This is a genomic window from Streptomyces sp. NPDC098789, assembly GCF_044759975.1.
Taxonomy (GTDB): Bacteria; Actinomycetota; Actinomycetes; order Streptomycetales; family Streptomycetaceae; genus Streptomyces.
Window position 1 is genome coordinate 112,866 of sequence record NZ_JBIWAJ010000022.1, and the last position, 50,513, is coordinate 163,378.

At 74.0% G+C, this 50,513-nt stretch carries 46 protein-coding genes and 1 pseudogene (1 of these 47 only partly in view); 19 read left to right on the top strand and 28 right to left on the bottom strand.

The window, feature by feature from the left end:
* The 3 genes from ACIQWR_RS33955 to ACIQWR_RS33965 form a co-directional block, all read right to left on the bottom strand.
* Positions 1-637: the 5' portion of a hypothetical protein gene (locus ACIQWR_RS33955; protein ID WP_404017663.1), read on the bottom strand. It extends 74 nt beyond the left edge of the window; the window shows 637 of its 711 coding nt (coding positions 1-637); it begins with the start codon at positions 635-637; its stop codon lies off the left edge, out of view.
* 117 nt (positions 638-754) lie between these two features.
* Positions 755-2,743 carry an FUSC family protein gene (locus ACIQWR_RS33960; protein WP_404017666.1) on the bottom strand — a complete coding sequence of 663 codons (1,989 nt, stop codon included), beginning with the start codon at positions 2,741-2,743 and terminating at the stop codon, positions 755-757.
* A gap of 71 nt (positions 2,744-2,814) precedes the next feature.
* Positions 2,815-3,642, bottom strand: coding sequence for a hypothetical protein (locus tag ACIQWR_RS33965; RefSeq protein WP_404017669.1), 828 nt, complete (start codon positions 3,640-3,642; stop codon positions 2,815-2,817).
* Positions 3,643-3,868: 226 nt separating this feature from the next.
* Between ACIQWR_RS33965 and ACIQWR_RS33970 the strand changes: the two genes are divergently transcribed.
* On the top strand, positions 3,869-4,267 hold the full coding sequence (locus tag ACIQWR_RS33970) for a hypothetical protein (RefSeq protein WP_404017671.1): 399 nt from the start codon (positions 3,869-3,871) through the stop codon (positions 4,265-4,267).
* A 275-nt stretch (positions 4,268-4,542) separates the two neighbouring features.
* Here the strand turns inward: ACIQWR_RS33970 and ACIQWR_RS33975 are convergent, their stop codons facing one another.
* From ACIQWR_RS33975 to ACIQWR_RS34000, 6 genes are all read right to left on the bottom strand, one after another.
* Positions 4,543-4,695 (bottom strand): hypothetical protein, encoded by a 153-nt coding sequence (locus tag ACIQWR_RS33975; RefSeq protein WP_404017674.1) that lies wholly within the window; start codon positions 4,693-4,695, stop codon positions 4,543-4,545.
* A gap of 55 nt (positions 4,696-4,750) precedes the next feature.
* Positions 4,751-5,074: a hypothetical protein gene (locus ACIQWR_RS33980; protein ID WP_404017677.1), complete on the bottom strand. Its 324-nt coding sequence runs from the start codon at positions 5,072-5,074 to the stop codon at positions 4,751-4,753.
* Between the two features lie 113 nt (positions 5,075-5,187).
* On the bottom strand, positions 5,188-5,817 hold the full coding sequence (locus ACIQWR_RS33985) for a hypothetical protein (RefSeq protein WP_404017680.1): 630 nt from the start codon (positions 5,815-5,817) through the stop codon (positions 5,188-5,190).
* Between the two features lie 277 nt (positions 5,818-6,094).
* Positions 6,095-6,430: a hypothetical protein gene (locus tag ACIQWR_RS33990; protein ID WP_404017683.1), complete on the bottom strand. Its 336-nt coding sequence runs from the start codon at positions 6,428-6,430 to the stop codon at positions 6,095-6,097.
* A 39-nt stretch (positions 6,431-6,469) separates the two neighbouring features.
* Positions 6,470-7,222 (bottom strand): CbtA family protein, encoded by a 753-nt coding sequence (locus ACIQWR_RS33995; RefSeq protein ID WP_399265361.1) that lies wholly within the window; start codon positions 7,220-7,222, stop codon positions 6,470-6,472.
* Positions 7,223-7,251: 29 nt separating this feature from the next.
* Positions 7,252-7,467, bottom strand: coding sequence for a CbtB domain-containing protein (locus tag ACIQWR_RS34000; protein WP_404017686.1), 216 nt, complete (start codon positions 7,465-7,467; stop codon positions 7,252-7,254).
* A gap of 235 nt (positions 7,468-7,702) precedes the next feature.
* Between ACIQWR_RS34000 and ACIQWR_RS34005 the strand changes: the two genes are divergently transcribed.
* Positions 7,703-8,173 carry a histidine phosphatase family protein gene (locus tag ACIQWR_RS34005; RefSeq protein WP_404017689.1) on the top strand — a complete coding sequence of 157 codons (471 nt, stop codon included), beginning with the start codon at positions 7,703-7,705 and terminating at the stop codon, positions 8,171-8,173.
* Here ACIQWR_RS34005 and pucL read toward each other — a convergent pair.
* The 3 genes from pucL to ACIQWR_RS34020 form a co-directional block, all read right to left on the bottom strand.
* Entirely contained in the window at positions 8,170-9,087 is a 918-nt protein-coding gene (gene pucL, locus ACIQWR_RS34010; RefSeq protein ID WP_404017692.1) for a factor-independent urate hydroxylase, read from the bottom strand. The two genes, ACIQWR_RS34005 and pucL, sit on opposite strands and share 4 nt — an antisense overlap.
* A 308-nt stretch (positions 9,088-9,395) precedes the next feature.
* The gene (locus tag ACIQWR_RS34015; RefSeq protein ID WP_404017694.1) at positions 9,396-10,748 is read right to left on the bottom strand and encodes an aspartate aminotransferase family protein; all 1,353 of its coding nucleotides are present in this window, start codon (positions 10,746-10,748) and stop codon (positions 9,396-9,398) included.
* 131 nt (positions 10,749-10,879) lie between these two features.
* The gene (locus ACIQWR_RS34020; RefSeq protein WP_404017696.1) at positions 10,880-11,620 is read right to left on the bottom strand and encodes an SDR family NAD(P)-dependent oxidoreductase; all 741 of its coding nucleotides are present in this window, start codon (positions 11,618-11,620) and stop codon (positions 10,880-10,882) included.
* A gap of 184 nt (positions 11,621-11,804) precedes the next feature.
* On the opposite strand from ACIQWR_RS34020, the gene ACIQWR_RS34025 reads away from it, so the two are divergent.
* Together ACIQWR_RS34025 and ACIQWR_RS34030 are read left to right on the top strand one after the other, a co-directional pair.
* Positions 11,805-12,170: an STAS domain-containing protein gene (locus ACIQWR_RS34025; RefSeq protein WP_404017699.1), complete on the top strand. Its 366-nt coding sequence runs from the start codon at positions 11,805-11,807 to the stop codon at positions 12,168-12,170.
* Positions 12,163-12,681 carry an ATP-binding protein gene (locus ACIQWR_RS34030; protein ID WP_404017701.1) on the top strand — a complete coding sequence of 173 codons (519 nt, stop codon included), beginning with the start codon at positions 12,163-12,165 and terminating at the stop codon, positions 12,679-12,681. The genes ACIQWR_RS34025 and ACIQWR_RS34030 overlap by 8 nt, the downstream gene beginning before the upstream one ends.
* Here ACIQWR_RS34030 and ACIQWR_RS34035 read toward each other — a convergent pair.
* Positions 12,678-13,505: a SigB/SigF/SigG family RNA polymerase sigma factor gene (locus ACIQWR_RS34035; RefSeq protein ID WP_404017775.1), complete on the bottom strand. Its 828-nt coding sequence runs from the start codon at positions 13,503-13,505 to the stop codon at positions 12,678-12,680. The two genes, ACIQWR_RS34030 and ACIQWR_RS34035, sit on opposite strands and share 4 nt — an antisense overlap.
* Before the next feature lie 204 nt (positions 13,506-13,709).
* Here ACIQWR_RS34035 and ACIQWR_RS34040 point away from each other — a divergent pair.
* The 7 genes and pseudogenes from ACIQWR_RS34040 to kdpC form a co-directional block, all read left to right on the top strand.
* Positions 13,710-13,952 (top strand): annotated as a pseudogene (locus ACIQWR_RS34040) (hypothetical protein); the annotation flags it as partial.
* Positions 13,953-14,907: 955 nt separating this feature from the next.
* Positions 14,908-16,038, top strand: coding sequence for a PP2C family protein-serine/threonine phosphatase (locus tag ACIQWR_RS34045; RefSeq protein ID WP_404017704.1), 1,131 nt, complete (start codon positions 14,908-14,910; stop codon positions 16,036-16,038).
* 73 nt (positions 16,039-16,111) lie between these two features.
* Positions 16,112-16,234, top strand: a complete 123-nt coding sequence (locus tag ACIQWR_RS34050) for a hypothetical protein (protein ID WP_354378717.1) — start codon at positions 16,112-16,114, stop codon at positions 16,232-16,234.
* Positions 16,231-16,320 (top strand): K(+)-transporting ATPase subunit F, encoded by a 90-nt coding sequence (kdpF, locus tag ACIQWR_RS34055; protein WP_354378716.1) that lies wholly within the window; start codon positions 16,231-16,233, stop codon positions 16,318-16,320. Before ACIQWR_RS34050 ends, kdpF begins: the two co-directional genes overlap by 4 nt.
* Positions 16,321-16,325: 5 nt before the next feature.
* Positions 16,326-17,990, top strand: a complete 1,665-nt coding sequence (gene kdpA, locus ACIQWR_RS34060; protein WP_404017707.1) for a potassium-transporting ATPase subunit KdpA — start codon at positions 16,326-16,328, stop codon at positions 17,988-17,990.
* Complete coding sequence (gene kdpB / locus ACIQWR_RS34065; protein WP_404017709.1) at positions 17,987-20,098, top strand: potassium-transporting ATPase subunit KdpB; 2,112 nt, start codon at positions 17,987-17,989, stop codon at positions 20,096-20,098. The genes kdpA and kdpB overlap by 4 nt, the downstream gene beginning before the upstream one ends.
* 6 nt (positions 20,099-20,104) lie before the next feature.
* The gene (kdpC, locus tag ACIQWR_RS34070) at positions 20,105-20,737 is read left to right on the top strand and encodes a potassium-transporting ATPase subunit KdpC (protein ID WP_404017712.1); all 633 of its coding nucleotides are present in this window, start codon (positions 20,105-20,107) and stop codon (positions 20,735-20,737) included.
* Between the two features lie 66 nt (positions 20,738-20,803).
* On the opposite strand, the gene ACIQWR_RS34075 is transcribed toward kdpC, so the two are convergent.
* The 4 genes from ACIQWR_RS34075 to ACIQWR_RS34090 all read right to left on the bottom strand — a co-directional run bounded on the left by ACIQWR_RS34075 (position 20,804) and on the right by ACIQWR_RS34090 (position 26,129).
* Positions 20,804-21,391 carry an NADPH-dependent FMN reductase gene (locus tag ACIQWR_RS34075; protein ID WP_404017715.1) on the bottom strand — a complete coding sequence of 196 codons (588 nt, stop codon included), beginning with the start codon at positions 21,389-21,391 and terminating at the stop codon, positions 20,804-20,806.
* 139 nt (positions 21,392-21,530) lie between these two features.
* Positions 21,531-23,654, bottom strand: coding sequence for a restriction endonuclease (locus ACIQWR_RS34080; RefSeq protein ID WP_404017717.1), 2,124 nt, complete (start codon positions 23,652-23,654; stop codon positions 21,531-21,533).
* Between the two features lie 138 nt (positions 23,655-23,792).
* Positions 23,793-24,440, bottom strand: coding sequence for a fasciclin domain-containing protein (locus ACIQWR_RS34085; protein WP_404017719.1), 648 nt, complete (start codon positions 24,438-24,440; stop codon positions 23,793-23,795).
* Between the two features lie 84 nt (positions 24,441-24,524).
* Complete coding sequence (locus tag ACIQWR_RS34090) at positions 24,525-26,129, bottom strand: molybdopterin-dependent oxidoreductase (protein WP_404017777.1); 1,605 nt, start codon at positions 26,127-26,129, stop codon at positions 24,525-24,527.
* 392 nt (positions 26,130-26,521) lie between these two features.
* Here ACIQWR_RS34090 and sigK point away from each other — a divergent pair, with 392 nt between their 5' ends.
* The 5 genes from sigK to ACIQWR_RS34115 all read left to right on the top strand — a co-directional run bounded on the left by sigK (position 26,522) and on the right by ACIQWR_RS34115 (position 31,207).
* The gene (gene sigK / locus ACIQWR_RS34095) at positions 26,522-27,046 is read left to right on the top strand and encodes an ECF RNA polymerase sigma factor SigK (protein WP_404017779.1); all 525 of its coding nucleotides are present in this window, start codon (positions 26,522-26,524) and stop codon (positions 27,044-27,046) included.
* On the top strand, positions 27,043-27,810 hold the full coding sequence (locus ACIQWR_RS34100) for an anti-sigma factor domain-containing protein (protein ID WP_404017722.1): 768 nt from the start codon (positions 27,043-27,045) through the stop codon (positions 27,808-27,810). The genes sigK and ACIQWR_RS34100 overlap by 4 nt, the downstream gene beginning before the upstream one ends.
* Before the next feature lie 117 nt (positions 27,811-27,927).
* Positions 27,928-28,383 (top strand): tellurite resistance TerB family protein, encoded by a 456-nt coding sequence (locus ACIQWR_RS34105; protein ID WP_404017725.1) that lies wholly within the window; start codon positions 27,928-27,930, stop codon positions 28,381-28,383.
* A 139-nt stretch (positions 28,384-28,522) separates the two neighbouring features.
* The gene (locus ACIQWR_RS34110; RefSeq protein ID WP_404017727.1) at positions 28,523-30,073 is read left to right on the top strand and encodes an alpha/beta hydrolase; all 1,551 of its coding nucleotides are present in this window, start codon (positions 28,523-28,525) and stop codon (positions 30,071-30,073) included.
* An 84-nt stretch (positions 30,074-30,157) separates the two neighbouring features.
* Positions 30,158-31,207: a hypothetical protein gene (locus ACIQWR_RS34115; protein ID WP_404017730.1), complete on the top strand. Its 1,050-nt coding sequence runs from the start codon at positions 30,158-30,160 to the stop codon at positions 31,205-31,207.
* Here ACIQWR_RS34115 and ACIQWR_RS34120 read toward each other — a convergent pair.
* Both ACIQWR_RS34120 and ACIQWR_RS34125 read right to left on the bottom strand, forming a co-directional pair.
* Positions 31,197-31,742, bottom strand: a complete 546-nt coding sequence (locus ACIQWR_RS34120; RefSeq protein WP_404017733.1) for a hypothetical protein — start codon at positions 31,740-31,742, stop codon at positions 31,197-31,199. The genes ACIQWR_RS34115 and ACIQWR_RS34120 overlap by 11 nt on opposite strands.
* A gap of 71 nt (positions 31,743-31,813) precedes the next feature.
* Positions 31,814-33,343 carry an alkaline phosphatase gene (locus tag ACIQWR_RS34125; protein ID WP_404017736.1) on the bottom strand — a complete coding sequence of 510 codons (1,530 nt, stop codon included), beginning with the start codon at positions 33,341-33,343 and terminating at the stop codon, positions 31,814-31,816.
* A 203-nt stretch (positions 33,344-33,546) separates the two neighbouring features.
* On the opposite strand from ACIQWR_RS34125, the gene ACIQWR_RS34130 reads away from it, so the two are divergent.
* Entirely contained in the window at positions 33,547-34,773 is a 1,227-nt protein-coding gene (locus ACIQWR_RS34130; protein WP_404017739.1) for a Shedu anti-phage system protein SduA domain-containing protein, read from the top strand.
* 61 nt (positions 34,774-34,834) lie between these two features.
* Positions 34,835-35,908 carry a serine hydrolase domain-containing protein gene (locus ACIQWR_RS34135; protein ID WP_404017742.1) on the top strand — a complete coding sequence of 358 codons (1,074 nt, stop codon included), beginning with the start codon at positions 34,835-34,837 and terminating at the stop codon, positions 35,906-35,908.
* Between the two features lie 104 nt (positions 35,909-36,012).
* Here ACIQWR_RS34135 and ACIQWR_RS34140 read toward each other — a convergent pair whose 3' ends face one another.
* From ACIQWR_RS34140 to ACIQWR_RS34155, 4 genes are all read right to left on the bottom strand, one after another.
* Complete coding sequence (locus tag ACIQWR_RS34140; protein ID WP_404017744.1) at positions 36,013-36,744, bottom strand: DUF4232 domain-containing protein; 732 nt, start codon at positions 36,742-36,744, stop codon at positions 36,013-36,015.
* 147 nt (positions 36,745-36,891) lie between these two features.
* A complete protein-coding gene (locus ACIQWR_RS34145) occupies positions 36,892-39,825 on the bottom strand; it encodes a BTAD domain-containing putative transcriptional regulator (protein ID WP_404017747.1) in 2,934 nt (977 codons plus the stop codon).
* Positions 39,826-39,967: 142 nt separating this feature from the next.
* A complete protein-coding gene (locus tag ACIQWR_RS34150) occupies positions 39,968-40,924 on the bottom strand; it encodes a class I SAM-dependent methyltransferase (RefSeq protein ID WP_404017750.1) in 957 nt (318 codons plus the stop codon).
* A gap of 101 nt (positions 40,925-41,025) precedes the next feature.
* Positions 41,026-41,595, bottom strand: a complete 570-nt coding sequence (locus ACIQWR_RS34155; protein ID WP_404017752.1) for a helix-turn-helix domain-containing protein — start codon at positions 41,593-41,595, stop codon at positions 41,026-41,028.
* Positions 41,596-41,782: 187 nt separating this feature from the next.
* Between ACIQWR_RS34155 and ACIQWR_RS34160 the strand changes: the two genes are divergently transcribed.
* Positions 41,783-44,929, top strand: coding sequence for an ATP-binding protein (locus ACIQWR_RS34160; RefSeq protein ID WP_404017755.1), 3,147 nt, complete (start codon positions 41,783-41,785; stop codon positions 44,927-44,929).
* A 187-nt stretch (positions 44,930-45,116) separates the two neighbouring features.
* On the opposite strand, the gene ACIQWR_RS34165 is transcribed toward ACIQWR_RS34160, so the two are convergent.
* From ACIQWR_RS34165 to ACIQWR_RS34185, 5 genes are all read right to left on the bottom strand, one after another.
* Entirely contained in the window at positions 45,117-45,962 is an 846-nt protein-coding gene (locus ACIQWR_RS34165; protein ID WP_404017758.1) for an ABC transporter permease, read from the bottom strand.
* A gap of 67 nt (positions 45,963-46,029) precedes the next feature.
* Positions 46,030-47,007, bottom strand: coding sequence for an ATP-binding cassette domain-containing protein (locus ACIQWR_RS34170; RefSeq protein ID WP_404017761.1), 978 nt, complete (start codon positions 47,005-47,007; stop codon positions 46,030-46,032).
* A gap of 201 nt (positions 47,008-47,208) precedes the next feature.
* Entirely contained in the window at positions 47,209-48,423 is a 1,215-nt protein-coding gene (locus ACIQWR_RS34175) for an NAD(P)/FAD-dependent oxidoreductase (RefSeq protein ID WP_404017764.1), read from the bottom strand.
* A 136-nt stretch (positions 48,424-48,559) separates the two neighbouring features.
* Entirely contained in the window at positions 48,560-49,504 is a 945-nt protein-coding gene (gene sigJ, locus ACIQWR_RS34180; RefSeq protein ID WP_404017766.1) for an RNA polymerase sigma factor SigJ, read from the bottom strand.
* A 50-nt stretch (positions 49,505-49,554) separates the two neighbouring features.
* Entirely contained in the window at positions 49,555-50,418 is an 864-nt protein-coding gene (locus tag ACIQWR_RS34185; RefSeq protein WP_404017780.1) for an NAD(P)H-binding protein, read from the bottom strand.
* Between the last annotated feature and the right edge of the window lie 95 nt (positions 50,419-50,513).

Consider the following 50,513-nt stretch of genomic DNA (forward strand, 5'->3'; position numbering starts at 1 on the left):
GGTTCATCAGCCCGGCGTCCGGGTCCCACACGTAGTCGGAGACCGAGATGTACTTCGGATTCGAGGTGGGCTCGCGCACCGCCAGGTGCTCGGCGGCGACCTCCACCCCTTCCAGGACCCCGCGGCGGGCCAGGATCCGGGCGATCCTGCCGTCATCCTGGACGGTGTAGACGCGCAGTTCGCTGACCCGGTCGTCGATGTCCAGGGCGGCGATCAGCTCGTCCTTGCCGTTGCCCGTGAGGTCGTGCAGGACGCCCGGCCGCAGCGGGCAGTCCGGCCCGCCGGCCGGCTCGTCGGTGCAGAGCGCGAGCCGCTGCGCGGCCCGCGGGTCGACCAGGCGCCCGGTGCCGCCGTCCTGCCGGGTGTCGGAGGTGATGTCGGCCCGTACGACGTCCAGCACGTCCACGCCCCGCATGTCACCGCCCGGGACCACGGCCAGCCCGGGCACGACCGCGGCCCGCCCGGGGGCCTGCCCGGCGCCGGGCGGGGCGGGACGGACGTCCTTCCACAGGGTCTGCGGCGCGTGGACGACGCCCAGGTCGCCCCCGCTGCGCAGGCCCTCGGTGTCGGCGCAGCCCGCCGTGGCCGCCAGCAGGGCGACGAGGACCGGCAGGACGCGCGCGTGCGGGCTCCGCATGCTCCGATGCTCTCCCGCCCCGCCCGACGGGGCCCGGGCGCGGACCCATACGGGTTACGGCAGGCCGTTACGACAGCCCGTTACGACAGGCCCTTACGGCAGCCCTTGCGCCAGGCCCTACGGCGCCGGGTCGGCGATGGCGCGGGCCGCCGCCAGTTCCTGCTGGACGGGGGAGAGGACGGAGTCCTCCGCGACGCCGTCGCGCGCGCCCGCGCGCTCCCGCGGCGGGGCGCCGGGAGCGCGGACGGACCCGGCCAGGGCGCGCAGCCCGGCGGTGACGGCGGCGACCTCCTCGGCCGGCGGGCGCTCGGCCCCGTGGTTGACCCGGACCCGGGCGGCGGTGGTGGCGTCCACGATCCGTTCCACTGCGACGACCAGCGGCCACCAGGCGGCGGCCCGGGCGCCGACGGGCGGCGGTTCGGTCAGCGCCCGTTGGAACTCGCTGCGGACCCCCGACAGGTCGCGGTAGATCCGGCGGCGCGCCTGCAACCGGGCGGTCCGCGCCGCCCGCAGCCCCGCCTCGGTGTCCTCGTGCGGCCCGAAGGCCCGCTCGACGTACCGCGCGGCGTCGTCCACCGTGTCGGCGAGCCGGTCCCCGATCCGGGTCCCCCAGCTCTCCGGCCACAGCAGGTAGCCCGCGACGAGGGTGATGGCGCAGCCGATCAGGCTGTCCAGCAGCCGGGGCCGGATCAGGTCGAAGCCCTGGTGGTTGAGCAGGTCCGACAGCAGCAGGATCACCGGGGTGATCGCGGCGGTCTGGAAGGCGTACCCCTTGGCCGAGAAGACCGGGATCAGCGCGCCGAGGGCCACCATCACCGGGACGTCCCACCAGCCGCGCGGCACCTCGGAGAGCACGGCGGCGGCCACGACCAGCCCGCCCGCCGTGCCCAGCGCGCGCAGCACGGCCCGGGAGAAGACCGAGCCGAAGTCGGGCTTGAGGACGAAGGTGACGGTCAGGGCCACCCAGTACGAGCGCTCGATCTCCACCACCGACACGAGCGCCTGGGCCAGCCCGATGCACAGCGCGAGCCGCAGCCCGTACCGCCAGGAGGCCCCGGACAACGCCATGTCGCGCACCGCGCGCCGGGCCCGCACGCCCAGCGCCGCGGGCCGCCCGAGCCGGTCGTCCACGTTGTGCATGTCCGGCTCGGCCACGTGCACGATCGCGGCGGCGTGCCGCAGGGCCGCGTCGATGGCCCGCTCGGACTGGCCGTGCGGGGCCGGCAGTTCCAGTACGAAGGCCCCCGTGCGGCCCTCCTCGACGGCGGCGGCCAGCTGCCGCACCGCCGCGGGGACCTCCGGGGGCAGCGGCCGGCCGCGCAGGTGGGCCGCGGGGGCGGCCTCGACCAGCGGGATGATCACGTTGAGCTGGGCCAGCATCCGCACCAGCGAACTGCTGCGGCCGTGCACCCGCGCCCGCCGCCCCAGCACCAGGTCGTAGGACTGGTTGAGGGCCTGGGTGACCTTCTGGCGGCGTTCCTCGTAACCGGGCCCGCCCGCGTCCTCCAGGAGCTCGGCGAGCGAGCGGTAGGTGGCCGCGACGGCGGCGCGCTCGGGGCGGCGCCCGCGCAGCGGCCAGCCGAGCAGGGTGAGCGCGAGGACGAACAGCCCGCCCGCGCTGAGCAGCAGCGGTGCGGTCCACCAGGGTTCGGGCATCGGCAGCCCGGCCCCGACCACCGCGTTGAGCAGCAACAGGAGACCGGAGACGGAGGCGACCGTACCGATCGAGGAGATCATCCCGGAGACCAGCGCGATGAGCGTGAGCACCCCGACGGCGAGCCAGCCGTGGCCGAAGACCAGGGTGCCCAGGGCCACCCCGACCCCGCCGAAGAGCTGCGGGACGGCGATGTTGAGCACCCGCATCCGGTAGGCGTCGGCCGTGTCCCCGATGACCCCGGACAGGGCGCCCATCGAGACTAGGGCCCCGTACTCCGGCTCGCCGAGGGCGAATCCGGCGGCGAGCGGCGCGGCGAGCGCGACGCCGGCGCGCGCCGCGGCGGCCCAGGGGACCGGAGCGGTGCTCGGACGCAGTCCCTTGAGCAGCCAGTCGGGCGGGGCGAGCGGATGGGACCGGGTCCGTCCGGACGGTATCTGTTCGCTGCTCATGCCGCTTCCGTACCGCCCCTCGCGAATCGGTTCTTCTGGGGCTTTCCTGGGACGTTGTGTACGTTCCGAGCTTATGGGGTCCGGCGCAGTCGACCGGTCAGCCAGGCGGCCAGGGCGACGGCGAGTCCGAGGGCGAGGACGGCCCAGGTGGTCGTGCGCAGGAAGGCCGTGAGCGCGTCGTAGACCGCGGCGGCGGCGGGCCGGTCGACGTCGGGCGGCAGGTCGTCCAGGGTGAGTCCGCGGCAGATCCGCACGGCCAGCCACAGCAGCCCCGCCCCGATCGCCAGACCCGCGCCGACGGCGATCAGGGCGCGGCGGCGGCGGGCGGCGACGGCCACCGCCGCGACGGCGAGGACCAGGGTGAGGACCGGGAGCCAGATGCCCGCGATCTGGAGCATGTGGAAACTCCTCCGGAGGGCGCCGAGGTTGTCGTACTCCATGACCTTGACCGTGAGGTGGGAGACCGGGATCCGGTCGGCGAGGGGCACGCCGTCGCCGACGAGTTCCCCCTTCACCTGCTCGACGATGGGCGCGAGGTCGATGGTCAGCGCGTCGCCCTCGCCGGTGGTCAGCGCCTGGAGGAACGCGGCGTGCGCGGCGCGGTTGGCCGCGTCCCAGGCGGTCCGGTAGGCGGGGGTGCCGGTGAAGGAGCGCAGGGCTTCGCCGAGGAGGGTCTCGACCCCGCCCTGGAAGGGGCCCGCGTCGATCTGGCCGGCGAGCGCGCGGGAGGCCTGGGTGACGACCACCTGCTGCACGGCGTGGTTCCCGGCCAGCGGGGACATCGCGGCGGTGTAGCGGTCGGCGTCGCCCAGTTCGCGGTCGGCCCAGTACGCGACGGCGCTCAGGGGCACCAGAAGTGCCACGAGCACGACGAGGACGGCCGAGAGGTAGCTGCGCACGTCACCAGCCAATGCCAGGCGGGGGCGGGGGGCGAGCGTGGTTGCTGCGTACGGGTGGTGCCGACCGGGCAAGGTCACCCGTGCGCCACGGGAGCCGGTCGGGCGGCTCCGCCCGAGGCCGCCCTTGATCCACTTGCCCGGTGCGGGCGGCGGGTGTGCCCTTGAGGGTGAGGAAGCGGGACACGCTCCCGACGGACACGCTCCGACCCAGAGAGGGAGCCCGGTCATGGCACATGCGGCACCCACCGCCCGCGCGCGGTACGCGGCGGACCTCAAGCAATCCGGCAGGGCCGCCCTGGCCCGCCCGCTGGCCCTCGGGCTGATCTACGGGGTCTACGCGGCCTTCATGAAACGGCAGATGGGACCGGTCGACGCGGGCAACGTCTTCTACGGGATCCTGTGCGGCGTGCTCTTCGCCGCCTGCCTGTTCGTGCTCGCGCGCGTCGGCCCGAAGCTGCCGCGGGAGGCCCGCGCGGCGGCGTACGGCATCTTCACGGGCATCGCGCTGGGCTATCTGTACAGCCTCACCGGCCAGAGCGTGCTGCTGTCGAGCGGCATCGCCCTCGCGGCGGCCGCGGGCGTGGCGGTGGGCGCGTTCTACCGCTACTACACGCGCGAGCCCTGAGCGGTCCCTCCACGCGCGAGCCCTGAGCGATCCCCCGGCGGTCCGACCCGCATGGGTCTTCCGGCCGACGAACCGTGGACTTTTGCCCGAGGCGGGACCCGGCGCCCCTGTCGCAGACTGACAGAGGCGCCGCTTCCCGGGCCCGGTGGTCGAACCTCACCGTCCACTCTCCGTTGCCGAGGGCCCGGGAAGCGGCGTTCCTCATGCGCGCGTTCAGTGCGTCAGGCGCGCCGGTGTTTCACGTGGAACACCGTGTTCTCACCCGCCCGGGCCGCTCACTCGCCCGGCGTGGCATCCACCGGGGCGTCGGCGACCGGCCTGGTGTCGGCCGGGAGCGGTGCGGGACTCGGGGTCGGGGGCGCCACCGTGAAACGGGCGGCTTCCGCGCGGAGCATGGCGTTCAGGGCCGCGTAGGGGTCGATGGGCATGGCGGAACCTCACAGGGGTGACAGGGGTGTGGGGGTGCGCTGCTGCTCGGCCCGCTCAGCAGCGCAGGACCACACTCCGCACCGTGCGGGGCCCGTCCCCGCTCTCCCCGCACGCGTACGGGAACGCGCGCCCCGCGGGCGCCGCGCACACCGTGATGCCCGGTGACGGGACGTGGCGCGGCGCGATGCCGCGCGCGCAGGGCCGCGGGGCGGCCCGTACCTCGGGATCGATGCCCGGATCGGATTCGGCGGGCTCGGCCGCGGACGCGGGCCGGGGGGCGGGCTCCGGACCCGCCGCGGCTGCCCCGGCGCCTGCGCCGAACGCGCAGAGCAGCACGACGCAGGCCACCGTCAGGGCCCTCGCCAGTGCCGTCCGCACCCTCCGCGCACACCGCGTCCCGCTCATTCCCGGGATGTGCCCCGACACGCCCGGGGGTGCCCCTGTGGCACCCCAGAAGCCCCCGATCGGGTGACGAACACACCCCCCACGGGCTACCTGCTGCGCCGGGTCCCCGTCAGGTGGGCGTGGACCGTGGTCTCGCCGGTGACCACGCGCAGTTCGGCGCGCTTGCCCGAGTCCGTCGCCCGGGGGGTGCCGATGTGGTCGATCGTGAAGACGGCGGTACGTCCGTCCGCGCGCGGGATCTCGATCGTCCGCCCCTTGCGCAGCGTGGCCAGCCGCAGGGTCGCGCTCTCTCCGGAGACCACGGCCGTCCCGGCCGCGCCCGGAGTCGGGCTGTCCACGTCCCAGCCGACCGCGTTGCCCGCCGAACCCGCGCTCAGCGGGAGGTCGACCCCGAGGTCGGGGATGCGCAGCCGCAGCGGGCGGGCCGCCGACAGAGGGGCGGCCGCCGAGCGGCCCGCGCCCCGGTGGGGACCGCGGCCCGCGCCGTGCCCGGCGTGCTCCTCGCGCCCGTCCTCCAGCTGCTCGACGAGCCGACGGTGTCCGGACAGGCCCAGTGCCCGGGAGGGGAAGCCCTCCGCGGGGGCCTTGGCGGAGGCGCCGGTGGCATCGGTGCCACCGGGGTCGCCGTCCGCGCCGTCGGTGTTGCGCAAGAGCACGAGTCCGGTGCACAGCAGAGCCACCGTCAGTCCGCCGGCGATCCATTTCGGGCGGTGCATGGCAGTCCCTCCAGAGTCCGGCCGGGGCGGGGGCGGCCGGATTCCTGTGAGCAGTGGACCCCCGTCGGACTGTCCCTACCGTGAGAACGACCGGCCCTTGCTGAGGTGCCCAGGGCGTGTCGGGTCGTCAGGAGGGCGTCTTCCCAGCTCGCGGCGGGTGCGCGGGCAGCTTCGAGCCGATGGCGGGCATGCCGCCGAACGGGTGAGCCCGGGTGGGGGCGCGCAGGTGCGGGCGCTCAGGTGGGGATCCCGGGTGGGGGCGCGCAGGTGGGGATGTTCAGGTGAGGACGAATGCCACGGCCGCCGCGCCGAAGAGCGCGGCGGCCAGGTGGACGGCCGGGTGGCCGTAGTCGCCGTACCAGAGGTGCCGGACCAGACCGCCGATCGCGGCCAGCGCCGTGATGATGCCGATCTGGGCGAGCAGGGTCACGTCGGAGAACTGGACCACGACGAGCAGCAGCAGGTTGACCCAGAAGGGCGCCGCGCCCGTCCAGCCCTGCCAGCGCCAGCCCTGCGGGTGCCAGCTCTGCCGCGGGACGGTGTGCCGCGGGACGGTCTGTCCGGGCCGGGTCTGCCCGGGCCCGGTCTGCCAACGCCGTGTAGCCGTTCGCATGCCGGGCCCTCCGCCGTGGTGACCGAGGCGATCAGCTGATCAGCTCGTAGGCTGAACAGCTTCCTTGTGCGTGGCGGAAGGAACAAGCAGGCGTTCGGCAAGAGTGCCGAAGCCGAGGCCGAAAACCGCCCACAGCGTCGCCTGGATGGCGAGCGAGGTCAGCCGGAACTGCCAGATGAGCCCCGCCGGGAAATCGGCGGGAACCTCGTAGATCGACGGCAGGAACGCGTAGGCGACACCGATCGCCACGACGAAGGCGGCGACGGCGATGACGCTGGCGTTCCAGTTCCCCTGCGAGGGAGCCAGCCGCCTTCCCAGCACGGTGGCCGCCGCGGCGAGCAGCACGCTGAGGGCGATCATCAGCACGTAGAGGGTGGTCCGCTTCACGACGGTGTCGGGGTCACCGACCGCGGGCGGATTGGCCGGGTACTTCAGGAAGGGCACCAGACTGACCGTGACGAACAGGCCCCCCGCGACGAGCAGCGAGGTGACCCGCGGCGTGAAGCGGCCGATGCGTCCCAGCGCGAAGCAGAAGACGAGCGCGGCGATGCCGCCGAGCGCGACCGAGTAGAGCAGGACGCCGGTGCCGAGCCCTGCGGTGGACTGCAGGGCGCGGCTGACCGGAGCCATCTCGGCGTGGTCGTGACCGGCGTTGGCGGCCTCTTCGATGGCGATCGCCGCGTCCACCTTGGATTCACCGAGGAGGTACGCGACGAGGAAGGCGGCCACACCGGCCACCAGGCCGGCGAGCATGCCCCGGATCAACAGGGCACGCACGGAAATGGAGTTCATTGGTTCGGTTCCTCTTGCCGTGGCGGAGATCAGTGGCAGGGGAAGCCGAGGAGGTGGCGGCCGTCGTGCATCCACTCGTGGATGGTGTCGCCCTGGAAGACGGCGGTGGCGCCCTGTTCGGCGCCGACGAAGTAGAGCAGGACCAGCATCAGGATGCCGACGAACAGGGCCCAGGGGGCCAGTTCTTTGAGCGAGATGGGCGAAACGGCGGCGGGAACCGTCGTGGGCACGGCGGAGTGGGCCATGGCAGGACCTCCAGGGGGAACACGCGTCCCGGTCAGTGGTGCTCTTGACGAAGGTGGCGGGTCTGACTTCCCTCCCTCGCGGGAGGATTCACAGTGGCGCGACCGTGCCGGATTCTCACCGGTGCTTCCGTCATACCGTCGTCATGTCGTCCGAGACCGTACCGCGCGAGTGGCGTGAACACCACGGCGTGTGGCCGCCGTCTCACGCCCCGGGCGTGCGCTCTACCCTCGCTCCATGTCCTCCGCCGCGCCCGTGCGCCTGCTCCTCGTCACCCCAGCGCTGGACCTCGCCGCCCGCCAGGGCCGCTTCGGGTCCGGCGCGCCCTGCCCGGAACATCCGGGTCTGAACGGTCTGGACACCGGCGCCTGGGCCGGCCGGACCCTGGACGAGGTGGCCGCCGAGGACCCGGCCGGGGTCCGCGGGTGGCTCACGGACCCGCACTACGCGCCGCCCGGGGGCGAGTCGGTGGCCGCGCTGACGGCGCGGGTGGGGGCGGCCCTGGCCGACCTGGCCGGGGGCCGCCACCGGCTGCCCGTCGAGCAGGCCGTCGTCCGCGCGGCCGTCGTGCACGCGCTGGAGCTGCCGCACGCCGCCTTCTGGCGGCTCGACGTGCGCCCGGAGACCGTCACCGAGCTGACCGGCCGGGCCGGCCGCTGGAACCTCCTGCTGGGGCGGGATCCCAGGGACCCGAAAGGGACGGACTAGGCGACGATCCAGTCGCTGGTCGCGATGACCGGCTGCACGCCCTCGCGGTGGATGGTGCCCTCGATCAGACCGTACGGCCGGTCCGCGGCGAAGTAGACCTCGTTGTCGTTCTTGAGGCCGAAGGGCTCCAGGTCGACGAGGAAGTGGTGCTTGTTGGGGAGGTTCAGCCGGACCTCGTTGACCCGCGGGCAGTGGTCGAGCACCCGCTCGGCCATCTGGTTCAGGGTCTGCTGGAGCGAGTAGGAGTACGTCTCGGCGAAGGCGTCCAGCATGTGCGTGCGGACCTTCTTGTACGACCGGTCCCAGTCGTGCTCCGGGTCGTCGGCGGCCAGCGCCGAGTGCGCCCAGCGCGCGGTGACCTTGGTGGCCAGGATGCGGTCGTACGCCTCCTGCAGGGTCGTGTACTCGTCCTTGATGTAGCCGTGGAACTCGGAGTTGGTCGAGTTCATCACCGTCAGGTCCTTCAGGCCCGAGATGACCTGGAGACCGGTCGTCTCGCTGTAGGTGATCTGCGCGGTGCGCACTTCCTGGCCCTTGAGGACGAAGGAGTGCTGCTCCTTGCGGGTCGGGACGGGGATCCGCTCCCAGGCGAACTCCTCGATGCGGATCTGCGCCTCGCGGATCGGGGCCTGCGAGGAGACGAAGTGCTTGGCGAGCCGGATGCCGAAGGCCTCCGGGGAGTCGATGCCGTGCTCCTTGCCGAAGGCGTACACCGTGTTCTTGGTGGTGTCGGTCGGCAGGCAGTTGGCGTTGTCGCCGGTGAGGTGGACGTCGCGGAAATCACCGCGGAGCGCGACCGAGACGTTGAGGTCGCGGATCTCTGCCCACGAACCGTCGCTGCCCTTGCGGGTGACCTTGACGATGCGGTTCTCGGCCTTGCCGTACTGGTTGTGGCCCAGGACGTGCTTGCTCATGCTGTCTTCCTTCGGGTACTCGGGAACACGGAGTCCGGTGTTCTGGATCCCGTACGCCCGGCGTCCAGCGCCCGCCCGGTGCCCTGGGCGCGCCGCTCCCCGCCGTTCGGCCCGCAGGGGCCGCCCCGGGACTGACGTGCATCCCGGTCCGTAGGTGCTTGATGGGGATTGCAGCACGTCGGCGGCCGGTTGTTCCCCGCACGGATCGTCCGAGAACCGGCGCCGCCGCCTGGGCGACCGCACAGGACGGCCGGCCCAGGCCCGCCCCGGCCCGCCCCGGGCCCCCGGCGGAGGCCCGGGCGCACGGCTCACGCCATGTGCGCGTCCGCCACCGCGAGTGCCTCGTCGAGGACGGCCAGGCCCTTGGCCACGTCCGCCGCGTCGATGTTGCAGGGCGGGGCGACGTGCAGCCGGTTGCCCGCGACCAGCGGCCACAGCCCGCCCTTCTTGCAGGCCTCGGCGAAGGCGCCCATGGGAGCGGCCGCCGCGCCCGAGGCGGCGTACGGAACCAGCGGCTCGCGCGTCCGCGGGTCCCGTACGAGCTCCAGCGCCCAGAAGGTGCCCAGTCCGCGGACCTCGCCGACCGAGGGGTGGCGCTCGGCCAGCTCCCGCAGCCCCGGACCCAGCAGCTCCGCACCGGTGCGGGCCGATTGCTCGACGATGCCCTCCTCCGCCATGGTGGTGAGGGTCGCCACCGCCGCGGCGCAGGCCAGGACGTGCCCGGAGTAGGTCAGGCCACCGGGGTAGGGGCGACGGGCGAAGGTCTCGGCGATCGCGCCGGAGATCGCGACGCCGCCGAGCGGTACGTAGCCGCTGTTGACGCCCTTGGCGAAGCAGAGCAGGTCGGGGGTGACGTCCCAGTGGTCGGCGGCGAACCACGTTCCGGTGCGGCCGAAGCCGACCATCACCTCGTCGAGGATGAAGACGATCCCGAAGCGGTCGCAGAGCTCGCGCACGCCCGCGAGGTAGCCGGGCGGCGGTACGAGCACGCCCGGGGCGCCGCCGACGCTCTCCAGGATGATCGCGGCGATCGACTGCGGACCCTCGAAGACGATCGTGTCCTCCAGGTGCCGCAGCGCCCGTGCGGCCTCCTGCTCCGGGGTCTCGGAGTGGAAGGGCGAGCGGTAGGGGTAGGGCCCCCAGAAGTGCACGACCCCGGCGGTCGCCGTGTCGTTGCCGAAGCGGCGGGCGTCACCGGTCAGGTTGATCGCCGTGGAGGTGGCCCCGTGGTACGAGCGGTAGGTGCTCAGCACCTTGGCGCGCCCGGTGTGCACCCGGGCCATCCGGACGGCGTTCTCGACGGCTTCGGCGCCGCCGTTGGTGAAGAAGATCTTGTCCAGGTCGCCGGGGGTGCGCTCGGCGATCAGGCGGGCGGCCTCGGAGCGGACGTCCACGGCGAAGCCGGGGGCCAGGGTGCACAGCCGGGCGGCCTGCTCCTGGATCGCGGCGACGACCTTGGGGTGCTGGTAGCCGATGTTGGTGTAGACGAGCGAACTGGAGAAGTCGAGGAAGCGGTTCCCCTCGTAGTCCCAGAAGTACGAACCCTGCGCCCCGGCCACGGCGAGCGGGTCGATCAGCTCCTGGGCCGACCACGAGTGGAAGACGTGCTTCCGGTCAGCTTCTTTCACGGCGTCACGGGTGCGGGCGGCTTCTGCGTTCATGGGTCGAGCGTAGTTGTCCACGATGTGGATGGGCGGGCGGAGAGGCCGACGACCCGGGCCGGGGCCGGTCCGGGATCGGGGCCGGCGCCGCGCGGGGGCCGGGCCCGGCGCCGCGCGGCCCCGGGGCGGGGTCAGACGACGTGGCGGCCGCCGTCGACGGTCAGCACGTCGCCCGTCGTGTAAGCGGCGTTCACCAGGTAGAGCGTGGCCTCCGCGACGTCCTCCGGGGTGCCGACCCGGCGCAGCGGGGTGTTGGCCGTGATCCACTCGCGCGAGCTCTCCCAGACCTCCTCGGCCCCGTCGTACCAGGGGGTCTCGATCAGCCCGGGGGCCACCGCGTTCACCCGGACGGCGGGCCCGAGCTGCGCGGCGAGCAGCCGGGTCATGTGGTTGACCGCGGCCTTGCTGACGGCGTAGGGGACGGAGCTGCCCAGGGCCCGCGTCGCGGAGACCGAGGAGATGTTCACGATCGAGGCGGCCCCGGATTTCCGCAGGTGGGGGGCGGCGGCGGTGACCATCTGCCAGGTGCCGAGCACGTTCACCTCGAAGATGTCGCGCCAGGCGTCCGCATCGGCGGCGTCGAGGTCGTCGAGGGGGATGAAGCGGGTCCGACCGGCGTTGTTGACGAGGATGTCGAGGCGCCCGTGGGCCTCGACCGCGGTCGCCACGATGCGGCGGGCGTCGGCCAGGTCGGACACGTCCCCCTGCACGTAGAGCGCCCCCGGCAGCTCGGCGGCGAGCTCCCGGCCGGCCTGCTCGCTGCGGGCCGAGTTGATCACGACGCGGATGCCCTCGGCGGTCAGCCGGCGGGCGATGGCGGCGCCGATCCCGGAAGACGAACCGGTGATCAGGGCTACGCGGCTCTCGGTCATGTGTCCTCCTGCTCGGGGTGCCGGGTGGCAAGGAAATGGATCTTAACTTATCGCATCCCGGAAGCAAGTTTCCGTAATACGGAATTGAAGCGGGGGGTTGATGAAGCGGTCGGCGCTCGATCAACCACGTGATTGAGCCCGGGGGAGCGGGGTAGGCGGGGGGCGACGGGAGGTGGGCCGGGTGATGGCGGAGCGGTTCTCGGTCGAGGCGACCCACGTGGAGGGCGCGGTCGTCCTCACGCTTTCCGGTGAACTCGACCACGACACGGCGGGCCCCCTGCGGGCGGCCCTGGAGGCGGCACTGGCCGGGGACGGCGGTGCCCGATTGCTCATCGACTGCGCGGGGCTGGGCTTCTGCGATTCCACCGGGCTCAACGCGCTGCTGCGGGCCCGGCTGGCCGCGCGGGAGACCGGCGGACGCCTGGAGCTCGCCGGGCTGCGCCAGCCGGTGGCCAGGATGTTCCGGACGACCGGGGCCGATGTGGTGTTCCGCGTCCACGACGACCTCGCCGCGGCCCTGGCGAGCGACGGGGGCGGGACCGGTGCCTGAACCCGAGCGGGCACGACCGGGGCCGGCGCGACCCACGGCCGCGCCGGCCGAGGAGACGCGGCGGTTGGTGCTGGGCGGGCCGGTCACGGGGGTGGTCACCCGGTCCCGCGACTTCACCCGGCGCGCCCTCACCGCGTGGGACTGGCTCCCGGCCGACCCGGGGGTCGAGGCCGACCGCGGGGACGACCCGGTGGCGGAGGAGGCCGCGGAGGTGGCGGAGGACGTCCTGCTGTTGGTGTCCGAGCTGGTCACCAACGCCTGCCTGCACGCGGGGGGCCCGGGCGCGCTGGTGCTGCGGCACACCGGGGGCGGGCTGCGGATGGAAGTCAGCGACGGGAGCCCCGAGCACCCCCGCCGCCGCTCGCCCGCCGATCCGTCCGTCCCCGGGGGACACGGGCTGGTGGTCCTCGAAAGGCTCTCCCGCGCCTGGGGCTGGGAACGCAACGACGTGGTGGGCGGCAAGACCGTGTGGGCCGAGGTGGCCGCACCGGTCCCGAAAAGGCCGTCCTAGCCCTGGTCCTGCGCCGGGTGCGGCTCGTCCTCCAGCAGGCCGGCGCGGAGCCGGGCCAGGGTGCGGGTCAGCAGCCGGGACACGTGCATCTGGGACAGGCCGAGCCGGTCGCCGATCTCGGACTGCGTCAGCTCGTCGCCGAACCGCAGCGACAGCAGGGTGCGCTCGCGCTCGGGCAGCACCGACAGCAGCGGCTTGAGGGACTCCAGGCATTCGATCCGGTCGTAGGCGTCCTCGTCCTCGCCGAGCACCGGCTGGCTGTCGAAGGAGTCCCCGTCGGTCTCGCCCTGCACCGGAGCGTCCAGTGAGCGCGCGGAGTAGGCGACGGCGGCCTTGCGGCCCTCGGCCAGCTCCTGCGGGGTCACGTCGAGCTTCTCGGCCAGCTCCTCCTCGGTGGGGGCGCGGCCGAGGTCCTGCTCCATCGCGTCCTGGGCCTTGGCCGTGTCCAGCCGCAGTTCCTGGAGCCGGCGCGGGACCTTCACGGCCCAGCTGGTGTCACGGAAGAACCGCTTGATCTCGCCGGTGATCGTGGGCATGGCGAAGGTGGTGAATTCCGCCCCGCGCCCGGGGTCGAAGCGGTTGATGGCCTTGATCAGACCGACCGTGCCGACCTGGATGATGTCCTCCACCGGCTCGCTGCGCCCGCGGAACCGGCGGGCGGCGTATTTGACCAGGCTGAGGTTCAGCTCGACGAGCGTGTTGCGCACGTACGAGTACTCCGCGGTGCCCTCTTCCAGGGCCCGCAACCGCTCGAACAGGGTCGCCGAAAGGGTTCTGGCGTCGGCGGTGCTCACCTTGAGCGGTTCCTCCGGTATGCCCTCCATGAGCTGGTGGCGGTCATCTGTTCGCAGCATGTGGTGCTCCTCCGACGGGTGGTCGCACTGCCTGATCGCGGCACGGCCGTCGTGCGAGCTGACCCCTCCGGTATACCCGGTGGCCCCCGGGCTTACCCGTTCGAGTGACCGGAGGCACACCCCGGGGCTGCTCAGGGAGCACACTGGAGATCCTTGAGGAGCTGGAGCCGGGACATGAGCCGGGACATCGACCGGGACACCGGTGGCGACAGCGGCCGGGACCCCGGGCCGCAGGCGCCCGCGAACCCGTGGGGCCCGCGCGCCGCCGCCGCCGACGCCCTCGCCGCGGCCGTTTCCGCGCTGACCGCCGAGGTCGCCGAGCTGTACGACGACCGCGCGCGCCGGCGGCTGCTCGACCTGGCCACCGGGGTGCTCGTCGACCAGCTCCGGGTGACCCCGGCCGAGGCGGCGGACCACCTGCTGGAGCTGGCCGTCAGCACCGGGCTCAGCGCCGGTGACCTGGCCGCCGACATCCTGAACGCCGCCGCGAAGTCCCTGGTCGCCGAGGCCCCGGCCGAAGCCCGGCGGATCCGTCGGGCCACGGCGGCCGTCCTCGCGACCGACACCGCGGGGGAGGCGGCCGTCACCCTGCTGGACGGGGGGCTGCGCCGGATCGGGGTGCGCACGCTCTACCTCTGGCGCCGGACCGGCACCGACTGCCTCGCGCTGGCCGGACAGGCCGGAGCGGGGCCGCAGGAGGCGCGGCACTGGCAGTGGGTGCCGCCGGACACCCCGCTGCACCGGGTGCTGTGGGAGGGGGCCGCCTGGTGGGGCGTGGACGACTGGCTGCCCGGCGGTACGGGGACGCGCGCGGTGCTGCCGCTGCGCCGGCACGGGCACATCGTCGGGGTGGCGCTGTGCGTCTGGGACACCGCCGAAGGCCCCGACGACCGGGTGCGGCGCACCGCCGAGCTGCTGTGCGAGCCCTGCGGGGCGCTGCTGGGCGATCCGGATCCGCCCGGGAGCCGGGCAGGGGAGGCGGTGCTGCTGGAGCTGGCCAGCGGCCCGGCGGCGCTGCTGGGGGTGGACGGCAGGCTGGAGTACGTGAACCCGGCCGCGCGCAGGGCGCTGGGCGCGGTGCGCAGCCCGGTGGGGCGGTCCGGCGCCGAGGTGTTCCCGTACGCCTGGAGCGTCCTGGGGCCCGCCGCCGTCGGGGCGGAGCCGCTGCGGCTGGGGCGGGTGGGCGGGCTGGACGACGTCCGGGTGCTGCCGCTGGGGCGGGGGCGGGCCGCGGTGCTGTGGGAGGCGGCGGCCCTGCGCCAGCGAGGCCCTGGCCCGGGTCCTGGGGCGGCTGGAGCGGGTCGGGTACTTCGCGGAGGACCTGCTGACGGGTGCCACGCACTGGAGCCGGGAGACGTACACGCTCTTCGGGATGGACCCGGACGCGCCGCCGGTGCCGCTGGCCCGGCTCGGCGCCCGACTGCACCCCGAGGACGTCCCCCTGCTGGAGGGGCTGCTGGCCTCCCTGGTGGAGGGGCGTCGCGGGGACCGGGCACTGGTCCGGGCGATCCGGGCGGACGGGGGCGTGCGGCACGTGCGGATCGCCGCCGAGCCGCTGCTGTCGGGGGCGGTGCTGGTCGGTCTCACCGGGGTCTACCAGGACGTCTCCGCGCAGCACCACAACGAGCTCGCGCTGTCGGCGGCCCACGAGGACGCGACGGCGCGGGCCCTGTTCGTGCTCCGGCTCCAGCGGGCGATCGTGCCGGAGGCGCCCTCGGTCACGGAACCGGCCGGCGGCCTGGACATCGCGGCGCGCTACCGGCCCGCCGCCCAGGACTACCTGGTCGGCGGCGACTGGTACGACGTACTGGCCCTGCCGGACGGCCGGGCGATGCTCGCGGTCGGGGACATCGCGGGGCACGGCATCGACGCGGCGACCAGCATGGTCGTGCTGCGCAACGCGCTGCGCGGGCTCGCGGTGACCGGCGCGGATCCGGGCGCCCTGATGGCCTGGCTCAACGAGGTCACCCTGGGCACCCGGGGCGGGCCCACGGCCACGGCGGTGTGCGCGGTGTACGACCCGCGGACGGGTTCGCTGCGCTGGGCCGGCGCGGGCCACCCGCCCTTGATGCTGCTGCGAGAGGGGCGGGCGGCGGTCCTGGAGGCACCGCACAACATCCTGCTCGGGGCCGTGGCGGGGGCGGGCTACGAGGAGGCGGAGCTGCGCCTGCGGCCCGGGGACACCCTGCTGCTGTACACGGACGGGTTCGTGGAACGGCGGCACGTCGCCATGGAGCGGAGCCTGGCCGCGCTGCGGCGGGCGGCCGAGCGGGTGGGGGCCGGGCCCGTGGAGACGATGGCGGACGAGCTGTTGTCGCAGGTCACCGGGGACACCGACGACGACACGAGCCTGGTGGTGGTGCGGGTGCCCCGGGCGGGCCCGGGACGGGCGTCGGGCCACGGGTCGGGCCGGGTGTCCGGCCACGGGTCGGGCCGGGTGTCGGACCACGGGTCGGGCCGGGTGTCGGGCCGGGCGTCGGGCTCAGGCGTTAGAGAGGCGTAAAAGCCGCCTACGGGGGCGTATGGGGCCCGTCAAGGACGTGCGCGGGAGGGCGTTCCAGGGGTTCCACTCGGAGGTGTCCGAAAGTCGTCCCCGGAACCCTCAGGAGCTCACGATGGCCGATCTGGCCTTCGTCGTCACCACGGTCGCGCTCTTCGCGCTGGTGGCCTTCGTCGCCAAGGGGGTGGCCAAGCTGTGACCGTCGAAAACATCGTCGGCCTGCTGGTCGCCGTCGCGCTGCTGGGCTATCTGGTCATAGCCCTCGTGTTCCCGGAGAGGTTCTAGCCCCGATGAGTCCCGTTCTTTCCGGGGTGCTCCAGCTCCTCGCGCTCGTCGCCGCGCTGGCCCTCGCCTACCGCCCGCTGGGCGATTACATGGCCCGCGTCTACTCCTCCGAGAAGCACTACAAGCCGGAGAAGTGGATCTACAGGGCCATCGGCGCGAACCCGTCCGCGCAGATGCGCTGGCCCGCCTACCTGCGTGCCGTCCTCGCCTTCTCCGGCGTGAGCGTCCTGTTCCTCTACGGTCTGCTGCGGTTGCAGGGCGTGCTCCCCGGCTCGCTCGGCTTCGCCTCGATCAAGCCGGACCAGGCCTTCAACACGGCCGTCTCCTTCGTGGCGAACACGAACTGGCAGTCGTACTCCGGCGAACAGGCCATGGGCCACGTCGTGCAGACCGGTGGGCTGGCGGTGCAGAACTTCGTCTCGGCGGCGGTCGGCATGGCCGTCGCGGTGGCCCTCGTACGGGGCTTCGCGCGCTCCCGCACCGGTGACCTCGGCAACTTCTGGGCGGACCTGGTCCGCGGCACCGTCCGCATCCTGGTGCCGATCTCGGTGATCGGTGCGCTCGTCCTCGTCGCCTGCGGGGTCATCCAGAACTTCTCCGGCATCCACCAGGTCGGCCAGTTCATGGGCGGCACGCAGCAGTGGAACGGCGGCGCGGTGGCCTCGCAGGAGGTCATCAAGGAGCTCGGAACGAACGGCGGCGGCTACTTCAACGCCAACTCCGCCCACCCCTTCGAGAACCCGACCCCCTTCTCCAACCTCTTCGAGATCTTCCTGATCCTCCTCATCCCCTTCGCGATGACGCGGACCTTCGGGCGGATGGTCGGCAGTCTGCGCCAGGGCTACGCGATCCTGGCGACGATGGCCGTGATCTGGCTCGGTTTCACCGCGCTGATGATGTGGACCGAGTTCGCGCACCACGGACCGGCGTTGCAGGCCGCGGGCGGCGCGATGGAGGGCAAGGAGACCCGCTTCGGCATCGGTGGTTCGGCGATCTTCTCGGTCGCCACCACGCTGACCTCGACCGGCGCGGTCAACTCCTTCCACTCCTCCTACACCGGGCTCGGCGGCGGCATCCAGCTGCTCGGCATGCAGTTGGGCGAGATCGCGCCCGGCGGTGTCGGTTCCGGCCTCTACGGCATGCTGGTCATGGCGATCATCGCGGTGTTCATCGCCGGCCTGATGGTCGGCCGGACCCCCGAGTACCTCGGCAAGAAGATCGGCACCCGCGAGATCAAGCTCGCCGCCTGCTACATCCTCATCACCCCCGTGCTGGTCCTCGGGTTCACCGCGCTGGCGATGGCGCTGAGCGGGCCGCGGGAGTCGATGGCCAACGCCGGGGCGCACGGCTTCTCCGAGATCCTCTACGCCTACACCTCGGGCGCCAACAACAACGGGTCCGCCTTCGCGGGGCTGAGCGCCGACACCCCGTGGTTCAACACCACCATCGGCCTCGCCATGATGCTGGGCCGCTTCCTCCCGATGGTGTTCGTCCTTGCACTGGCGGGCTCGCTGGGCGAGCAGCGGCCGGTCCCGGAGACGGCGGGCACCTTGCGCACCGACAAGCCGCTCTACGCGGGCCTGTTGGTCGGCACGATCATCATCATCACCGGACTGACCTACTTCCCGGCCCTGGCGCTGGGCCCGCTCGCCGAAGGGCTCGCCTCATGAGCACCGCCACCCCCACCCCCACGCCCACGCGGGCACCGCACCAGGACGCCCCCACCGGACACGCGCCGGAGCAAGGGCGGGTCGGCGCCGGCCTCTTCGACCCGGCGCAGCTGTTGAAGTCCTTCCCGGACGCCGTCCGCAAGCTCGATCCGCGGGTGATGGTCAAGTCCCCGGTCATGTTCGTGGTGCTGATCGGTTCGGTCGTCACCACCGTGCTGGCCCTGGGGAACCCGACCGACTGGTTCGGCTGGGCCATCACGGCCTGGCTGTGGCTGACCACGATCTTCGCCAACCTCGCCGAGGCCGTCGCCGAGGGCCGGGGCAAGGCCCAGGCCGACACCCTGCGCAAGGCCAAGACCGACACCGTCGCCCGCCGCCTCAGCGGAACCGTCGAGGAGCAGGTCCCCGGCACCGAGCTGCGGATCGGTGACCTCGTGGTCTGCGAGGCCGGCGACATCATCCCCGGCGACGGTGACGTCGTCGAAGGCGTCGCCTCCGTCGACGAGTCCGCGATCACCGGTGAATCGGCCCCCGTCATCCGGGAGTCGGGCGGTGACCGCAGTGCGGTCACCGGCGGTACCAAGGTCCTCTCCGACCGTGTGGTCATCAAGATCACCACGAAGCCCGGCGAGACCTTCATCGACCGCATGATCGCCCTCGTCGAAGGCGCGGCCCGGCAGAAGACCCCGAACGAGATCGCCCTCAACATCCTGCTGGCCTCGCTCACCATCGTCTTCCTGCTCGCGGTCGTCACCCTCCAGCCCTTCGCGATCTACGCGGGCGCCGAGCAGTCGATGATCGTGCTCACCGCACTGCTGGTCTGCCTGATCCCCACCACCATCGGGGCGCTGCTCTCCGCGATCGGCATCGCGGGCATGGACCGGCTCGTGCAGCGCAACGTCCTGGCCATGTCCGGGCGCGCGGTCGAAGCCGCCGGCGACGTCTCGACGCTGCTGCTGGACAAGACGGGCACCATCACCCTCGGCAACCGTCAGGCCAGCGAGTTCGTCCCCGTCAAGGGCACCACCGAGGCCGAGCTCGCCGACGCCGCCCAGCTCTCCTCCCTCGCCGACGAGACCCCCGAGGGCCGCTCGATCGTGGTCCTGGCGAAGGAGAAGTACGGCCTGCGCGAACGCCACCAGGGCGAACTCGACCACGCCGAATGGATCGCCTTCACCGCCCAGACCCGGATGTCCGGCGTCGACGTGGACGGCAGGAAGACCCGCAAGGGCGCCGCCGGATCCGTCATCGCCTGGGTCAAGGAGCAGGGCGGACACGTCAGCGACGACGCCGATCTCCTGGCCAACCGCATCTCCGAGGCCGGCGGCACCCCGCTCCTCGTCGCGGTCGAGGACGAGCGCGGTGCCCGGATCCTGGGTGTCATCCACCTCAAGGACGTGGTCAAGGAGGGCATGCGCGAACGCTTCGACGAGCTGCGGCGCATGGGCATCAAGACCGTCATGATCACCGGTGACAACCCGCTCACCGCCAAGGCCATCGCCGAAGAGGCCGGTGTCGACGACTTCCTCGCGGAAGCGACGCCCGAGGACAAGATGGCCCTGATCAAGCGCGAACAGGCGGGCGGCAAGCTCGTCGCGATGACGGGCGACGGAACCAACGACGCTCCCGCGCTCGCGCAGGCCGACGTCGGCGTGGCCATGAACACCGGAACCTCGGCCGCCAAGGAGGCCGGGAACATGGTGGACCTGGACTCCAACCCCACCAAGCTCATCGAGATCGTCGAGATCGGCAAGCAACTCCTCATCACCCGAGGAGCACTGACCACCTTCTCGATCGCCAACGACGTCGCCAAGTACTTCGCGATCATCCCGGCCATGTTCGCGGTGGTCTACCCGGGCCTGGACAAGCTCAACGTCATGGGCCTGGCCTCCCCCGAGTCCGCGATCCTCTCCGCGGTCATCTTCAACGCGCTGATCATCATCGCTCTGGTCCCGCTCGCCCTCAAGGGCGTCCGCTACCGACCCACCAGCGCCGACAAGATGCTCCGGCGCAACCTCGGCCTCTACGGAGTGGGCGGCCTCATCGCCCCCTTCATCGGCATCAAGCTCATCGACATGCTCATCACCCTCATCCCCGGAATCGGCTGATCAGTCATGAACAACGCAGTAGGCAACACCGCGCGCCTGATCGGCGCGGGCCTCCGCGCCCTCCTCGTTCTGACCGTGATCTGCGGGGTCCTCTACCCCCTCGCCGTCACCGGCATCGCCCAAGCGGCCTTCCACGACCAGGCCAACGGCTCCGAGGTCAAGGACCACACCGGCGCCGTCGTCGGCTCCTCCGTCATCGGGCAGGGCTACGGGGACGACCTCCGCTGGTTCCAGTCCCGGCCCGCGGCCGGGCTGGGCCAGAACACCATCAACACCCAGTACGCGCTGCTGGTCTCCGGTGCCTCCAACAAGGCGGCCGACAGCCCCGACCTGGTCAAGGCGGTCCGCGAGGCCCAGCAGAAGGTCATCGAGGACAACACGGCCCCCGGGTTCACCCCCACGCTCGCGCAGGTCCCCGCCGACGCCGTGACCTCCTCGGGCTCCGGCCTGGACCCGGCGATCTCCCCGGCCTACGCGGCCCTCCAGGTCCGCCGGATCGCCGCGAAGAACCACCTTCCGGTGGCCAAGGTGGAGCAGCTCGTCGCCGCGCACACCGAGGGCCGCACCCTGGGCTTCATGGGAGAACCCCGGGTCAACGTCCTGGAGCTGAACATCGCCCTGAAGGCCCTGGCCGGCTGAACAGGGCGCTCCGCGAACGGGTCCGGACCGCGGCGCGGTCCGGACCCGTCGGCGTGCGGCGGCGGATCAGGAGCTGTACGGGCGGGTCGTGCGGCCCTCGCGCAGGGTGGTGGCCCACCAGGTCAGTCGGTCCAGCAGGGTCTTCGCGGCGCCGGCCGCCCCCTGCGGGTCATGGGCCTGGCCGCCCTCGGCGAAGTGGTCCCAGGCGCCGTGGAAGCTGACCGAGTCCCGGATCGTGACGCAGTGCAGCTCGGCGAAGACCTGGCGCAGGTGCTCGACGGCCCGCAGACCGCCGGAGACGCCGCCGTAGGAGACGAAGGCGACCGGCTTGGCGTGCCACTGGGTGGTGTGCAGGTCGAGGAAGTGCTTCAGGTGGGCCGGGTAGCTGTGGTTGTACTCGGGGGTGATGACGACGAACGCGTCCGCCGCGATGAGGCGCTCGGACAGCTCCTCCAGCGCGGGGGTGCGCGGGGTGCCCCAGTTCGGGTGGGCGGCAGGGAGCTCCAGCGCGGCCACGTCGATGACGTCGACCTCGAAGCCCGAGTGCTCGGTGGCGAGCGCGGTGAACCATGCGGCGACGTTCGGGGCGAAGCGGCCTTCGCGGGTGGAGCCGACGATGACGGCGAGCTTGTTCAAGGGGGCGTTGTTGTCCATGGCAGGGAGGGTACGTGCGAGTCGATCTTGGTCCGCTGGTCGGGGGTTTCACGTGAAACGAATGAACTGTTTCACGTGAAACGCGGTGTTTCACGTGAAACAGCCGCTCGGGCAGCCCCTGTTGGGGCGGCCCGGGCCGTCACTCCGTGGCGATCCCGAAGTCGTGCACGAGGGCGGCCAGGCCGCCCGGGTATCCCTTGCCGCCCGCCACGAAGGACCAGTCGCCGCCGGCTCGTCGGCGGAAGGACCCCAGCACCAGAGCGGTCTCCCCGGGGCGTCCGTCGGACACCTCCAGCTGGTCGATCTCCGATCCGTCGCTGCCGAGCAGCCGGATCCGTGCGGCGGCGAAGCCGGACAGATCGGCGTGCGGATGGGCCTCGGTGTCCACTGCCGCGACCAGGACCAGCCGGTCGGCGCGGTCGGGGAGGGAGTCGAAGGCCACCTCGATCGCGGCCCGGTCCGGCGGGGTGTGGGTGCGGCTGCGTACCGAACCGTCCGGCGTGCTGTGGTTGTTGAAGAAGACGAAGTGCTCGTCACTGAGCACGCGGGTCCCCTGGCAGACGAGCGCGCACACGTCGAGCATGACCGGGCCCGACCAGGACATGCCGAGGACGTTGTACTCGGCGGAGGCGGAGGCGGTCGTGGGCGCGGCGGCGACGTCGTGCCGGGTGGCGTCGCGCTGGGCGGGCACGGACGCGGTCGGACGGCCACCGTCCCCGAGGCGGCCGCGCAGGCCGTGGCGGTGCAGCAGGTCCACCAGCTCCGGCCCGGAGACCAACTCCAGCGGCTTGCCCTGGGCGAAATGGTGCGACCCGGGCCCGAAGCCCGAAGTGGTCACCAGGACGCCCTTGTTGGCTCCCGCCCCCTGGACCGTGCCGTACAGGTCGCGCACGGCCGTCGGCGGCACGGTGTTGCGGTACCGCTTGACCTGCACCACGATCGAGCCGCCGCGGATGGGGGTCGGGTCGGTCGCCTCGACGTCCACGCCGCCGTCGTTGGACCGCGTGGTCATCACGGCCCGCATCCCCATGGCCCGGAACAGCTCGGCGACCAGGGCCTCGAACTCGATGGGATCCATGGCGAACAGATCGGGCTCCCCGTCACCGCCGTCCTGACCGCTGCCGTGCGTGACCACGCCCGAGCCGACGTCCTGCGGCGTGCGGGCCGGACGTACGGCGGTCAGCGCGTCCGGACGGGTCGACAGCTGACCGCGCAGCGCTCCGGTCAGGCAGTCGACCGGATTGACCTGGGCCAGGTGGAGGGCGGCGAAGGAGGGGCGGGTCGCCATCACCGTGGCCAGGAAGATCTGGGCCGGGCGGCCCGTCGCCGGGTCGTGGTCGTCCACGTAGCCGTTGAGGGCCACCGACTCCAGGGCGCCGAACTCGTCCGCCTCGAACAGGTCCCGCAGCACCAACAGGGCGCACTGCGCCAGCAGATCGCGGTACACGGCCCGGCGCTGGCCCACCGGGAGCGGTGACTCCTTGTCCTGGTCCGTGCTCGGCATGTACCGCACCGACTTCGCGGTCGGCACCACGTCGAAGCCCGGGAGCTCCCAGTCCAGGACCAGTTGGCGGGCCCCGGGGTCATAGGCGGCGCTCAGCGCGCGCGGCAGTTCCTCGGGCCAGCCCGAGGACGCGTACAGCGCGGCCGAGAAGTACTCGACGGCGGATTCGGGGTCCCCGGCGCGCAGCGAGGCCGCCAGCTCGGCGATCCCGGTGTTGTGCGCGCGGACCTCCCCGAGCTGTCCGCCCGCCCACCGGTCGTACTGGGCGCGGTAGGCGGCGAGCTGCTGCTGGCGCTGCACCTCGGCGGCCTGGGCCGCGTGCCAGGCCTGCGTGTACCGGGCGTGCGCGTCGGCCTCGGCCTGCGCCCGGCGACCCGCCCCGATCCCCCAGCCGGTCTGCACGGGGAACTGGTGCGGCTCCGGCATCGGCACGGGACGCGCCAGCTCCCCCGGATTGAAGGCTTCGACCTGCTCGGGCCGGCGTAGCGTGGCGATCCGGAAGGCGGGTGCGGCGCAGCCCTGGCCGAGCAGCCCCTGGAGGGCGGCGACCTGGGCTTCCAGACCCTCGGTGAGTCGGCGTGCCTCGGCGTCCCGGTACTGGCGGTAGGCCGCCTTCTGCTCGCGCAGCCCGCGGGCCGTATCGCGCTCCAGCGCCCGCTGCTGGCGATCTCGCTCCCGCTGCTGCATGGCCTGCGAGCGTTGCTGTTGGCGCTGGGCCTCGGCCCAGATCCCGACCAGTCCACTGGAACGACGACTCATCCGCCCCGGCCCTCCCCGACCCCGTGCGATACCCACGCAAACCCTAGCGGGTGACGGCATGCCTCAGGGCCGGTCGCCGCTGATGGCGACCGGCCCCGAGGGTGCGCTCGGTTCCCTGCGGGGTCCGTCCCCCGGCTGCTACTTGGGCATCAGGACGGTGTCGACGATGTAGACGGTCGCGTTGGCGGTCGGGACGTTGCCGCAGACGACGGTGGAGGTGTCGTTGACCTGGTAGGAGGTGCCGGAGCCGGTGGTGGTGATCTTGCCCTTCTCCAGGGTGTCGAAGGAGCCGTTCTCCAGCTGCTTCGGCGTGAGCTTCTCGCCCACCACGTGGTAGGTGAGGATCTTCGTCAGTTGGGCCTTGTCCGCGAGGACCTTGTCCAGGTCGGCCTTCGGGATCTTGGCGAAGGCGTCGTTGGTCGGCGCGAAGACGGTGATGCCCTTCGCGTTGTTGAGGGTGTCGACCAGTCCGGCCTGCTTCACGGCGGCGACCAGCGTGGACAGCGCCGGGTTGTGGGAGGCGGCCGTGGCGACCGGGTCCTTGGCCATGCCGTCGAAGCTGCCCGCGCCGGTGGCGGGTACGCCCGCACAGGCCGGGCCGAACGGCTTGTCCGTGCCCATCGAGTCGTTCATGGCGGGCGAACTGGCGGCCGCGCTCTGCGAGTCGGCGGCCGGACCCGACGCACTGTCCTTGTTCGAGTCCGAGGAGCAGGCGGCCAGGGCGAAGGGCAGGACGGCCGCGGTGGCGACGGCGAGAGCGGTACGGCGGAAACGAAGCGTGCTCATTGCGTTCTCCAAGGTGGTGTAGCGGTCACTCATGAGGTGGTGCCGGACGGATCGGGGTGGGTCGGGGTGGTCGGTGCCCCGGGGTCAGCCGGGGGTGACGAAGACGCTGTGCCAGCCGTCCGCTCCGTCGGGGATGGTCGGGGTGCGTCGTTCGCCCTGCAGATGACCCGCGCCGTCGGTGGCGCGGACGGTGAGGGTGTGGCCGCCGGGTGTGGTCCGCCAGGGGAAGGACCACTGCCGCCAGGTGTCGACGGTGTCCTGGTCCGCGAGGTCGGCGTCCTGCCACGGACCGTCGTCGATCCGCACCTCCACGCGGCGGATGCCGCGGTGCTGGGCCCAGGCGACCCCGCCGACCATCACCGTCGTCCCGGCCGGCGGCCGGGCGAACGGCTTGGGGGTGTCGATCCGCGCCTGGGTCTTGATCGGCGCGCGCCGGGCCCACGAGCGGCGGACCCAGTAGGGGTCGTAGGCGTCGAAGGTGGTCAGCTCGATGTCCTGGATCCACTTGCAGGCGGACACGTACCCGTAGAGGCCGGGGACGAGCATGCGGACCGGGAAGCCGTGGTCGAAGGGGAGCGGTTCCCCGTTCATGCCGACCGCGAGCATCGCGTCACGGCCGTCCATGACGTCCTCGACCGGGCTGCCCAGGGTCATCCCGTCGACGGAGCGGGCCACCAGCTGGTCGGCCGGGCCGCCGCGCGAGGGGGGCCGTACGCCCGCCTCGCGGAGCAGGTCGGCCAGCCGGACGCCGAGCCAGCGCGCGGTGCCGACGTACGGTCCGCCCACCTCGTTGGACACGCAGGTGAGGGTGACGTCCCGCTCGATCAGGTCCCGGCCGAGGAGCTCCTGGTAGGAGTACGTGCGGGGGCGGGACACGCCCTTGCCGTGCAACCGCAGCCGCCAGGTGTCGGTGTCGACCTTCGGTACGACCAGGGCGGTGTCGACGCGGTAGAAGTCGGCGTTGGGGGTGGTGAAGGGGCTGATCCCGGGGATCCGCAGGGCGGCCCGGGCCGGTACCGGCGCCGCCGGTGACGCCGGAGCGGGCAGCCGGACGGCGGCCCGGGAGGCCACCGCCCCCTGCCCGCGCCGCGCGCCCAGGGTCCGCCCGAGCGCGCCCGCACCGGTCGCCACGACGGCGGTGGCCCCGGCGACGAGCAGGAACCCGCGCCGGTCGAGCCGGCCCGCTGCCCCGGCCCCACCGGGCCCGGTCGCACCGGCCCCGGTCGCTGGCCGCGGCAGCCGCCCGATGAGCAGGTACAGGGCCGCGGCCCCGGCGGCCGCGCCCACCAGCGAGGGCAGCGCGTCGAGCGGACCGGACGCGTCGGGGCGGGTGAGGGCGGCCGCCGCGCCGAGCACGCCGAAGAGCAGCACCCCGGCGGCGCCGGCGCGCCGGTGGCGCAGGGCGAACCAGCCGAGCAGCAGGGCCAGCAGGCCGAGCGTCGCGACGATGCCGAGTTGGAGGACGAGCTTGTCGTCACTGCCGAAGTGCCGGATCGCGAAGTCCTTGACCGGGGCGGGGGTGCGGTCGATGGCCGCACCGCCGACGGCGGTGACCGGCCCCGCCTGGGGCCGCACGAACGAGGCGATCAGTTCGGCGACGGCCAGCGCCGTATATCCGGACAGCAGGCCGCTCAGCGCGGCGAGGGCGCTGCGCTTCACGGCTGATCGGTCGATGGTCACGTGGGGGATTCGGCGCCCCGGGGCGCCCGGATTGGTCGGGCCCGCGGGATCACCCGGTGGAGCGAGCGACGGACCGGACGTTGACGCCGGGCGCGCGGGCCGGGGTGCTGACGCGGGCGGGTCGGATCGCGCGGTGGGCCGGGTCGCGGGTGGGCCGGGTCGCGGCCGGGCCGATCCGTGGGGCGGTGGCCGGATCCGTGGGGCGGTGGGCCAATCCGTTCGGGCTCCGGCTCCGAAGAACAGGTGACCCGGGGTGCCACCACCCATGCCGTGCGGCGCGAAGGACTGCCCATGCAAGCGATCCATCGAAGGAGGGCGGAGCGGTGAGCCAACCGGTGCGCCTCGGCAGCGGCGAGGGAGACCGCCACGAGCGGTCCGTCCGGCCCGACCCGGCGGAACTGATGGCCCGGGTCGCGCTCGGCGACCAGGACGCCTTCGCCGCCCTCTACGACGTGATCGCCGGACCGGTCTTCGGCATCGTCCTCAAGGTCCTGCGGGACCGCGCGCAGTCCGAGGAGGTGACCCAGGAGGTGATGATCGAGATCTGGCGCGGGGCGGCCCGCTACCAGAGCGCCCAGGGCTCCGTCATGACCTGGGCGGCCACCCTCGCGCACCGGCGTGCCGTGGACCGGGTGCGCTCCGCGCAGGCGGCCGCGAACCGCGACCACAAGGACGCCCTCGGCTCGCTGACACCCCCCTTCGACGAGGTCAGCGAGCAGGTGGAGACCCGGCTGGAGAGCGAGCAGGTGCGCCGCTGCCTGCGCCGGCTGACCGAGCTCCAGCGCGAGACCGTCACGCTGGCCTACTACCAGGGCCTGACCTACCGAGAAGTGGCGCAGACCCTGCAGACCCCGCTCCCGACCATCAAGACCCGTATGCGCGACGGACTGATCCGGCTGCGCGACTGCATGGGGGTGACCACGTGAAGACCGAAGACCCGCACGCCCTCACCGGTGCGTACGCGCTCGACGCGCTGGGCCCCGACGAGCGCCACGCCTTCACCCGGCACCTCGACCACTGCACCTCCTGTGCCCAGGAGGTGCGGGAATTCGCCGCGACCGCTGCCCGGCTGGCGTCGGCGGCCGCCGTGACCCCGCCGCCCGAGCTGAAGGCGCTGGTGCTGGACCGCATCGACCTCGTGCGCCAACTCCCGCCCCGGGTACCGGCGCCGGGACGGTACGCCGAGCTCGTCACCCTGATCCGGCGGCGCGGCGGGGTCTTCGTGATCGCGGCCAGCGTCGCCGCCGCCGTCACCTTCGGGGCGCTCGCCCTGGACCAGCACGAGCGGGCCCAACGGGCCGACCGGGTGCGGGAGTCCGTACAGCAGGACGCCGAGCGGGCCGGGGCGCGCGGCGCGGCGCTCGCCGCCGTGCTGGCGGCGCCGGACGCCCGAACCGCCACCGGCCGGACCGCGACCGGGGCCCGGGTCACCGTCGTCACCTCGGCCGCCCGCGACCAAGCGGTGGTGCTGGCGCCGCAGTTGCCGGCGACGCCCGCGGGGACGACGTACCAGCTGTGGTTCTCGGAGCACGGCTCCATGCGGTCGGCCGGGCTGCTGGGCGGCGGCCACGCGCTGCTCCTGGACGGGGCGGTGCGGGACGCCACGGCGATCGGGCTCACCGTCGAACCGGCGGGTGGTTCCACGAGCCCCACCACCGCCCCGGTCCTGGTCATGGCGCTGCCCGCGTAGTGCGCCATCGGCCGAAGCGGAGGGATTCGGCCGATGTGGACGAGATCGGCGGGCCGGGCACGGACGGGAGGTCCCGTCCGTTGTCCGGGTGCCGATCTATGACATAAGGAGACAGAAATGGCCCTGTGGGACCGCGTCAAGGATTCCGCCGCGACGATGCAGACGCAGCTGGTGGCGAAGCGGAACGACCTCAAGAGCGGGGCGTTCAGGGACTCCAGCATGGCAATGTGCGCACTCGTGGCCGCGGCCGACGGCACGATCGACGCCGCCGAACGCCAGCGCGTGGCCCAGCTGATCGCGACGAACGAGGTGCTCCAGAACTTCCCGGCCGACGACCTGCGCCGGCGCTTCGACGAGAACCTGGACAAGCTGACCGCCGACTTCGACTTCGGCAAGGTCAGCGTCATGCAGGAGATAGCCAAGGCGAAGAAGAAGCCCGCGGAGGCGCGCGCGGTCATCCAGATCGGCATCGTCATCGGCGGCGCCGATGGTGACTTCGACAAGACCGAGCAGGCCGTCGTCCGCGAGGCGTGCTTCGCACTGGGCCTGCCCCCGCACGAGTTCGACCTCTGACGGACCGCCGACGGCCGGGGACCGCGCCACGGCCGGCATTCCCGGGGCGACCCCGAAGGGTTCCCCCGGGGGCTAGCCCCACCCCGGCCGTCACGCCTGCCGGATGGGACGGCGGGCTCCGGCCGACCAGGCTGTGCGCATGACGACCTACACCCGCACCAGCGCCGCTCTCGCCCTCTCCGCCGTGACCGCCGCAGCCGCCCTGACCGTGGCCTTCGCCCCGCGGGCCGACGCGGCGATCGGGGAGGTCGGAGCGGGTGCGCAGGCCACGGCGGAGAGCGCCGGGGTCCCCGCGCTTGCGTGGCACCTCTGCGAGCGCCCCGGTGGACCCGCCGGGCAGGAGTGCGCCGAGCTGCCCGTCCCGCTCGACTACCGCGACCCGGCCGGGCAGCAGCTCTCGCTGGCGGTCTCCCGGCTCCGCAGCGACCGGCCGGCCGCCCGCCGCGGCACGCTGCTGACGCTGCCCGGGGGGCCGGGCGGCTCCGGGGTGCAGCGGCTGACGCAGAAGGGCGAGGCGCTGCGGAAGGAGCTCGCGGGCGGATACGACCTGGTGGGCCTCGATCCGCGCGGCGTGGGCGCCAGTACCACCGCGAGCTGCGGACTGGCCCCCGAGGACCGCCGGCTCAGCACCCTGCGGGGCTGGCCGGGCGCGGACGGCGGCATCGAGGAGAACGTGGCCCGCGCCCGCCGGGTGGCCGAGGCCTGCCGGACCAACGGCGGTGCGGTGCTGCGCAGTTTCACCACCGCCAACCAGGTCCGGGACATGGACCGGCTGCGCCGGGCCCTGGGCGAGCGGAAGCTGTCGGCCTGGGGGACCTCCTACGGCAGCTACGTCGGCGCGGTCTACGCCCAGGAGTACCCCCAGCGCACCGACCGTTGGGTGCTGGACAGCAGCGGTGACCCCGACCCGGCGCGGGTGGCGCGCGGCTGGCTCGCGAACATGGCGCAGGGGGCCGACGACCGGTTCCCCGACTTCGCGGCCTGGGCCGCCGATCCGGCCCGCACGGCCGAGGGCCTGCGGCTCGCCGAGCGCCCCGAGGAGGTGCGCCCGCTCTTCCTCGCCCTGGCCGCCACGCTCGACCGCACGCCCAGGGCCTCGACCACCGAGGGGGTGCCCCTCACCGGGAACCTGCTGCGCCAGGCCCTGCAGAACGCCCTCTACGGTGACGCGGCCTTCCCGGGCCTCGCCCGGCTCGTCCGGCAGGCCCAGGACCCGGCCGCGACCCCGGTCCTGCCGCCCGAACTGGCACAGCCGCTGCGCGACGAGGACGCGGCGATCGCCGTCGCGGTGATCTGCAACGACGTGAAGTGGCCCGGTGACGTGCAGGGTTACGCCCGCGCCACGGCCGCCGACCGGGCGGCCCACCCGCTCACCGCCGGGATGCCCGCGAACATCACCCCCTGCGCCTTCTGGAAGGACGCACCGGTCGACAAGCCCACCCGGATCACCGACCGGGGCCCCTCCAACGTGCTGATGATCCAGAACCTGCGCGACCCCGCCACCCCCTACTTCGGGGCTCTCGAGATGCGCGCGGCCTTCGGCGACCGGGCCCGCCTGATCACCGTCGACCACGGGGGCCACGGCGTCTACCTGGGCAACGGCAACGCCTGCGGCGACCGCGCGGTGACCGACTTCCTGACCACCGGCCACCGCCCGGCCGAGGACGTGCGCTGCGCCGCGGGGGAGTGACCGCGGTCGACGGCCCGGGCGGACACGACGGCCCGGGCGGACACGACGGCCCGGGCGGACGCGGCGGACCGTAATCTGACGGGTATGCGTCAACAACAGGAGCGCCAGGGGTGGGTGCGGCGCGTCGGGGCGTGGTTGCTGGGGGCGGCCGAGGTCGAACCCCGCTCGCTGGCCGCCGCGTTGGGCCTCGGCGAGGAGGACCCCGGGCTACGGCGCCTGCGGCGTGCGGCGCCGGTGCGGTACGCCCGCGTCGAGCGCCTCCACCGGGCGGCCCAGCGGTCCTTCGAGCAGCGCACCCGGGCAGCGGTGTGTCGCGAGCTGGAGCACGCGGTCCGTACGGCCCTGCGCGAGACGGCGGAGACGGCGGAGACCGCGGAGATGGCGGAGACCGCGGAGGCGGTGGAGGCGACGGCCCCGCCCGTACCCGCGCCCCGTACCGACGTGCTCCGGGTGGAGGCCGACGCCGCTGCGCGCGCACTGGCGGCGGACGCGGTGCTCGCGGGGGCGCGGGGGCTGAACACGGGCCTCTCCGTGGGGGTGCTGTTCAGCCCCGTGGCCCTCGTGCTGGCCCTCGTCGCGGCCGAGGCGCTGCCGCCGTTGTTCGGGTCGGCCCTCGGCTGCCCTGAACGGCTCACCCTCATGCAGGCCCTGGTCTGCTTCTCCGGCGGGGCGCTGGGGGCGGTCCTCAGCGTCGTCGTCAGGCTGCGCGACGCCCCGGGCACCCGGACCGCAGACACCCGCACGCTCGCGGAGGCGTCGGCGGAGACCTCCGGGGAAGCCGTCGGGGACACGCCTGTGGACGAGGCGGCGGACGAGGCGCCCGACGTTCCGGGCGATCCGGTTCAACTGGCCCGGCTGATGCGCCAGGAGGGCTGGTACCGGGTGGTCGTCGGCTGGTTCCTGGCCGTGTCCCTCTTCGTCCTCATCACCGGCGGGATCCTGGCCCTGCTCACCCCGCCCGCCGTCCCCGACGGCGCCTGCGGGGCCGGTCCGCTGTCCGCGGCGGACCACCGGGCCCTCATCAAGGGCTTCTTCTTCTGGGGCGGCGTGGGCTTCCTCGCCGGGCTGAACGAGCGCTGGGCCTACGGTCTGCTGCGTCGCGGCGGCCCGGGCGCGGACCCCGCTACTCGTTGACGAGGACCGGGACGGACAGCACCGCGCTCGCCGGAACCTCGGCGAACTGACCTGCGGGAACCGTGAAGTCGATGCCTTCGCCGGCCGCGCGCGGACCGTCGTGGTGCGCGGTGCCCTTCGCGTCCTCGCCCTCCTCCTGGTACTGGAACTTGGCGGTCCCCAGGAGGTGTCCGCTCGCGTCGTAGTACGCCGCCCCGACCTCCAGGGCCAGGACGTCACTGATGTCGGAGGTGATCGCCAGGTGGCCCGTGACGGACGCCTTGTCGGTGAGCTTGAGGGCGGTCAGCTTCACCCGGTCGGTGAAGGGGCCCTCCTCGACGCGGACCTCGCCCTGTGCGGCCGGGTGCGCCAGTACGGCGGCCGGCGCCGGCGCGCCGCGCGGCGCGGGCAGGACGACGGGGGCGGCGGATCCGGCCGCGTCCCCCGCGGCCTCGGCGCCGTCGGCGGCCGTGCCGCCGGAGCAGCCCGAGGCGAGTGCGAGGACGGCGGCCGCGGCGGCGAGCGCACCGGCGGTGCGGCGGGTGAGGTGTCTCATCGGAAGGCTCCTGAACCGGCCCGGGGCCGGGAGGACATGGTCCTCCCGGCCCCGGCCGTTCGCTCGGTGGGTCAGTGCTGCTGGGGCGACTTGCCGAACAGCGAGCGGTACAGCTTGCCGTACAGCTCGGTGTTGTTCTGGCTCGCGGCGAAGGCGCTGCCGTTCGGGCCGTAGGCGAAGATCGGCACGTCGGCGCCGGTGTGGTTGCCGGACAGGTAGGTCAGCCAGAGGCTGGCGTCCGGGCTGCCGTCCTTGACGCCGGCCGGGTCGTTCGGCGTGCGGAAGGTGGCGGGAGCGAAGTTCTTCGCGTCACCCGAGCCCGCGCCGTTGACGGCGCCGGTCGAGCGCACCGGGTCCTTGGCGCCCGAAGCGGAGCGCGAGGGGGTGCTGTTGTTGGCGGTGTTGCCGGCGTCCGTGTTGGCCGGGGGAGCGACCGCCTCGGCGTTGGTGTAGGTGCCCTTTTCGATGATGTTGAAGCCCGCGCACTCGTGGTCCGCGGTGACGACGACCAGGGTGTGACCGTCCTTCTTCGCGAAGTCGGTGGCCACCTTGACCGCGTCGTCGAAGGCCTTGATCTCGCCCAGGGTCTGGGCGGCGTCGTTGGCGTGCGAACGCTTGTCGATCTGGGCGCCCTCGACCTGGAGGAGGAAGCCCTTGCGGTTCTTGTCGTACCCGCCGCGGTCGCCGAGCAGCTGGATCGACTTGCGGGTCATGTCCGCGAGGGTCGGCTCCTGCTTCTGCACGGCGTCCGCGGGGAGGCCGGCCTTGGCCTGCTCGACGGTGAGGTTGCCGCGGTTGAAGAGGCCGATGACCTTCTTGCCGTTGGCGTGGCTCAGGTCGGTCTTGGTGGCGACCTTCTGGCTGGCGGCCGTCTGGGCCGGGAGCTTGGGGTCACCGAAGTTGCCGAGGACCTGGTAGCCCTGCGCCTGGAGGGACTTCTGGTCGTCCGGCTCGAAGCGGGCGAGGCCGCCACCGAGGATGACGTCGGCGGTGCCGTTGCGCGCGATCTGCTCGGCGATCGGCGTGACCAGCGTCTTGTCCGCGGGCGCGCTCTCGTACGTGCCGTCCTCCTTCTTGGGGAGGCAGGCGGCGTCCGAGTACGTCGGGCCCTGGCAGCCGCGCAGCAGCGCGTGGCTGAACTGGGCGGCCGGGGTGGCGTCGGTGATCTCGGCGGTGGAGACGTTGCCCGTGGCGAAGCCGGCCTTCTTGGCCTGCTCCATCAGCGTGACGACGCGCTTCTCGTACGAGTCGACGCTCAGCGCGGCGTTGTAGGTCTTGACGCCGGTCGACCAGGCGGTGGCCGAGCTGGCGGAGTCGGTCACGAGCGCGGGCTTGTCGCTGCCCTTCTCGACGGCGTAGGTGGCGACCGCGCCGGTGAAGGGCAGGGTCTCCATGTTCAGCTTGCCGGAGGCGCCGTAGAACCGGTCGCGGGCGGCCGTGACGTGGGTGCGGCCCATTCCGTCACCGAGCAGGTAGATGACGTTGCGGATCTCTCCCTGACCGCCGTGCTGGGGAGCCGAGTTGGCGGTGGTGGCGGCCGAGGCCGCCAGGGCGCCGGACAGGGCCAGTACGGTCAGCGTCTTGGCAGGTCTGCGTCGCATGATGCGGGGGGTCCCCCTCGGAAATGAATGGCGCGGGCGGACCGACGCTAAGAGCGGGACATGAACACGGCGGTTTCTCCGAGTGACGTGGAGTCGAACAGCGCCCGGCCGAAATCGCCCGTGTGTGCGTTGTCGGGCCCGTGCCGGACCGTTGTCGGGCCCGTGCCGGACCGGTGTCAGACCCGTGCGTCATCCTTCGGGACATGGACATCCGCGCTGATTGGGCCCTGGAACTGCAGCTGGACGCCGTCCGGAAGGAGGCGGTCGACGAGGGCGTGCGCGCGGCCGTCGACGCCGTCACCGGTCACATGAACGGCGGGCGCGGCCGCGGGCGCAGGGGCGGTCGGGCGCTCCTCGACCTGCTCGGCGAAGCCCGCGCCAGGGCGGCCGGCGCGGGGGAGTGGCAGGTCGTGCGCCTGCTCCAGGACTCCGTGGACTACGCCGAGGGGCGGATCCTGAAACCGGACTTCGAGGAGCGCTACCGGCTGTTCCAGGACGGCGCCGAGCGCAGCGACATCCTGCGGGACTACGTGGGCACGACCCTGTGGGTGGGCGGTCAGGTCATGGCGATGAAGGGCGGGGAGTTCCTCGCCGAGCGTCCCGCCGCCACGGCGCCGGAGCTGCTGGAACACCTGCGGTCACTGGGCGAGGACGGTCGGTTCGTGGAGGCTCCGGCGGAGCGCCCCGGGCGCTACCGGATACCCCGGGGGCGCGCGGAGATGGCGCTGTGGATCGAGCAGCTGCTGCGGCGCGAGCGGATCGAGGTGAGCGACCCCGGGGCCGAGGCGCGCCGGATCGCCGCCTCGCCCGAGGCGCTCGCCCTGCTGGCGTCCGACCGGGACGGCCGGCTCGCGCTGCGCGCCGCCGAACTCCAACGGCGCGCGCGGCAGCTGGCCGCCCTGCGCGCCGTGGCCGAGGACCGCGGCGCGCGCGAGGCCGACCTCCAGCGGGCGCTGGAGGGCCAGCACTGGATCTTCGGCGGCCGGTACGTGGGGGAGGCGGTCCAGCGGCGGCTCGTCGTCGGGGACGAGGTGGACATCCCGCTGATCCGCGGCGACGGCTCGCTCCACGTGGTCGAGCTGAAGCGGTCGATGAGCCTCGCCGGGCCGCTGGTCAAACGCCACCGCGGGGCGTGGGTGCCGGCCGCCGAGGTGCACGACGCCGTGGGGCAGGCGGTGAACTACCTGGTCGGGCTGGACGAGAACCGCGAGCGGCTGCGCGCCGACTTCGGCATCGAGACCCGCCGGGCCAGCGCGCTCGTCCTGATCGGCCATCCGGCGGCGCAGCCGGAGGTCCCGGAGCGCGAGGTCAACGAAGCCCTGCGGACCTTCAACGCGCACGTGACCCGGGTCGAGGTGCTCACCTACAAGGAACTGATCGACAACGCGGAGCGTTCGCTCGGCGCGGCTGCCGGCTCCCGGTCCCGATGATCGCCAGGGTGGGTGGCCCAGGCCGACGGGACCTGGGCCACCCACCGCACCGGAGGCGCAGATGACCGAGGCCGCACCCGCACCCGCAGGCGTACCCGCCCCTGTGCCCGTGCCCGCCCCCGTACCCTTCACGACCGCCGAGGTCCACGGGCTGCGGGAGGCGCTGGAGGAGGTCGTCGCCGACGGCGCGACCCCGGGCGGGGTCGTCGTCTGCGGCACCGCCGCGGGGGACCGTACGGTGGTGTCGGCCGGGATCGTCTCCCCCTTCACGCACCAGAAGTGCCCGGGCGCGGACACCGTCTACGACGTCGCGTCCCTCACGAAGGTCACCGCGACCTGGCCGCTCGTCGGCCGCGCCGTCGCGAGCGGGCTGATGGAACTGGACGCGCCCGTACGGGATTTCCTGCCGCCGATGGAGGGACACCTGCCCGGCGCCGCGGTGAGCGTGCGCCGCCTGCTCTCGCACACCTCCGGGCTGCGGGCGGCCACCCGCTTCGACCTGTACGACCTGACCGCGCGCCCGCTGCACGAGCTGATCTGCGCGGAGCCCCTGGAGAACCTGCCGGGCACGCACCGGTACATCAACCGGGGGTACGTCCTGCTCGGCCTGGCCCTGGCCCACGTCCACGGCGAGCCGCTGGACCGGCTCGCCGCGGCCTTCTGGGCGGAGCTGGGCATGGGGGACACCGCCTTCGGGCCGCTGCCGCAGTCCGCGCGGGTCGCGCCGACCGAACACCGCGACGCCCACGACCGGCTGTGGGGCGCGGTGCACGACGAGAACGCGGCCGCGATGGGCGATGTGGCCGGCCACGCGGGGGTGTTCGCCCCGGCCTCGGACCTCGCGACCTACGCCGAACACCTGCTGTCGGCGGGCCCGGACGGCGTGCTCGGCGGCTGGCTGCGGGAGAGCCTGGTGCCCGTGGCGGAGATCGACCCCGGGGTGGACCGGGGGCTCGGCTGGATCGTGGCCGCCGGCGGCGCCGTGGCCTACCACCACGGATTCACCGGGACCAGCCTGTTCCTCGCACCCACCACCGGCCGGTACGTCGTCATCACCAGCAACGCGATCCACGACGGCCCCACCGCCCGCACCCGGATCACCCCTCTGCGCGAACGCGCCCTCGCAACGGTGTGAAAAAACCGTGCACCCCCAGGTCAACGGACTGGGGGTGCACGGGCTCCGGGGACCGTCGGGGGTGTCGGGGGCCCGGAGGGATCAGGGGGTGGGGCGGGAGGGGGTCAGAGGGTGCCGAGCGATTCCCGCGCGGTGGTGCGGTAGAGGCCGACCTTCGGGGCGGCGACCTTTCCCGGCGCGGTCAGCGGCAGGCTGGTGCCGTCCGCGTTCGGCATGTGCTCCGCGTCGGCCAGGACGTTGATCTCGTCGGCGACCGGTCCGCTCCCGCCGCCGGGGTTGAGGTCGACGGCCGCGTAGGCGGTGGCGCCGGGGCGCACCGGGTACGCGGGGGCGCCGCCCAGCCCGTCGGGGGCGACGGCCGTGATGCCGAGCGCGGCGCCCTTCGCGCTGAAGCCGATGGTCGGGTGGTAGGCCAGGCCGCAGGCGGTGGAGCCGTTGTTGGTCACCGTGATGACGCGGACGGTGGCCGGGAGGCCCTGCGCGGAACCGACCTTGACGGTCAGCTTCCGCGCCGAGCAGGGGTGGCCGTAGGCGTAGGCGTCGTCTCCGGTGCCCGTGCCCGTACCCGTGCCCGTGCCCGCCTTCGCCGGGGAGGCGGTGCCCGCCCCGGCTCCCTTGCCGTCCGACGGGGCGCCGGAGGCCCCCTGCGCGCCCGTCGCCGAGGCCCCGCCGGCGGTGCCGGGCGAGGCCGCCCCGTTCGCACCGGGGCCCCTGTTCGCCCCGTCCGCGCCCGCCGCCGCCCCGCTCGTACCGCCGCACGAGGTCAGGGCCAGCGTGAGACCGGCCGCGATGATGGCGGCCCGGCTCGCGCTGTGGAGGCGACGGGTGGTGCGCATGAGGGAACTCCCCGGTTCTGAACGGTCGTCACGCGAAGTCGTTCCCGCGTGGACACCACTGTGCCGGGGACCGCTGGCGTCGTGGTCACGCCGCGCTGACGTTCCGCTGACGTCACCGGCGCGGGTGGGGGACGACCACCCGCCGGATCACGCCCGTACGTTCTGGCGCGCCCGCACCTTGTCGTACCGGCTGCGGTAGGCCGTGTCGTGCGCGGCGGGCGCGACGTACTCCTCTTCGGGTGCTTCGGGTGCTTCGGGTGCTTCCGGTGCGTCCGCTTCTCCGTCCGACAGCTGGAGCAGCGCGCCGAGCGCACGCTCCGCGCCCTCGTCGAAGCCGGTCGACTCGGCCTCCCGCGCGGCCTCGTCCAGGCACCGGATGCCCTCGGTCCGCTCGCCGAGACCCACCAGCGCCTCGCCGGTCGCGGCCAGCAGCAGCACGCGCGAGGGGGACTGCGCGTCCGGGGCGTGGGCGGCCCGCGCGGCCGTCGTGCTCTCCAGCGCCTGGTGCCAGTCCCCGGAATCCAGTTGGTGCCGCGAGAGGTGGTAGAGCGCGAGGCGTTCCGTGGTCGGGTCGCCGGCCGCGCGGGCCAGCTCCGCCGCCCGTACGCACCCCCGCGCGGCCTGGTCGAGATCGCCGAGCGAGGCCTGCGCCAGGGAGAGGTTGACCAGGGCCGTGGCCTGGCCGCTGCGGTCGCCGGAGCGGGCGGCCAGCAGGGGGGCGGCTTCGAGGTGCGGCAGGGCCTCCTCGGTGAGGCCCTCCTCGGTCAGCACCCACCCCAGGAGGGCGAGCACCCGGGACTGGCCGTGCAGGTCGGCGTCGGCCCAGGCCGAGTCGAGGGCCGTGTAGAGCAGCGGGGCCCAGCCGTCGAGGACCCGCCACACCATCAGCGGCCACAGGGACAGCGCGATCCGCCAGGCCCGGTCGTGCAGGGCGGCCGCGTGCGCGGCCGTCGCCGCCAGGGCCAGGTCCTCGCGCTGCGCCGCGTACCAGGCCATCGCCTCGTCGCGGTCGCGGAAGTCCCGTACGTAGGCGGGCGCGTGGAAGTCGGCGTGCAGCGGGAAGCACGGCTGCCCGTCGCGCTCGGCGGCCCCGGCCGCCGCGAGGCCGGTCGCGATGTAGTGGTCCAGCAGCCGCGGCAGCGCCCGCGGGTCCGTCTCCATGTCGCGGGCGTAGAGCCGGACGAGGTCGTGCAGCACCCACCGCCCCGGCGCGCCGTACGTCAACAGGTGCGCGGCGGCGAGCTGGTCGAGGGCCGCCTCCGCCTCCTCGACGCCGGTGCCCGCCAGGGCCGCGGCCACCCCGCGGTCGATGTGCGTGCCGGGGTGGCGGCCGAGGTGGGCGAGCTGGTGCGCGGCGGCCGCCGGGAGGCGGCGCACCGACAGGTGCAGGGCGGCGCGCACCCCGGTGTCCTCGGCGTCGAGCAGGGCCAGCCTGCGCGTGGTGTCGGAGAGTTCCTCGGCCATGGCGGTCAGGGTCAGGTACGGCTGGTCCGCCAGCCGCGCGGCGGCGACCCGCAGGGCCAGGGGCAGTCCGTCGCACAGCTCGGCCAACCGTCGGGCGGCCGCCGGCTCGGCGAGCACCCGGTCGGCGCCGAGCACCGCGGCGAGCAGGTCCGTACCGTCCTGCGGTCCCAGGACGCCGAGCGGAACGGGCCGGGCCGCGTCCGAGGCGATCAGGCCGCGCAGCCGGTAGCGGCTGGTGACGACGGTGACGCACTCGCTCCCGCCCGGCAGCAGCGGACGCACCTGCTCCGAGGCGCGCACGTTGTCGAGGACGACCAGCAGGCGCCGGTCGGCGGTCAGGGAGCGGAACAGGGCGGCGGCGCGGGTCACCGACTCCGGCACGCGCAGCGGCGCGACGCCCAGGGCCAACAGGAACTCCCGCAGCACGTCGATGGCCGAGGCTTCGCCCGTGTCGCTGAAGCCGCGCAGGTCGGCGTGGAGGCGGCCGTCCGGGAACCGCTCGTGGTGCAGGTGCGCCCAATGGACGGCGAGGGCGCTCTTGCCGACCCCGGCGGGTCCGGTGACCAGGCAGACCGGCGCCTCCGCGGCGGCGGCCCGCGACAGCTGCGCCAACTCCGCCTCGCGGCCGTGGAAGCCGCGGGGCGCGCGGGGCATCAGGTCGAGGGCGTCGGCGTACCGGGCCGGCGGGGCCGGGGTACGGGCCGGTGCGCCCGCCGTCCCGGGAGCGGCGCCGCGGTGCTCTTCGCCGCGGTGGTCCTGGGCGCGGGCGGTGTGCGCGGTGCGGACGGTGTGCGCGGGGCGGGCCTCGTGGTCGTGTCGGCAACCCTGTCCATGTCCCTGCCCCTGTTGCAGGGGCCCGCGCCGGCCGTCCTGGCCGCGCTGGCCGCGCAGGGCCACCGCGTAGGCGTCGCTCAGCTCGTCGCCCGGATCGACCCCGAGCTCCTCGGCGAGCAGGCGCCGGGTCTGGTGGAAGCAGTCGAGGGCCTCCGAGCGCCGGCCGGCCCGCTGGAGGGCCGTCACCAGCGCGGCGGACAGCGATTCCCGCAGCGGATGGGCGCTCGCCTCGGCGCGGAGCACCGCCGCGGCCTGCGCGTGCGCGCCGAGCCGCCCGTACCCGGCGGCCAGGTGCTCCACGGTGGTCAGCCGCATCTCCTCCAGCGCGTCCGCGGCCGCCTGCAGCGGCGGTGTGGGGTGCACGCCGGTCAGCGCGGGCCCCTGCCACAGGGACAGGGCCTCCTGGTACATGACCACGGCGTCCGCGACCGACTGCTGTGCCTGGGCCCGGGTGACCAGCTGCTCGAAGCGGTGCGCGTCCAGCAGCGCCTCCGGCATCCGCAGCACGTACGCCGCGCCCTGGGTGGCCAACTCGACCCCGTACGTGGACGCTTCGGCGGCGTCGAGCAGGGTGCGCAGCCGGGACACGTGCCCCTGGATCACGCTGCGGGCGCGCGCCGGGGGCTCGCCGTCCCACAGCGAGTCGGTGAGCTGTCGCAGCGGTACGGGATGGTTGGGGCGCAGCAGCAGCGCGGCCAGCAGGCTGGCCCGCTTGGCGGGTCCGAGCGGTAGGTCCCCGGCCCCCCGCGCGATGGTCACCGATCCGAGCAGACGGAACTCCACCTGCTTGCACCCCCCCGGAAGCAAAGAAACGTCAGCATATCGTCACGGCCGAGCCCCGCCCCGCGCGATCCGCCCCGCCCGATCCGACCGCCCGATCCGACCGCCCGGTCCACCCGCCCGCCCCTGACGTAAGGGCCCGTCGTCAGGCCGGTCGTACGGACGCCCCGGCGCGCGCGGCCCACGCGGTGCGTTCGGTGCGGACCGCGAGGTCGTCGCGGCGCAGGATGCTCCCGGGGCCCCCGGTGTCGAGCAGCCGCTCCAGCGCGGTGAGGTCCCGGGCGTCGAGGGTGGCGGCGGCGCCGTCGCGCAGGCGGCCCAGGCTGCTGAGCGCGTAACGGCCGACGGCCCCGTTGCCGGCGCCGTCGACGTGCACCGCGATCGTCCGCTCGCCCTCGACGGTGAAGCCGGCGGCGGCCAGCTCGGGGCCCCAGTCGGCGCCGCGGTGCGGCAGGTGCTCGGTGTGCCGGCTCGCGAGGGCGGCGTGGCAGCGGTCCTCCAGGCCGGGCCGCTCCCGCGGGGCGTCGGCGGGCAGGAAGCGCGGGAAGCCCGCCAGCTCGACCACGGCGAAGAGACCGCCGGGCGCGAGCAGCCCGCGGACCGTGCGCAGGGTGCGCCCGGGATCGGCCATGTGGTGCAGCGAGGCCGATGCCCAGACCAGCTCGGGGCCGGCGAGGTCGGGGCCGGTGAGGTCGGGCCACTCCCCGTCGAGGTCGGCCCGGACCGTGCGGACCCGGTCGGCCAGGCCCAGCTCCCGGGCGCGCTCGCGCAGCCGGTCCAGGTGGACGGCCGACGCGTCGACGGCGGTCACCCGGGCGTCGGGGAAGCGCGCGAGCAGGGCGAAGGTGCCGGCCCCGGTGCCGCACCCCAGGTCCACGATCCGGCGCGGTGCGGCCGTGACGGGCAGCCACGCGGTGAGGGAGTCGGTGTGCTCGGCGAGCACGTCGGCGTCGAGGTCGAGGATCTCGGCCTGGTCGTGGGAGCCGGCGGGCCCGGAGGTGTGGGCGTGGCCGTGGCCCTGGCCCTGGCCAGGGGTGTGGGTGTGGGTGTGGTCATGGGACGACGGGGAGGAGGGGGAAGGGGAGGGGGATGCGTGGGTCATGACGGCCACGCTAGGAGGGTCGTGCCGTTACGGCAGCACGCCTCCCGGTATGCGCAAGAAGAAGACCGCGCGGGCTGCCGAAGGCGCAAGCGGCCGGCCCCTCAGGTGCCGTCGCCGCCCTGGTGGCCGCGGCGGGCGTCCCGGTCGAAGAAGCCCAGGATCTCGCAGGGCCCGCCCTCGGCGCCGATGGCGTGCGGCAGCATCGTGGGGAACTCCACCGCCTGGTGCGTCTCCACCCGGACCCGCCGGTTCCCCAGCAGCAGGACCGCGGTGCCGGACAGGACGACCAGCCATTCGCGGCCCGGGTGGGCCCGCATGCGCGCGGGGACGTCGGGCGGCGGCTCCGTCATCCGCCGGCGCACCACGCTGACGCCCGGGTCCGCCTTCATGGTCCAGCGCATGCTCCCGTGCGCCGCGTCGACCACCGGGTGGCTGACCACGTCGTCGGCGGCGGTCTCGACGAGCTGGTCCAGGGAGGTGTCCAGGGCCCGGGCGAGGGTGACGAGCTGGTCCAGCGCGAGGCGGCGGCCGCCGGTCTCGATCCGGCTCAGCGTGGACTGGCTGATGTGGGCGCGCGCGGCCAGCTCGGCCAGGGACCAGCCCTGCGCCACGCGCAGGGCCCGGATCCGTTGGCGCACGAGACTGTCCAGCTCGCCGTCTGCTTGCGTCACGAGCAGCAGCGTATGCCGGGACGGCAAGCGGGCGCGCGGCGAGGAGTCGCCCCGCCGCGACGGTCGGTACGTGACGGCCGGCGCCGACCGTCCTTTACCGGGCGCGCGGGGTGGGTGATGCTGACCCGGCGTTGGAACGATGATCGACGGGGCGGGAGCGCCGGTCGGTGCAGAGGGGGAGACCGCCGTGGTGCGCGTGGAACTGTTGGGGCCGGTAAGGGCGTTCGCCGAGGACGGGACGCCGGTCGAGGTCGGCGGGGCACGGCTGCGGATGCTGCTCGCCCGGCTCGCCCTCGAAGAGGGCCGGACGGTGCCCGTCGACTCGCTCGTCGGCGGCCTGTGGGGCGAGGAACCGCCGGTCGACGCGGCCAACGCGCTCCAGGCGCTGGTGTCCCGACTGCGCAGGCCGCTGCGCGGATCCGCGGCGGTGGAGTCCGCCTCCGGCGGCTACCGGCTGGAGCTGCGGGCCGAGGACCTGGACGTCCACCGCTTCGAGGAGCTGACCGCCCGGGGCCGGCGCGCCCTGGCGGCCGGTCGCGCCGAGGAGGCGGGGCCGCTGTTCGCGACGGCGCTCGGGCTGTGGCGCGGCCCGGCCCTCGCGGACGTGCGGGGCGCCCCCTACGCCGGTCCCGTCGCGACCCGGCTGGACGACCTGCGCAGCGCGGCGGTCGAGGACCGCTGCGACGCCGAGCTGCGGCTCGGCCGGCACGGGGAGGTGCTGGCCGATCTGGAAGGGGCCGCGGCCGAACGCCCGTTGAGCGAGCGGGTCGCCGGGCTGCGGATGCGGGCCCTGGTGGCCGCGGGGCGGCAGTCCGACGCCCTCGCCGTGTACGAGGCGCTGCGCGCGCGGCTCGGCGACGAACTCGGCGTCGACCCCTCGGCCGACCTGCGGGAGGTCCATCTGTCCCTGCTGCGCGGCGAGTTGGAGATACCCGCCGAGCAGGCCGAAGCCGCACCGAGCCGGCTCCCCGCCCGACTCACCAGCTTCGTCGGCCGTGACGACGAACTGGAAGGTCTCGCCGCCCAGTTGGCCGGCGGCCGGCTCGTGACCATCGTCGGACCCGGTGGCGCGGGCAAGACCCGCCTCTCCTTCGAAGCGGCCACCCGGGACCGGGCCCACGCGCGCGGCCGGGTCTGGTTCGTGCCGCTCGCCGGCGTCAGCGCACCGGACCAGCTGGCCGACGCCGTACTGGGCGCCCTCAGCTCCACCGACGGACGCCTCTACGACGCGGGCCAGGGGCAGCGGGCCACCCCGGTCGAGCGGATGGCCGGGCTCTTCGGCAGCGGCGACGCCCTGCTCCTGCTCGACAACTGCGAGCACCTCGTCGAGGCGGCGGCGGAGCTCGCCGCCGAACTCCTCGACCAGCTGCCCGAGTTGCGGATCCTCGCCACCAGCCGCGAGGCCCTCGCCATCACCGGCGAATCCCTGTGCCACCTCGGCCCGCTCGACAGCCCGACGGGATCGCCCGACCCGGCCGAGGCCGTACGGTCGCCCGCCGTCCGGCTCTTCGTCGACCGGGCCACCGGAGTCCGGCCGGACTTCACGCTCGACGACGCCAGCCTCGACCCCGTGGTCGAGGTCTGCCGACGCCTCGACGGGATGCCGCTCGCCCTCGAACTGGCCGCGGCCAAGCTCCGCTCGATGAGCGTGGACCAGATCGCGCGCCGCCTCGACGACCGCTTCCGCCTCCTCGCCTCGGGCAGCCGCACCGCCCTGCCCCGCCAGCGCACCCTGCTCGCGCTCGTCGAGTGGAGCTGGGACCTGCTGGACGAGGCCGAGCGGGTCCTCGCCCGCCGGCTGTCGGTGTTCCCGGGCGGCGCCGGCGTCCCCGCCCTCGAAGCGGTCTGCGCGGACCCCTCGCTGCCGGTCGCCGACATCCCGTACGTCCTGGACGCCCTGGTCGAGAAGTCGCTGGTGCACACCGTCACCGAAGGGGCGGGCGAGCCGCGCTACCGGATGCTGGAGACGGTACGCGCGTACGCGGCGCGCCGGCTCGCGCAGGCGGAGCCCGGTGACGCCGTCGCCCGGCGCTTCGCCGCGTACTTCCTGGCGCTGGCCGAGGAGCACGAGCCCCGGCTGCGCACCGGCGAACAGTTGCGCGCGGTCCAGGTCTTCGACGCCGAGCACGACAACCTCGTCCTCGCGCTGCGCACGGTCACCCTGGCCGGGGACACGGACCTGGCGGCGCGCTTCGCCGGTGCGATGTCCTGGTACTGGGGGATCCGGGGGATGAGCACGCAGCTCGACGCGCACGCGCATCCGTACTCCGAGGAGGCCGGCGGGGGCACGGCGGCCGAGGGCGACTCGGCGACCGCGCGCGAGTTCCACCCGGCCCTGCTGCTCCTGCGGATGTCCCGGGCCTCCTACCCGGCGGGCGCGGCCGGCCGGAGCCGCGCGGGCACACCGTCCGCGGACCCGGCGCCCGCGGACCCGCTCGACTCGCCCGACCCCTGGGTACGGGCCAGCGCCCACCTGGCCCGGGACTTCGCCCTCACCGAGCAGGGGGACCTGGTCACGGGCGCCGGTTCCCGGATCGAGGCGCTGCGCGGCTTCGAGCGGGTCGGCGACCGCTGGGGGCTGGTGATGAGCCTGCTCCCGATCGGCCGCGACCACTCGCTGCGCGGCGAGTACCCGCAGGCCATCGCCACCTTCGAACGGACCGTGGCGCTCAGCTCCGAACTCGGCACCGAGGACTACCTCTACCTCAGCAAGGCCCGGCTCGCCCGCGAGCGCCGCCGCAGCGGCGACCTGGCGGGCGCCTTCCGGGACCTGTACGCCGCGCACCGCCAGGCCCGCGAGCGCGGACAGCTGCGCCTGGAGGCCAACATCCTGGTGGGCCTGGCCAACGTCCACCGCCGGGCCGGTGACCTGGCGCAGTCCGACGCCACCCTCGACCGGCTCGAAGCGCTGGGCGCGCGCCGCCCCGCGCTGCGGGAGTTGGCCCGCGACCTGATCGTCAGCACCCGCATCGAGAACCGCCTCGCCGAGGGGGACGCCGTAGCGGCCAGGGCGCTGCTGCCCGAGGCGGCCGGTTCCCTCTTCGGCCAGGGAGCGGGCGCCGCGCTCGCCTGGGTGGCCGAGTTGCTCGGCGGACTGCGGACGGCGGAGGGCGCTCCCGAGGAGGGGGCCCGGGCGCTCGGCATGAGCCAGGTGATGCGCGGTGCCTTCGACTGGGGCGAGCCCGAGTGGCGCGAGCTGGTCGAGCGCATCGTGGCCGCCACGGGCCGGGAGGAGTTCCAGCGGGCCTTCGACGAGGGGGCCGCGTACTCCCGCGAGGACGCCCTGCGCTGGCTGGAGGCGGAGACCCTGCGGTCGGCGGCACCCGGCGCGTGAGGCGCACCCGGTCACCCGGTCACCCGGTCACCCGGTCACCCTGTCACCCGGGCGCCCGTGTGGACGTGTGGACGTGCGGACGTGCGGACGACCGGGCGGGGGTCCGCTCCACCCCCGTGGGTGCGGACCCCGCCCGGTCGCGCTCGTCACCGCGGACCGGCTTGCTCGGAGCTCGGGTCCGCGCGGCTCATCCGGCGTTCTTGCGGTAGGCGCGCACCGCCAGCGGGAAGAAGACCACGATCACGCCGGCCATCCAGGCGGAGGCGCCGAACAGCGAGTCGGCGACCGGCCCGCCGTTGAGCAGGCCGCGCACCGCGTCCGCCACCAGCGAGACCGGGTTGACGTCGGACCAGGCCCCCAGCCATCCGGCCATGCCGTCCCGGGGCACGAAGACGTTGCTGGCGAAGGTGAGCGGCAGGATCAGGACGGTCATCAGGCCCTGCACGGACGCGGGGTTCTTGATCAGCATGCCGAGGTAGACGGAGATCCAGGAGAAGCTGAGCGCGAAGCCGACGAGCAGGGCGAGCGCGGCGAGCGCGGCGACCGGGCCGGTCTGCACGCGGTAGCCCATGACCAGGGCGAGGACGGCCACGGTGGCCAGGCACAGGACGTACCGGACGAGGTCGGCCAGGACGGCGCCGATCAGGGGGCTGGAGCGGGCGATCGGCATGCTGCGGAACCGGTCGAAGATCCCGGTGCTGGCGTCCGCGCAGAGCGAGGCGCCGATGCCGATGCTCGCTTGGAAGACGGCCATGACCATGACGCCGGGGACGACGAGCCGCAGGTAGCGGTCGGTGTCGCCGCCGGACATGGCGTCCCCGAAGAGGTAGACGAACATCAGCAGGCTGATGATCGGGGTGAGGACCACGTCGACCAGCTGGATCGGCGACTTCATGAACTTGGTGACGCCGCGACCGGCGAGGGCGAGGCTGTGCCGCGCGGTCCGCGCGGGTCCGATCCGGCTCGGGGAAGCGGCGTCGGCGCCGCGCGACCGGGTGGGGAGGGGCTGGGCGCTGAGGGACTGGGTGCTCATGACGGATGACCTCTCGGGAGAGTCTGCGCGGGGGCGGGGGCGGGGCGGGGCGGGCCGGGGCCGGGGCTCAGGCGGCCGCGGCGGGCCGGTCGGCGGCCGGCCGGTCGGCGGTGACGGTGGGCGCGTGTCCGGTCAGCGCGAGGAAGACCTCGTCGAGGCTGGGCAGGCGCAGGCCGAGCTCGTCGGCGGTGATCCCGGCGCCGTCCAGGCGGCGGGCGACCGCGGCGACGACCAGCGGGTCGTCGGCGGGCACGGTGAGCACGCCCGAGTCCTGCGCCGGGGCGTGTCCGGTCAGCTCGGTGAGCATCCCCGCGACCTGCGCCAGATCGGCGGGCAGGCTCGGCCGGACCTGGAGGATCTGCCCGCCGACCCGGCGCTTGAGTTCACCGGGGCGGCCTTCGGCGACCTTGCGGCCCTTGTCGAAGACGGTGATGGAGTCGGCGAGCTGGTCGGCCTCCTCCAGGTACTGCGTGGTGAGCAGCACCGTGGAGCCGTCGGCGACCAACTGGCGCACCACGTCCCAGACTTCCTGCCGGGCGTGCGGGTCCAGGCCGGTGGTGGGCTCGTCCAGGAAGAGCACCTGGGGCCGACCGACCAGGGAGGCGGCCAGGTCGAGGCGCCGCCGCATGCCGCCGGAGAAGGTGGCGATCGGCTTGCGGGCCGCCTCGGCGAGGGAGAACTTCTCCAGCAGCTCCGCGCCCCGCGCCTTCGCGTCCCGCCGGGACAGGCCGAGCAGCCGCCCGATGAGCACCAGGTTCTCCTCGCCCGAGAGGCTCTCGTCGACGGAGGCGTACTGCCCGGTGAGCCCGATCAACTGCCGTACCCGGACCGGGTCCTTGAGGATGTCGTGGCCGCCGATGCTGGCGTGTCCGGCGTCGGGGCGGGCCAGCGTGGCGAGGATGCGCACGGTGGTGGTCTTGCCCGCGCCGTTGGGCCCCAGGACGCCGACGACCTTGCCCGCGGGGACCTCCAGGTCGACACCGTCCAGGGCGGTGAAGTCCCCGTACTTCTTGACCAGTCCTTCGGCCCGGATCGCGTATCCCATGCTCAACAACTCCTCGTCAGGTCATCGCCGTTCTCGATGACCCGGACGATGCCGGTCCCGGCTGACAGCCCCCGGACAGCCCGCTGACAGCGCCCGCCACCCGCTGTCAGGCGGGGACGGGCGCTGTCAGGAGAGTTCGGGCGCTGTGAGGCGAGGTCCGGGCGGGGACTGTCGGCGGGGGCCGGGCGGGGCCGGGTGGGGTCAGGCCGCGGCGGCGGTTCGTGCGCGGTCCGGGGTCTCCTGGTGCGCGACGCGGCGGCGCCGGGTCGGCAGGCCCAGGGTCGGGTTGGCGACGCTCCAGGCCGCGCCCTTGCAGATCATCTCCTTGTAGCGGGCGGCCGTGCGGCCCGTCAGGGCCCGCTCCACGGCGCGGTCGTCGGCGGTGACGAACTGGATCAGCCCGTTCGTCCGGCCGAGGGAGATGCACTGCTGCGCGTAACGGATCCCGATGGCGGGGACCTCCGCGCCGGTGAGGCGGGCGGCGAGGGCGTCGGCGGCCTGCCAGGCCATCGGGATGCCCGAGGCGCAGGACATGCGCAGCGGCTTGTCGCCGGGGCCCATGGCCATCGCGGCGTCGCCCACGGCGTAGACGTCCGGGTGGGAGACCGAGCGCATCGTGGAGTCGACGACGATCTGCCCGTTGTCGGTGTGTTCCAGGGTGGTGGCCCGGACGATCGGGTGGACCGCGAAACCGGTGGTCCAGACGGTGACGTCGGCGGGGACGGTCCGGCCGTCCTCGGTGGTGACGCGGCCGGCTTCCACGGCCTCGACCGAGGCGTGCTCGTGGACCGTGATGCCGAGCCCGTCCACCACCCCGCGCAGGTGCGCGCGCCCCTTCTCCGAGAGCCAGTCGCCGAGGACGCCGCGGGCGGCGAGGTGGACGTCGAGGTCGGGGCGGGCCTCGGCGAACTCGGTGGCCGCCTCCAGCCCGGTCAGTCCGCCGCCGACCACGGTCACGGACCCGCCCGCCTCCAGGGCGGCCAGGCGGTCGCGCAGCCGGCGGGCGCCCGGACGGCTGGAGACCTCGTGGGCGTGCTCGGCCGCGCCGCGGACGCCCCCGTCGTGCCAGCCGCTGCCGAGGGCGTAGACGAGGCTGTCGTACGCCAACTCGGTCTGCGGCCGTGCCCCCTGGGCGTCGGCCGGGGCGGCGAGCGTCACCGTCTTGGCGTCCGCGTCCACGGCGGTGACCCGCGCCAGCCTCAGTTCCACTCCGGTGCCCGCGAACATCTCCTCGAACGGCCGGGGCCGCAGGTCCTGGCCGGCCGCGAGCTGGTGCAGCCGGACGCGCTCGACGAAGTCGGGCTCGGGATTGACGAGGGTGATGGTGACGTCCGCGCGGTGCAGTCGCTTGGCGAGGCGACCGGCTACGACGGCACCGGTGTAGCCGGCTCCGAGGACGACGATGCGGTGCTCCATGTCCGTGCTCCTGTCTGGGCGGGTCCGCCGTTGTCCGGCGTGGCTCCGCACCTTGAACCGGACGGCCCCGCGATTCCTGACAGGCGCCGCATGTGACCTGGGTCACATGCGGCGCGGTAGGGGTCGGCGGGAGGGGTCAGAGCGTGAAGAGCGGGGCCTCCTCGTGGCCCTCGGCGGCCCATCGGGCGCCCGCGCGGACGAGCTTGTCCGGGTTGACCTGGCTGCGGATCGCGACGATGCCCTCGGGGGTGACCTCCAGGCAGATGACCCCGATGAGCCGCCCTTCGACGAGGGCGATCACGGCGGGCTCGCCGTTGGCGGTGGTGGCGTAGACCTCGGGCGTGCCGCCGGCGATGGCCCGCTTGGCCTTGCCGGGCTTGAACAGGCCGCGCATGAAGGTGGCGACCGCGAGCGCGCCCTCGAAGGCCTTCGCGCGGGCCGGAACCTTGCCGCCGCCGTCGCCGACCGCGACGGCGTTCTGGGTGAGCAACTGCACCAGCGGCTCGGTACGGCCGCTGGTCGCCGCGGCCAGGAACTCCTCGACGATGCGCAGGGCGGCGGCCTCGTCGATCTCGGTGCGCACCTTGCCGTCGGCGACGTGCTTCTTGGCCCGGTGGTAGATCTGCTGGCTGGCGGACTCGGTGATGTCCAGGATCTCGGCGACCTCCCGGTGCGGGTAGTCGAAGGCCTCCCGCAGGACGTACACCGCCCGCTCGTTGGGTGACAGGCGCTCCAACAGGACCAGTACGGCGTACGAGACGGACTCCCGCTGCTCGGCGGTGTCGGCCGGGCCGAGCATCGGGTCCCCGCTGAGCAGCGGCTCGGGCAGCCACTGCCCCACGTAGGTCTCGCGCCGGGCGCGGGCCGAAGTCAGCTGGTTGAGGCAGAAGTTGGTGAGGACCTTCGTCAGCCAGGCCTCCGGCACCTCGATCCGCCCGATGTCCGCCGCCTGCCAGCGCAGGAACGTCTCCTGGACGGCGTCCTCCGCCTCGCCGGCCGAGCCGAGCATCCGGTAGGCGATGGCCTCCAATCGGGGCCTGGCGGCCTCGAACCGGTCCACATCAGTCGCGATCAGTGCCATGCCCGCGATCGTAGGCCTCCTCGCGGCGCGGCGGCAGTTCGGGCACCGCTCTATGGCAGGTCCGCGGGGCGCGGCGGACCGTGGGACGTGCCCGGTCGCAGCCGGAAGAGGTCCAGGTGCTCCCGGAGGAAGGCCTCCAGGGTCCGGGGCGGCCGACCGAGGACGCGCGCGACCGTGCCGTCGGGCGCTTCGGGGTGGGTGGTGGCCATGCGCTGGATCTCGACGACGTGGGTGGCGAGCCAGTCGGGCATGCGGGCGGTGGTGGTGAGGTGGCGGTGCAGCTCCGGGCCGGGCAGGTCGACGTAGCGCACGGGGCGTTCCAGCAGGCCGGTGAGCAGGTCGGTGACCTGGGTGTGGCGGTAGGTCCGGTCGCCGGTGAGGGTGTAGGCGTGCCCGGCGATCTCGGGGCGGGTCAGTGCGGCCGCCGCCACGTCGGCGATGTCGCGGCAGTCGATGTAGTTGCAGGCCGCGTCCGCCGTGGCGCCGGCGATGACGCCGCCCGCGGCGACCCCGGGGGCGAGCAGGAGCAGCTTCTGCATGAACGCGTACGGGCGCAGCAGGGTGCCGCGCATCCCCGATTCCCGCAGGGCCGCCTCGATGGCGTGGTGCCCGCGGGCGATGGCCACGGGCGAGTCGGGGCCGCCGGCGCCGGGGGCGGAGAGCTTGACGACGTGCCCGATCCCGCTCGCCGCGGCCGCGGCGATGACGTTGGTCTCCAGGGCGACCTGGGCGGGGCCGTTGGCCATGGTGAGGAAGAGCTGGCTCGCGCCGCGGAAGGCGGACCGCAGCGAGTCGGGGTCGGCGGCGTCGGCGCCCACGACCTCCGTCCGCGGCGGGGCGGCGCCGCCGACCCCGATGCCGCCGACTCCGATGCCGTCGAGTGCGGCGCGGAGCCGGTCGGGGTCGCGGCTCAGTGAGCCTTTTCAGCGGTGAGTCTCCAGGGTGAGGATGGCTCGGGCGATTGACGTGAGGTTGTTGGGGCTGAGGCGGGCTTTGCGGAGGATGCGCC

Excerpts from the sequence above, each read along its gene's own strand:
- ACIQWR_RS34115 (WP_404017730.1), top strand. The coding sequence starts at position 30,158 with ATGCGTCAACAACAGGAGCGCCAGGGGTGGGTGCGGCGCGTCGGGGCG.
- ACIQWR_RS34170 (WP_404017761.1), bottom strand. The coding sequence starts at position 47,007 with ATGGGATACGCGATCCGGGCCGAAGGACTGGTCAAGAAGTACGGGGAC.
- ACIQWR_RS34165 (WP_404017758.1), bottom strand. The coding sequence starts at position 45,962 with ATGAGCACCCAGTCCCTCAGCGCCCAGCCCCTCCCCACCCGGTCGCGC.
- kdpA (WP_404017707.1), top strand. The coding sequence starts at position 16,326 with ATGAGTCCCGTTCTTTCCGGGGTGCTCCAGCTCCTCGCGCTCGTCGCC.
- ACIQWR_RS33995 (WP_399265361.1), bottom strand. The coding sequence starts at position 7,222 with ATGAACTCCATTTCCGTGCGTGCCCTGTTGATCCGGGGCATGCTCGCC.
- ACIQWR_RS33975 (WP_404017674.1), bottom strand. The coding sequence starts at position 4,695 with ATGCCCATCGACCCCTACGCGGCCCTGAACGCCATGCTCCGCGCGGAA.
- ACIQWR_RS34020 (WP_404017696.1), bottom strand. The coding sequence starts at position 11,620 with ATGACCGAGAGCCGCGTAGCCCTGATCACCGGTTCGTCTTCCGGGATC.
- ACIQWR_RS33990 (WP_404017683.1), bottom strand. The coding sequence starts at position 6,430 with ATGCGAACGGCTACACGGCGTTGGCAGACCGGGCCCGGGCAGACCCGG.
- ACIQWR_RS34045 (WP_404017704.1), top strand. The coding sequence starts at position 14,908 with ATGGACCCGGACGCGCCGCCGGTGCCGCTGGCCCGGCTCGGCGCCCGA.
- ACIQWR_RS34025 (WP_404017699.1), top strand. The coding sequence starts at position 11,805 with ATGGCGGAGCGGTTCTCGGTCGAGGCGACCCACGTGGAGGGCGCGGTC.
- ACIQWR_RS34120 (WP_404017733.1), bottom strand. The coding sequence starts at position 31,742 with ATGAGACACCTCACCCGCCGCACCGCCGGTGCGCTCGCCGCCGCGGCC.
- ACIQWR_RS34085 (WP_404017719.1), bottom strand. The coding sequence starts at position 24,440 with ATGAGCACGCTTCGTTTCCGCCGTACCGCTCTCGCCGTCGCCACCGCG.
- ACIQWR_RS34140 (WP_404017744.1), bottom strand. The coding sequence starts at position 36,744 with ATGCGCACCACCCGTCGCCTCCACAGCGCGAGCCGGGCCGCCATCATC.
- pucL (WP_404017692.1), bottom strand. The coding sequence starts at position 9,087 with ATGAGCAAGCACGTCCTGGGCCACAACCAGTACGGCAAGGCCGAGAAC.
- ACIQWR_RS34075 (WP_404017715.1), bottom strand. The coding sequence starts at position 21,391 with ATGGACAACAACGCCCCCTTGAACAAGCTCGCCGTCATCGTCGGCTCC.
- kdpC (WP_404017712.1), top strand. The coding sequence starts at position 20,105 with ATGAACAACGCAGTAGGCAACACCGCGCGCCTGATCGGCGCGGGCCTC.
- ACIQWR_RS34130 (WP_404017739.1), top strand. The coding sequence starts at position 33,547 with ATGGACATCCGCGCTGATTGGGCCCTGGAACTGCAGCTGGACGCCGTC.
- ACIQWR_RS33970 (WP_404017671.1), top strand. The coding sequence starts at position 3,869 with ATGGCACATGCGGCACCCACCGCCCGCGCGCGGTACGCGGCGGACCTC.
- ACIQWR_RS34175 (WP_404017764.1), bottom strand. The coding sequence starts at position 48,423 with ATGGAGCACCGCATCGTCGTCCTCGGAGCCGGCTACACCGGTGCCGTC.
- ACIQWR_RS34000 (WP_404017686.1), bottom strand. The coding sequence starts at position 7,467 with ATGGCCCACTCCGCCGTGCCCACGACGGTTCCCGCCGCCGTTTCGCCC.
- sigJ (WP_404017766.1), bottom strand. The coding sequence starts at position 49,504 with ATGGCACTGATCGCGACTGATGTGGACCGGTTCGAGGCCGCCAGGCCC.
- ACIQWR_RS34135 (WP_404017742.1), top strand. The coding sequence starts at position 34,835 with ATGACCGAGGCCGCACCCGCACCCGCAGGCGTACCCGCCCCTGTGCCC.
- ACIQWR_RS34110 (WP_404017727.1), top strand. The coding sequence starts at position 28,523 with ATGACGACCTACACCCGCACCAGCGCCGCTCTCGCCCTCTCCGCCGTG.
- ACIQWR_RS33960 (WP_404017666.1), bottom strand. The coding sequence starts at position 2,743 with ATGAGCAGCGAACAGATACCGTCCGGACGGACCCGGTCCCATCCGCTC.
- ACIQWR_RS34015 (WP_404017694.1), bottom strand. The coding sequence starts at position 10,748 with ATGAACGCAGAAGCCGCCCGCACCCGTGACGCCGTGAAAGAAGCTGAC.
- ACIQWR_RS34150 (WP_404017750.1), bottom strand. The coding sequence starts at position 40,924 with ATGACCCACGCATCCCCCTCCCCTTCCCCCTCCTCCCCGTCGTCCCAT.
- ACIQWR_RS34105 (WP_404017725.1), top strand. The coding sequence starts at position 27,928 with ATGGCCCTGTGGGACCGCGTCAAGGATTCCGCCGCGACGATGCAGACG.
- kdpB (WP_404017709.1), top strand. The coding sequence starts at position 17,987 with ATGAGCACCGCCACCCCCACCCCCACGCCCACGCGGGCACCGCACCAG.
- ACIQWR_RS34035 (WP_404017775.1), bottom strand. The coding sequence starts at position 13,505 with ATGGAGGGCATACCGGAGGAACCGCTCAAGGTGAGCACCGCCGACGCC.
- ACIQWR_RS34125 (WP_404017736.1), bottom strand. The coding sequence starts at position 33,343 with ATGCGACGCAGACCTGCCAAGACGCTGACCGTACTGGCCCTGTCCGGC.
- ACIQWR_RS33985 (WP_404017680.1), bottom strand. The coding sequence starts at position 5,817 with ATGCACCGCCCGAAATGGATCGCCGGCGGACTGACGGTGGCTCTGCTG.
- ACIQWR_RS34080 (WP_404017717.1), bottom strand. The coding sequence starts at position 23,654 with ATGAGTCGTCGTTCCAGTGGACTGGTCGGGATCTGGGCCGAGGCCCAG.
- ACIQWR_RS34005 (WP_404017689.1), top strand. The coding sequence starts at position 7,703 with ATGTCCTCCGCCGCGCCCGTGCGCCTGCTCCTCGTCACCCCAGCGCTG.
- sigK (WP_404017779.1), top strand. The coding sequence starts at position 26,522 with ATGGCCCGGGTCGCGCTCGGCGACCAGGACGCCTTCGCCGCCCTCTAC.